59 protein-coding genes, 1 tRNA gene and 4 pseudogenes (2 of these 64 running past the window's edge) are annotated in these 56,526 nt (G+C 49.9%); 23 read left to right on the top strand and 41 right to left on the bottom strand.

The window, feature by feature from the left end:
- The 8 genes from ACZ5PT_RS15030 to ACZ5PT_RS14995 all read left to right on the top strand — a co-directional run.
- Positions 1 to 438: the 3' portion of a transporter substrate-binding domain-containing protein gene (locus tag ACZ5PT_RS15030; RefSeq protein ID WP_464263842.1), read on the top strand. The gene continues 363 nt to the left of window position 1, outside the view; 438 of the gene's 801 nt are visible here — the last part of the coding sequence; its start codon lies beyond the left edge, outside the window; it ends in the stop codon at positions 436 to 438.
- An 84-nt stretch (positions 439 to 522) separates the two neighbouring features.
- A complete protein-coding gene (locus tag ACZ5PT_RS15025) occupies positions 523 to 1,482 on the top strand; it encodes an amino acid ABC transporter permease (protein WP_464263841.1) in 960 nt (319 codons plus the stop codon).
- The gene (locus ACZ5PT_RS15020) at positions 1,475 to 2,209 is read left to right on the top strand and encodes an amino acid ABC transporter ATP-binding protein (protein WP_464263840.1); all 735 of its coding nucleotides are present in this window, start codon (positions 1,475 to 1,477) and stop codon (positions 2,207 to 2,209) included. Before ACZ5PT_RS15025 ends, ACZ5PT_RS15020 begins: the two co-directional genes overlap by 8 nt.
- 94 nt (positions 2,210 to 2,303) lie before the next feature.
- Entirely contained in the window at positions 2,304 to 2,999 is a 696-nt protein-coding gene (locus tag ACZ5PT_RS15015) for an AzlC family ABC transporter permease (protein ID WP_464263839.1), read from the top strand.
- Positions 2,996 to 3,319, top strand: a complete 324-nt coding sequence (locus tag ACZ5PT_RS15010; RefSeq protein WP_464263838.1) for an AzlD domain-containing protein — start codon at positions 2,996 to 2,998, stop codon at positions 3,317 to 3,319. The genes ACZ5PT_RS15015 and ACZ5PT_RS15010 overlap by 4 nt, the downstream gene beginning before the upstream one ends.
- Before the next feature lie 13 nt (positions 3,320 to 3,332).
- Positions 3,333 to 3,629 (top strand): ribosome assembly RNA-binding protein YhbY, encoded by a 297-nt coding sequence (gene yhbY / locus ACZ5PT_RS15005; protein WP_464263837.1) that lies wholly within the window; start codon positions 3,333 to 3,335, stop codon positions 3,627 to 3,629.
- Between the two features lie 63 nt (positions 3,630 to 3,692).
- Positions 3,693 to 4,298: a hypothetical protein gene (locus ACZ5PT_RS15000; RefSeq protein ID WP_464263836.1), complete on the top strand. Its 606-nt coding sequence runs from the start codon at positions 3,693 to 3,695 to the stop codon at positions 4,296 to 4,298.
- A 53-nt stretch (positions 4,299 to 4,351) separates the two neighbouring features.
- Positions 4,352 to 6,340: a M1 family metallopeptidase gene (locus ACZ5PT_RS14995; protein WP_464263835.1), complete on the top strand. Its 1,989-nt coding sequence runs from the start codon at positions 4,352 to 4,354 to the stop codon at positions 6,338 to 6,340.
- 17 nt (positions 6,341 to 6,357) lie between these two features.
- Here the strand turns inward: ACZ5PT_RS14995 and ACZ5PT_RS14990 are convergent, their stop codons facing one another.
- From ACZ5PT_RS14990 to amaB, 10 genes are all read right to left on the bottom strand, one after another.
- On the bottom strand, positions 6,358 to 7,002 hold the full coding sequence (locus ACZ5PT_RS14990; protein WP_464263834.1) for a PilZ domain-containing protein: 645 nt from the start codon (positions 7,000 to 7,002) through the stop codon (positions 6,358 to 6,360).
- A gap of 21 nt (positions 7,003 to 7,023) precedes the next feature.
- Positions 7,024 to 7,518 carry a transcription elongation factor GreB gene (gene greB / locus ACZ5PT_RS14985; RefSeq protein WP_464263833.1) on the bottom strand — a complete coding sequence of 165 codons (495 nt, stop codon included), beginning with the start codon at positions 7,516 to 7,518 and terminating at the stop codon, positions 7,024 to 7,026.
- A 208-nt stretch (positions 7,519 to 7,726) separates the two neighbouring features.
- Positions 7,727 to 8,860 (bottom strand): deoxyguanosinetriphosphate triphosphohydrolase, encoded by a 1,134-nt coding sequence (locus ACZ5PT_RS14980; protein ID WP_464263832.1) that lies wholly within the window; start codon positions 8,858 to 8,860, stop codon positions 7,727 to 7,729.
- 150 nt (positions 8,861 to 9,010) lie between these two features.
- Positions 9,011 to 10,210, bottom strand: a complete 1,200-nt coding sequence (gene pcaF / locus ACZ5PT_RS14975; RefSeq protein ID WP_464263831.1) for a 3-oxoadipyl-CoA thiolase — start codon at positions 10,208 to 10,210, stop codon at positions 9,011 to 9,013.
- 20 nt (positions 10,211 to 10,230) lie between these two features.
- Positions 10,231 to 11,586 carry an aspartate aminotransferase family protein gene (locus tag ACZ5PT_RS14970; protein WP_464263830.1) on the bottom strand — a complete coding sequence of 452 codons (1,356 nt, stop codon included), beginning with the start codon at positions 11,584 to 11,586 and terminating at the stop codon, positions 10,231 to 10,233.
- A 74-nt stretch (positions 11,587 to 11,660) separates the two neighbouring features.
- A complete protein-coding gene (locus ACZ5PT_RS14965) occupies positions 11,661 to 12,320 on the bottom strand; it encodes a 3-oxoacid CoA-transferase subunit B (protein ID WP_464263829.1) in 660 nt (219 codons plus the stop codon).
- Positions 12,317 to 13,027, bottom strand: a complete 711-nt coding sequence (locus ACZ5PT_RS14960) for a 3-oxoacid CoA-transferase subunit A (protein WP_464263828.1) — start codon at positions 13,025 to 13,027, stop codon at positions 12,317 to 12,319. The genes ACZ5PT_RS14965 and ACZ5PT_RS14960 overlap by 4 nt, the downstream gene beginning before the upstream one ends.
- A 48-nt stretch (positions 13,028 to 13,075) precedes the next feature.
- The gene (locus tag ACZ5PT_RS14955) at positions 13,076 to 14,686 is read right to left on the bottom strand and encodes a hypothetical protein (RefSeq protein ID WP_464263827.1); all 1,611 of its coding nucleotides are present in this window, start codon (positions 14,684 to 14,686) and stop codon (positions 13,076 to 13,078) included.
- Between the two features lie 229 nt (positions 14,687 to 14,915).
- Positions 14,916 to 16,010 carry a saccharopine dehydrogenase family protein gene (locus ACZ5PT_RS14950; protein WP_464263826.1) on the bottom strand — a complete coding sequence of 365 codons (1,095 nt, stop codon included), beginning with the start codon at positions 16,008 to 16,010 and terminating at the stop codon, positions 14,916 to 14,918.
- Positions 16,011 to 16,057: 47 nt separating this feature from the next.
- Positions 16,058 to 17,617: an L-piperidine-6-carboxylate dehydrogenase gene (gene amaB, locus ACZ5PT_RS14945; protein WP_464263825.1), complete on the bottom strand. Its 1,560-nt coding sequence runs from the start codon at positions 17,615 to 17,617 to the stop codon at positions 16,058 to 16,060.
- Positions 17,618 to 17,839: 222 nt separating this feature from the next.
- Here amaB and rsmD point away from each other — a divergent pair, with 222 nt between their 5' ends.
- Both rsmD and coaD read left to right on the top strand, forming a co-directional pair.
- On the top strand, positions 17,840 to 18,400 hold the full coding sequence (gene rsmD, locus ACZ5PT_RS14940; RefSeq protein WP_464263824.1) for a 16S rRNA (guanine(966)-N(2))-methyltransferase RsmD: 561 nt from the start codon (positions 17,840 to 17,842) through the stop codon (positions 18,398 to 18,400).
- 1 nt (position 18,401) lies between these two features.
- Positions 18,402 to 18,899, top strand: a complete 498-nt coding sequence (coaD, locus tag ACZ5PT_RS14935; protein ID WP_464263823.1) for a pantetheine-phosphate adenylyltransferase — start codon at positions 18,402 to 18,404, stop codon at positions 18,897 to 18,899.
- A gap of 68 nt (positions 18,900 to 18,967) precedes the next feature.
- Here the strand turns inward: coaD and ACZ5PT_RS14930 are convergent, their stop codons facing one another.
- The 7 genes from ACZ5PT_RS14930 to ACZ5PT_RS14900 form a co-directional block, all read right to left on the bottom strand.
- On the bottom strand, positions 18,968 to 19,687 hold the full coding sequence (locus ACZ5PT_RS14930; RefSeq protein WP_464263822.1) for a creatininase family protein: 720 nt from the start codon (positions 19,685 to 19,687) through the stop codon (positions 18,968 to 18,970).
- Positions 19,688 to 19,729: 42 nt separating this feature from the next.
- Positions 19,730 to 20,485, bottom strand: coding sequence for a 7-carboxy-7-deazaguanine synthase QueE (locus tag ACZ5PT_RS14925; RefSeq protein ID WP_464263821.1), 756 nt, complete (start codon positions 20,483 to 20,485; stop codon positions 19,730 to 19,732).
- Complete coding sequence (queD, locus tag ACZ5PT_RS14920; RefSeq protein WP_464263820.1) at positions 20,457 to 20,828, bottom strand: 6-carboxytetrahydropterin synthase QueD; 372 nt, start codon at positions 20,826 to 20,828, stop codon at positions 20,457 to 20,459. The genes ACZ5PT_RS14925 and queD overlap by 29 nt, the downstream gene beginning before the upstream one ends.
- Positions 20,829 to 20,849: 21 nt before the next feature.
- On the bottom strand, positions 20,850 to 21,026 hold the full coding sequence (locus tag ACZ5PT_RS14915) for a DNA gyrase inhibitor YacG (protein WP_464266747.1): 177 nt from the start codon (positions 21,024 to 21,026) through the stop codon (positions 20,850 to 20,852).
- A gap of 153 nt (positions 21,027 to 21,179) precedes the next feature.
- Entirely contained in the window at positions 21,180 to 21,557 is a 378-nt protein-coding gene (locus tag ACZ5PT_RS14910) for an EAL domain-containing protein (protein ID WP_464263819.1), read from the bottom strand.
- 11 nt (positions 21,558 to 21,568) lie between these two features.
- Positions 21,569 to 21,817: a hypothetical protein gene (locus ACZ5PT_RS14905; protein ID WP_464263818.1), complete on the bottom strand. Its 249-nt coding sequence runs from the start codon at positions 21,815 to 21,817 to the stop codon at positions 21,569 to 21,571.
- Between the two features lie 22 nt (positions 21,818 to 21,839).
- Complete coding sequence (locus tag ACZ5PT_RS14900) at positions 21,840 to 23,444, bottom strand: aspartate:alanine exchanger family transporter (protein WP_464263817.1); 1,605 nt, start codon at positions 23,442 to 23,444, stop codon at positions 21,840 to 21,842.
- Between the two features lie 754 nt (positions 23,445 to 24,198).
- Here ACZ5PT_RS14900 and ACZ5PT_RS14895 point away from each other — a divergent pair.
- The 7 genes from ACZ5PT_RS14895 to ACZ5PT_RS14865 all read left to right on the top strand — a co-directional run bounded on the left by ACZ5PT_RS14895 (position 24,199) and on the right by ACZ5PT_RS14865 (position 29,816).
- A complete protein-coding gene (locus tag ACZ5PT_RS14895) occupies positions 24,199 to 25,101 on the top strand; it encodes a hypothetical protein (RefSeq protein ID WP_464263816.1) in 903 nt (300 codons plus the stop codon).
- A 195-nt stretch (positions 25,102 to 25,296) separates the two neighbouring features.
- Entirely contained in the window at positions 25,297 to 26,160 is an 864-nt protein-coding gene (locus ACZ5PT_RS14890) for a YitT family protein (RefSeq protein WP_464263815.1), read from the top strand.
- 97 nt (positions 26,161 to 26,257) lie between these two features.
- Positions 26,258 to 26,782: a MarR family winged helix-turn-helix transcriptional regulator gene (locus ACZ5PT_RS14885; protein ID WP_464263814.1), complete on the top strand. Its 525-nt coding sequence runs from the start codon at positions 26,258 to 26,260 to the stop codon at positions 26,780 to 26,782.
- A 286-nt stretch (positions 26,783 to 27,068) separates the two neighbouring features.
- Positions 27,069 to 28,388: a lysine 2,3-aminomutase gene (gene kamA, locus ACZ5PT_RS14880; RefSeq protein WP_464263813.1), complete on the top strand. Its 1,320-nt coding sequence runs from the start codon at positions 27,069 to 27,071 to the stop codon at positions 28,386 to 28,388.
- A complete protein-coding gene (gene ablB, locus ACZ5PT_RS14875; RefSeq protein WP_464263812.1) occupies positions 28,378 to 29,232 on the top strand; it encodes a putative beta-lysine N-acetyltransferase in 855 nt (284 codons plus the stop codon). Before kamA ends, ablB begins: the two co-directional genes overlap by 11 nt.
- A 46-nt stretch (positions 29,233 to 29,278) precedes the next feature.
- Positions 29,279 to 29,401 carry a hypothetical protein gene (locus tag ACZ5PT_RS14870; RefSeq protein WP_464263811.1) on the top strand — a complete coding sequence of 41 codons (123 nt, stop codon included), beginning with the start codon at positions 29,279 to 29,281 and terminating at the stop codon, positions 29,399 to 29,401.
- 49 nt (positions 29,402 to 29,450) lie between these two features.
- A complete protein-coding gene (locus tag ACZ5PT_RS14865; RefSeq protein ID WP_464263810.1) occupies positions 29,451 to 29,816 on the top strand; it encodes a hypothetical protein in 366 nt (121 codons plus the stop codon).
- Between the two features lie 551 nt (positions 29,817 to 30,367).
- Here the strand turns inward: ACZ5PT_RS14865 and ACZ5PT_RS14860 are convergent.
- The 3 genes and pseudogenes from ACZ5PT_RS14860 to ACZ5PT_RS14850 form a co-directional block, all read right to left on the bottom strand.
- A complete protein-coding gene (locus ACZ5PT_RS14860) occupies positions 30,368 to 31,390 on the bottom strand; it encodes a metallophosphoesterase (RefSeq protein WP_464263809.1) in 1,023 nt (340 codons plus the stop codon).
- Between the two features lie 419 nt (positions 31,391 to 31,809).
- Positions 31,810 to 32,436, bottom strand: coding sequence for a LysE family translocator (locus ACZ5PT_RS14855; RefSeq protein ID WP_464263808.1), 627 nt, complete (start codon positions 32,434 to 32,436; stop codon positions 31,810 to 31,812).
- A 10-nt stretch (positions 32,437 to 32,446) separates the two neighbouring features.
- A pseudogene (locus ACZ5PT_RS14850) lies at positions 32,447 to 32,947 on the bottom strand (PLP-dependent transferase); the annotation flags it as partial.
- 212 nt (positions 32,948 to 33,159) lie between these two features.
- Here ACZ5PT_RS14850 and ACZ5PT_RS14845 point away from each other — a divergent pair.
- From ACZ5PT_RS14845 to ACZ5PT_RS14830, 4 genes and pseudogenes are all read left to right on the top strand, one after another.
- A pseudogene (locus tag ACZ5PT_RS14845) lies at positions 33,160 to 34,316 on the top strand (IS3 family transposase).
- Between the two features lie 149 nt (positions 34,317 to 34,465).
- Complete coding sequence (locus ACZ5PT_RS14840; protein WP_464263807.1) at positions 34,466 to 34,600, top strand: response regulator; 135 nt, start codon at positions 34,466 to 34,468, stop codon at positions 34,598 to 34,600.
- A gap of 354 nt (positions 34,601 to 34,954) precedes the next feature.
- Positions 34,955 to 35,308, top strand: coding sequence for a hypothetical protein (locus ACZ5PT_RS14835; protein WP_464263806.1), 354 nt, complete (start codon positions 34,955 to 34,957; stop codon positions 35,306 to 35,308).
- A 247-nt stretch (positions 35,309 to 35,555) separates the two neighbouring features.
- Positions 35,556 to 35,783 (top strand): annotated as a pseudogene (locus ACZ5PT_RS14830) (universal stress protein); the annotation flags it as partial.
- A gap of 508 nt (positions 35,784 to 36,291) precedes the next feature.
- Here ACZ5PT_RS14830 and ACZ5PT_RS14825 read toward each other — a convergent pair.
- Both ACZ5PT_RS14825 and ACZ5PT_RS14820 read right to left on the bottom strand, forming a co-directional pair.
- The gene (locus tag ACZ5PT_RS14825; RefSeq protein ID WP_464263805.1) at positions 36,292 to 36,474 is read right to left on the bottom strand and encodes a hypothetical protein; all 183 of its coding nucleotides are present in this window, start codon (positions 36,472 to 36,474) and stop codon (positions 36,292 to 36,294) included.
- 338 nt (positions 36,475 to 36,812) lie between these two features.
- Positions 36,813 to 37,835 (bottom strand): fatty acid desaturase, encoded by a 1,023-nt coding sequence (locus ACZ5PT_RS14820; RefSeq protein ID WP_464263804.1) that lies wholly within the window; start codon positions 37,833 to 37,835, stop codon positions 36,813 to 36,815.
- A gap of 459 nt (positions 37,836 to 38,294) precedes the next feature.
- Here ACZ5PT_RS14820 and ACZ5PT_RS14815 point away from each other — a divergent pair, with 459 nt between their 5' ends.
- Positions 38,295 to 39,182, top strand: coding sequence for a bifunctional methylenetetrahydrofolate dehydrogenase/methenyltetrahydrofolate cyclohydrolase (locus tag ACZ5PT_RS14815; RefSeq protein WP_464263803.1), 888 nt, complete (start codon positions 38,295 to 38,297; stop codon positions 39,180 to 39,182).
- A gap of 264 nt (positions 39,183 to 39,446) precedes the next feature.
- Here the strand turns inward: ACZ5PT_RS14815 and ACZ5PT_RS14810 are convergent.
- From ACZ5PT_RS14810 to ACZ5PT_RS14720, 19 genes and pseudogenes are all read right to left on the bottom strand, one after another.
- Positions 39,447 to 39,642, bottom strand: a pseudogene (locus ACZ5PT_RS14810) (hypothetical protein); the annotation flags it as partial.
- A gap of 54 nt (positions 39,643 to 39,696) precedes the next feature.
- Entirely contained in the window at positions 39,697 to 40,338 is a 642-nt protein-coding gene (locus tag ACZ5PT_RS14805; RefSeq protein WP_464263802.1) for a DNA-3-methyladenine glycosylase I, read from the bottom strand.
- A gap of 117 nt (positions 40,339 to 40,455) precedes the next feature.
- Positions 40,456 to 41,694, bottom strand: a complete 1,239-nt coding sequence (locus ACZ5PT_RS14800; protein ID WP_464263801.1) for a M20 family metallo-hydrolase — start codon at positions 41,692 to 41,694, stop codon at positions 40,456 to 40,458.
- Positions 41,695 to 41,710: 16 nt separating this feature from the next.
- Positions 41,711 to 42,670 (bottom strand): aldo/keto reductase, encoded by a 960-nt coding sequence (locus ACZ5PT_RS14795; protein WP_464263800.1) that lies wholly within the window; start codon positions 42,668 to 42,670, stop codon positions 41,711 to 41,713.
- 104 nt (positions 42,671 to 42,774) lie between these two features.
- Positions 42,775 to 42,851 (bottom strand) — tRNA-Pro (locus ACZ5PT_RS14790).
- Between the two features lie 51 nt (positions 42,852 to 42,902).
- Positions 42,903 to 44,216: a phenylacetate--CoA ligase family protein gene (locus ACZ5PT_RS14785; RefSeq protein WP_464263799.1), complete on the bottom strand. Its 1,314-nt coding sequence runs from the start codon at positions 44,214 to 44,216 to the stop codon at positions 42,903 to 42,905.
- 52 nt (positions 44,217 to 44,268) lie between these two features.
- On the bottom strand, positions 44,269 to 44,700 hold the full coding sequence (locus tag ACZ5PT_RS14780; protein ID WP_464263798.1) for an ACT domain-containing protein: 432 nt from the start codon (positions 44,698 to 44,700) through the stop codon (positions 44,269 to 44,271).
- 17 nt (positions 44,701 to 44,717) lie between these two features.
- On the bottom strand, positions 44,718 to 46,025 hold the full coding sequence (locus tag ACZ5PT_RS14775) for a phenylacetate--CoA ligase family protein (RefSeq protein ID WP_464263797.1): 1,308 nt from the start codon (positions 46,023 to 46,025) through the stop codon (positions 44,718 to 44,720).
- A gap of 34 nt (positions 46,026 to 46,059) precedes the next feature.
- On the bottom strand, positions 46,060 to 46,638 hold the full coding sequence (locus ACZ5PT_RS14770) for an indolepyruvate oxidoreductase subunit beta (protein WP_464263796.1): 579 nt from the start codon (positions 46,636 to 46,638) through the stop codon (positions 46,060 to 46,062).
- Positions 46,635 to 48,392, bottom strand: a complete 1,758-nt coding sequence (iorA, locus tag ACZ5PT_RS14765) for an indolepyruvate ferredoxin oxidoreductase subunit alpha (protein ID WP_464263795.1) — start codon at positions 48,390 to 48,392, stop codon at positions 46,635 to 46,637. The genes ACZ5PT_RS14770 and iorA overlap by 4 nt, the downstream gene beginning before the upstream one ends.
- Positions 48,393 to 48,476: 84 nt before the next feature.
- On the bottom strand, positions 48,477 to 49,385 hold the full coding sequence (locus tag ACZ5PT_RS14760) for a Ppx/GppA phosphatase family protein (protein ID WP_464263794.1): 909 nt from the start codon (positions 49,383 to 49,385) through the stop codon (positions 48,477 to 48,479).
- A 1-nt stretch (position 49,386) separates the two neighbouring features.
- Complete coding sequence (locus tag ACZ5PT_RS14755) at positions 49,387 to 51,090, bottom strand: Na/Pi cotransporter family protein (protein ID WP_464263793.1); 1,704 nt, start codon at positions 51,088 to 51,090, stop codon at positions 49,387 to 49,389.
- Positions 51,091 to 51,197: 107 nt separating this feature from the next.
- The gene (locus ACZ5PT_RS14750) at positions 51,198 to 51,839 is read right to left on the bottom strand and encodes a hypothetical protein (RefSeq protein WP_464263792.1); all 642 of its coding nucleotides are present in this window, start codon (positions 51,837 to 51,839) and stop codon (positions 51,198 to 51,200) included.
- A gap of 18 nt (positions 51,840 to 51,857) precedes the next feature.
- The gene (locus ACZ5PT_RS14745) at positions 51,858 to 52,331 is read right to left on the bottom strand and encodes a Crp/Fnr family transcriptional regulator (RefSeq protein ID WP_464263791.1); all 474 of its coding nucleotides are present in this window, start codon (positions 52,329 to 52,331) and stop codon (positions 51,858 to 51,860) included.
- Entirely contained in the window at positions 52,328 to 52,804 is a 477-nt protein-coding gene (locus ACZ5PT_RS14740) for an OmpA family protein (protein ID WP_464263790.1), read from the bottom strand. Before ACZ5PT_RS14740 ends, ACZ5PT_RS14745 begins: the two co-directional genes overlap by 4 nt.
- A 4-nt stretch (positions 52,805 to 52,808) precedes the next feature.
- A complete protein-coding gene (locus ACZ5PT_RS14735) occupies positions 52,809 to 54,284 on the bottom strand; it encodes an OmpA family protein (RefSeq protein WP_464263789.1) in 1,476 nt (491 codons plus the stop codon).
- Between the two features lie 301 nt (positions 54,285 to 54,585).
- On the bottom strand, positions 54,586 to 54,861 hold the full coding sequence (locus ACZ5PT_RS14730) for an HU family DNA-binding protein (RefSeq protein ID WP_464263788.1): 276 nt from the start codon (positions 54,859 to 54,861) through the stop codon (positions 54,586 to 54,588).
- Between the two features lie 124 nt (positions 54,862 to 54,985).
- Positions 54,986 to 55,552, bottom strand: coding sequence for a helix-turn-helix domain-containing protein (locus ACZ5PT_RS14725; protein WP_464263787.1), 567 nt, complete (start codon positions 55,550 to 55,552; stop codon positions 54,986 to 54,988).
- A gap of 40 nt (positions 55,553 to 55,592) precedes the next feature.
- The gene (locus ACZ5PT_RS14720; protein WP_464263786.1) at positions 55,593 to 56,153 is read right to left on the bottom strand and encodes a helix-turn-helix domain-containing protein; all 561 of its coding nucleotides are present in this window, start codon (positions 56,151 to 56,153) and stop codon (positions 55,593 to 55,595) included.
- A gap of 210 nt (positions 56,154 to 56,363) precedes the next feature.
- Here ACZ5PT_RS14720 and bioB point away from each other — a divergent pair, with 210 nt between their 5' ends.
- Positions 56,364 to 56,526, top strand: partial view of a biotin synthase BioB gene (gene bioB, locus ACZ5PT_RS14715; RefSeq protein ID WP_464263785.1) — the start only. The gene runs 824 nt beyond the window's last position; only the first 163 of its 987 coding nucleotides appear in the window; its start codon is at positions 56,364 to 56,366; its stop codon lies off the right edge, out of view.

Here is a 56,526-nt window from a genome sequence, read left to right as displayed (position 1 = left end):
CAAAGCATTCTGATCAAAAAAGATTTGGCTGGGGAGATCAAATCCTATAAAGACCTGAACAATAAGAAGTATAAGATTGCCTCCAAGCTTGGAACAACCGGCGAACAAGCCACCAAGCGGATGATCCCCAACGGCACCTACATCTCCTTTGAAACAGAGCAGGAAGGCGTCATGGACCTGGTCAACGGCAAAATCGATGCCTTTATCTACGACCTGCCCTACAATGCCATCGCATTTGCTGAAAGAGGCGAAGGCAAGTTGGCCCTATTGGACGAGCCGTTCACCTATGAGCCCCTGGCATGGGGCGTTAAGCGCGGTAACGCTGACTTCATCAACTGGCTGGACAACTTCTTGGTCCAGGCCAAAAATGACGGGACCTACGACAAAATCTATAAAAAATGGTTCCTCAGCGACAAGTGGCTGAACCAGCTTAAATAATTGTTTTTTGAAGATGGTGGGAGGGTCTGTAATGCAGAAGCTCCCACCATCTTTTTGTTTGACCCAAGCACGAAAGATTAAACGTTGAATACAACCAAAAGTATCTTGCCCTGGCGTCTGTTAACACTCCTCATTCTATTTATGATGTGTGCTGGCCTGTGGGTTGCAACAAAAAAAATCGATTATACTTGGCGCTGGAAAAGGGTTCCTCAATACTTCGCCTACAACGCTGAAACCACCCTCAACTCCCCCTTTGATGGGCGGGTGACGACGATAGACAACCTCGGCGACACCACCCGAATCAAAGTAATAAGTGAAGTGGATGAGGAACTGATCTTTGAAATCGATACGACCTCCCTCAACGTCAGTGTTGATGAGGATCTTTTCGAAGGTGATCACCTCGGCTCCACTTTTAAATGGAGTGCCGGGCCGCTGATTGTTGGCCTATGGAACACACTTTGGATTTCTGCTGCCGCCAGTATTCTGGGGATGATCATCGGTATGGTCACAGGGCTGTGTCGCGTTTCCAAAAACACCACCTTGCGCGATCTGTCGGCTATCTATGTAGAGTTGATCCGTGGCACCCCGCTTCTGGTACAGCTGTTCATTTTCTATTTCTTTCTCGGCACCGTTCTCGATATTGATCGATTTGTCGCCGGCATCTGTGCCCTGGCTGTTTTTGCCGGGGCCTATGTTGCAGAGATTATCCGTGCCGGAATCCAATCTATCCCCAAGGGACAGATGGAAGCCGCCCGCTCTCTCGGCATGAACGTGCCGCAAGCAATGGTCTACATCATCCTGCCGCAGGCCTTTAAACGAACCCTGCCGCCCTTGGCCGGACAGTTCATCAGCCTGATCAAGGATTCCTCGCTGGTCTCGGTTATTGCCATTAACGACTTGACCAAAAGCGGACGTGAGGTCATCACCTCAACCTTCGCCACTTTTGAAATATGGTTTATTGTCGCCCTGCTTTACCTGTTTATGACATTTGCTCTATCGCAGGTTATTGCCTGGGTTGAACGGAGGCTCGCAGTCAGTGATTAAGACCGTTGATCTAAAAAAGACTTTTGTTGGACGAGGGCAGACGGTGCACGCCGTTGATGGCGTATCCGCTCACGTTAAACCGGGAGAAGTTGTGGTCATCATCGGCCCTTCCGGCTCAGGAAAATCGACCTATCTGCGCTGCTTGAACGGTCTGGAAGATATGACTTCCGGCCACATCATGGTTGATGGCATTGACCTGGCTGACAGAAAGACCGACCTCAACAAGGTTCGTCGCGAAGTCGGCATGGTGTTCCAACAATTCAACCTGTTCCCGCATAAAACGGTGCTGGAAAATATCGTTCTGGCCCAGCAGGTGGTACGCAAACGTAAGCGCTCGGAAGCCGAAGACAAGGGCCGACAACTGTTGAAAAAAGTCGGGATCGCGGAAAAAGAGAGCGTCTATCCCGGGCATCTCTCCGGTGGTCAGCAACAGCGGGTGGCGATTGCCCGTGCCCTGGCCATGGAGCCAAAGGTGATGCTGTTTGATGAGCCGACCAGCGCCCTCGATCCGGAAATGGTCGGTGAAGTCCTCGAAGTCATGAAACAGCTGGCGCGCGAAGGGATGACCATGGTCGTCGTTACCCACGAGATGGGTTTCGCTCGCGAGGTCGCCGATCGGGTACTGTTTATGGATCAGGGCAAACTGGTAGAAGAAGGCACCCCGGAGCACTTTTTTACCGAGCCGCGAGAAGAACGGGCCAAAGCCTTCTTAAAGCAGGTCCTCTAGGTAAATCTCAGCATATTCTTTTTAAAATTAACGGGGACAGAATTCATTTTCTGTCCCCTTCTGTTTTTGCCGAAATTCTATATAATTGCAAACCATGAAAAACAACACCAACTCAACCCTGCGCGAAGGGGCTGCTGCCGGCTGGCCGATCTGTCTCGGCTATTTTCCGATCGGCTTGGCCCTCGGCGTCTTGGCCCAAAAGGCTGGCCTGCCCTGGTGGGCGATGGCGATGATGTCAGTGCTGGTGTTTGCCGGCAGTGCGCAGTTTGTCTGCGTAGCCATGCTTGCGGCAAAGGCCTCAATCCCGGCAATTATCATGACCACTTTCGTGGTTAATCTACGTCATGTGTTGATGAGTTCTGCCTTAGCGGTCCACCTGTCCGGCGTCAGTCGTCGCTTTCTTGCGCTGTATTCCTATGGCATTACCGATGAAAGCTTCGCCGTTAACATGACCCGCTTTCGCGACGGTAATTGGGATCTCTGGCGTGCGCTGATCGTCAATCAACTTGCTAACAGCGTCTGGTTTTTAGCAACGATCATTGGCGCTCTGGTCGGCCAGTTTGTGCCGCAAGGTGCTTTCGGCATTGATTACGCGCTGACCGGTATGTTCATCTGCCTGCTGGTGTTTCAATTGCAGGGTCGTATCTATATTGTCACCGGCCTTTTGGCCGCCGTCATTTCAGTCGGCTGGTACCTACTGATTCCTGGAGATTCCTATATCGTCGGTGCCTCGATGAGCGCCGCGACCCTCGGTTATTTTTTAAAGTTACGCTATCGGAGGAACAAATGAGCTTTACCGATTATCTGTTCCTCTTTGGTGGTATGGGCCTTGTCACCTACCTGCCGCGCGCCCTGCCGCTACTTTACCTGGCGCACAAACAGTTGCCACAATGGATGATCGACTGGCTCAGCCTGATCCCGGTGGCGATCCTCAGCGCACTGCTCGCGCCAACCTTATTTACCAACGCTGCGACACGCAGTTTAGATTTCGGCAAAACGGAGCTGCTGGTGGCAATTCCGACATTGATCTTTGCCTTAAAAACCCGTAGTCTCGGCGGCACCGTTCTGGTCGGTATGGTACTCTACTGGCTAGCCGGGCTGTTTATCTAAATTTGGAGATTTTATGAAACTGACAGGAAAACAAAACCGCTATCTGCGCGGACTTGGACATCATCTAAAACCATTCGTCTTTGTCGGCAAAGAAGAAGTCAACCAGGCTGTTATTGCGGCAACGGAAGAAGCGTTGAACAGTCACGAACTGATTAAAGTCAAGTTGCAAGATGGCTGTTTGAGTGACCGCAAAGAAGTTGCAAGCGAATTGGCTGAAGCCACCGGTGCCGCCATCGCTCAGATTCTCGGCAAAAACATTCTGCTCTACCGTACCAGCAAGGAACACAAGATTACTTTACCCAAAAGCTGATAACGTCAGCTGTCGGTTAAACTTAATATGAAAGATAATACTCAGCAGGTATAATCTATAACTATGTTTATCTTCGATATTAACCAGTCACCGCCGACTCATCAGGAACTCGAGGTGGAAAAACGTCACCTCGCAGAGCTGAAGAAGCAACTGATCAGAAACTCCTTCATTTCAGACGGGGTACACTGTTCGGCCCTATTGGGTCTCTATTTAGCCGATCTGCTAGGCGGGCTTGGTCTGTTGGCGATCGTGGGACTGGGAACTGTCATCGCGGTCGTATTAGCGTCAACATTGAAAAATCGTCTGCGCAAAGCGGATCTGATAACCGTTGCGTTAATAGCGATAGCGGTTGCATTTGCCGTCGGTGGCCTGGTTCATGGGCTCCCGGATCAGACTGTCGCCGGTAGCATTCTTGCCGGAATCATTGCCGGCAGTATCGTTTTTACCAGCACCCTGATAGGGCGCCAGATGCTGCGGGTTTTTAACGGCCTTGAGCAGATAAAAAGCCTGGCAACATTTCCTGCTGCTGAACAGGAAATGTTGCAGCTTTGTCGTGAAAACTCCCATCTGGAAGAATACCGACAACAGGCCTTATTGATTCTGCGCCCTAACCTCACCTTTGGTGAACTGCAATCGATGCGTGACTGGGTCAAGCAAGTATCGCTCTGAAAATCTAAGCATCTTCACTACTGCCAACAACAGGGGCTCTCATGATACGCCTTTTGCTGTTTTTCCTGCTGCTGTTCCCGATACATTCCCACGCCCTTATCGATTATCAACTCGATGTCATCCTGCTCCCTGCTGAGCAACGCCTGATAGCCACGGCCCTGATCACTCCCGACCCATCACTGGGTCGACAAATAGAGCTGCGATTGTCGAATAATTGCACAATTGTGGACATTCATCAGGCAGGCGAAGTCCTCAGCTATTCTCATGCCGGCGAGACTCTTTCAATTAAACTGAATAACCGCCAACCTTTAAGTATCAGCTATCAAGGAAAGTTTTCAGATCAAGTAATCAGCTCTCCGGTTCACAACGAAGATCCGAGCTATGGTGTCACGGCCAGCATAGCGCCCATCGGTAGCTATCTTTCTGCGGCAGCTAACTGGTATCCACGCTTGACCAGCGAAGCACTTCACTATCGCGTCAGCGTTACGGCACCGTTGGGTATTGAGGCTGTCTCTTCCGGGCGTCGCGTTTTACGTAATAGCGATAACCGCAAAACCCATTCCGTCTGGGAAATCGATTATCCCCTCTATGGATTGACTCTTTCCGCCGGTAACTACCAGGTTTTTGAGGATTCAAAGGGCCGTATCCCAATCTACGCATACTTCTATGCTGAATCAGCGACACTTGCCGCGACCTATTTAAAAGAAGCCCGAAGTTATCTGCAACTCTACGAAGAACTCTTTGGCCCCTATCCTTTTAACAAATTCGCCATTGTCGAAAACTTTTTCCCGACTGGCTATGGCCTGCCATCATGGACTCTGCTCGGCAGCAGCGTCATCAAACTGCCATTTATTGTTAAAACCAGCCTGGGTCACGAAATTGCTCATTCCTGGTGGGGAACCGGAGTGCGGGTTGACTATGCGCAGGGAAACTGGGCAGAAGGATTAACCACTTACGTTGCTGACTACCTTTATCAGGAGCAAAACACTGCCGCGCAGGCATATGAATATCGTCTGAAAGTTTTACGGGAATATGCCAGTCTGGTCACTGCTGACAATAGGTTCCCATTAGCTCAATTCAGATCACGTCACGACAAGGCCAGCCAATCTGTTGGCTATGGAAAAGCGGCAATGCTATTTCATATGTTGCGCAAGAAAATTGGAGAAGAATACTTTTGGCGCGGATTGAAAACAATCGCTCAAGAAAACATGTTCCAATCGCTTAGCTGGAGCGGCTTCGCTGATTATTTTAGCGCGCTCACAGGCAGTGATCTGCAGCCATTTTTCAAGCAGTGGTTGCAGCGTGTCGACGGCCCTCGGTTGTCGCTGCAGCACGTTGAGCTCACGCAAGATACTGAAGGATTTGCTATTCATGGTGAACTGGTACAGACCGCCCCTTATTATCAGTTGACGGTAGAGCTACAAGCCATAATGGAAAATGAGAGCATCCAAGTGCCAATCAAAATCAACACTGCCTCACAAGGCTTTCGGCTTAATCTGCCTGAGCGCCCCTTAGCCCTGCTTGCTGACCCTGCTGCAGACCTGTTCCGGATTTTGGACAAAAATGAAATCCCCCCGACGGTAAACACGATTCGAGGCAGTAACAACTTGATCGTGGTGACAGCAGCTGAACTAGCACCATCCGTCACTGCGCAAAGAACACTTTTGGGCGCGTTGCGCAAATTGAACTTACCGGTGCAAAAGCTTAACAATATTTCGACAGCAGAATTAGCGACACATGATCTGTTGATTTTCGGTGCAAGCAGCAGACTTAATCCTGAAGGACTTAAGGGAGCGAAAATCACTCTGGAGAAACAAGAATACGCGCTCAGGGATAAATCTGCATTTATAGTTCAGCCCCACCCTTTATCCAAAGACAAAACGGCGGCCTGGTTTCTCTCTGCGGACAGCTCGACAGACGCTATCGTCGCACGGAAAATACCCCATTACGGGAAATACAGTTATTTGCTGTTTGACGGTAAAACCAACCGCGCAAAAGGAACCTTGGCCCCGGCTCAGTCGCCATTAAGGGTTGAATTCTAGGGGGCTGACTTTATCTCTCAGGATACGGAGGCAGCCGAGGCTATGAAATCCCAGAGGATATCGACAACCTTTTGATTGAGGGATTTAAATTCGACGCCAATAGAATTGGCTTTGCGGGCGGCTGTTTTTTCCTTGTTGATCCAAGAAACGACAGCAGGAAGAGTGAAGTCATCGTTACATCCGGGCAGCGATAAACAAACAGAGATAGGTGCTTTCTTTTTCGGATATGCGGTCTTTGGGCTAAGTTCGATACAGGCCCCTGACATACTCAGGTTGGAAAGAAATCCCGTCTGTATCTGCTCATTGCAACGGAAACGCACCGGCAGACGATCTGAAAAGTCCAAGCGTAAGTGGTTCCGCGCTCCGGCCATCACTTCTTCTAAGGCCTGTAAAAAACGATCGAGGCTTTTTTTGCTCTCATCTGAAGCGTCAGTACTTTTCTCCAGCATTTCTCTTTCTTTACGCACTTCATTGAGCAAGGTTTTATACCTGAACAATCTTTTGACTAAATCATTGCGGTGAAAGGTAAACCCTTCTGCGTAAATAAGCACATCGCCGACCGGTACGACTTCTTTGCAATGCCCACAGCCAACCGTGTCGATCTCCGATAAAAGTGCTGAAACAATCATTTCATCACATTTTGGACACTTCATCTTCAGCATAAAATCATCCCCCACAAGCGGCTAATCAAGACTTATATATTCAACCTTAACAATTTCAAGCTCTTCAACACCGCCTGGGCTTCGGAATGTGACAGCATCCCCTGCAGATGAACCAAGGAGCGCTTTGCCGATTGGCGAGACCCAACTGATCCGCCCCTGTTTCAGGTCTATTTCATCGACGCCAACGATACTGAAAACTTTATTCTCCCCGGATTCATACTCAACGGTGACAGTGCAGCCGAACAACACCCGTTCGCCAGCAACAGTTTTCTGCTGTAACGGGTCAACAACAGACGCTTGTTCCAGTCTTTTTTCCAAAAAACGGATGCGACCATCGATCTGCCGAAGCCGTTTTTTACCATAGTGATAATCGGCATTTTCACTACGATCGCCATTGGATGCAGCCCAAGTGACCGTCTTAACCATCTCTGGGCGCTGTTGGTAGAGCAAATCCTTTAATTCTGCCTTTAAGCGATCGGCACAACCAGGAGTCATATAGATACGTTCAACTTGCATGTAGCTGTAGTTCCTTAAAAAAGCTGAGCCAGAGAGATAAAAAGATTTCGCTTATCGGTAAAATATCCCGCATGACTAACTGAACAGTTATTAAATTTACTTTATAAATAGTGGATTGTAAATGGATGGGGGGAAAATAGATGGAATCTGTTTTGCGTCCAGTCTTCGATCGACAGATAAAAGCATTTTTTCGCAAAACAATCCACCCTCAAGTCCTCTCAAAGGGCTCATAAAGGCGCTTGTACTCATCCTGCGCATAACGATCTGTCATGCTCGCAATATAGTCGCAAATCACCCGCTCAGTGCCATACATGTCAAAACGAGGCTGATATTTTTCCGGCAAAAGTGAGGGATTTTCAATATAATTTTGAAATAATAGAGTCAAAAAGCGTTCCGCCTTGACCCGCATTCTTTCGACTTTGTGATGCTTGTACAATTTAGCATAAAGGAATTTCTTAAGTTCTCTGTTTAACTCCTGCATCTGTGGGCTAAAACTGGCTAAGTTTGTCGGTTGGCAACGAACATCATCTAACGTCTGGATATTAAATTTATTGAGATTGCTTAACGTTGTACTGACCAGATCATGGATCAATTCACCGATCAAATAACTAATCGTCTGTAACGTATGACGACGTTCACTGATGCCGGGAAATTTTTCTCCCACCATCAACCAGGCCTGTTGCCAGAGCTGCACTTTTGCCAAATCATCAAGCTTGATAAAACCAGCTTTCAATCCATCATCGATATCATGATTGTTATAAGCAATTTCATCCGCCAGGTCGATAATTTGCGCTTCCAGTGTTGCGCGCAGGTCCGGTTGGTAAGCGGTAATCGCTTGATTACCGGCACAATCGTAATCGGAGGAATGTTTAATAATCCCTTCACGGGTCTCCCAACTGAGATTTAAACCGTCAAATTCAGGATAGCGTTGTTCCAGGGCCTCAACAATCCGCAATGACTGGCGGTTGTGTTCAAAACCACCATAATCTTTCATCAACCGGTTAAGCACATCTTCTCCGGTATGACCGAAGGGAGTATGACCAAGATCGTGGGCCAGCGCCAATGCTTCAACCAGATCTTCATTGAGGCGCAGATTACGGGAAATTCCACGTGCGATCTGAGCAACTTCCAGCGAGTGTGTCAGGCGGGTTCGGTAGTAGTCCCCTTCGTGATTAACGAAAACCTGGGTTTTATATTCCAGACGGCGAAAGGCCGCGCAATGGATAATGCGGTCCCGGTCCCGCTCATAAGTCAGACGATCATCTTTGTACGGTTCGGCGTGAGCGCGACCGCGGCTTTGATCACTGTGGGCGGCATAACTGGCTAATCCATTTTGACGCATAATTGCCTCTTAGCTGAGGGAGGAAGGTTGGCTACAAAGTCAGGATACGGCAACTCAACGTCGCACTATGTCACACAGCTCGCTACGTAGGAGCAATTTTCCGCACAACAACATCAACCAGGGGCCGAATCTTATTACAAAATATTTCGGTCAGACTCTCTCGAGCACCAGAGCAATCCCCTGCCCCACCCCGACACACATGGTACACAGCGCGCGCCGCTGACCAGTCTCCTGAAGCTGGTGGACGGCAGTAGTCACTAATCGTGCCCCGCTCATGCCTAAGGGGTGCCCGAGCGCAATAGCACCTCCCAGGGGATTGATTCGCAGATCATCATCACACAAACCAAGCTGACGGGTACAGGCCAGTGATTGTGCGGCAAATGCTTCGTTGAACTCCAGAATATCCAGGTTATCCAACGTCAGTCCCAGTCGGCTCAGCAGTTTTTGGGTTGCTGGCACCGGTCCTATGCCCATAACGCGCGGAGCAACACCGGCTACGGCCATGCCCAACACGCGGGCCTTGGGGGTCAGGCCATTGCGAGCAGCGGACTGTTCCGTTGCCAATAGCAACGCCGCCGCGCCATCATTGATACCCGAGGCATTGCCGGCGGTGATGGTCCCATCAGGATAGATCGTTTTGAGTTGGGCAAGCTTTTCCAGCGAGCTGGCGCGAGGGTGCTCATCTTTTTCAATGTTCAGGGGGGTCCCTTTACGCTGGGGGACCTGGACCGCAACGATTTCTGTCGCCAAACGCCCGTCCTGCTGCGCTGCGGCGGCTTTTTCCTGGCTCCAAAGGGCAAAACGGTCCTGATCCGCACGGTTGATGTCGAATTCCCGGGCCAGGTTTTCAGCGGTTTCCGGCATCGATTCAGTGCCGTAAAGCGCGTTTAGTTGCGGGTTGATGAAACGCCAACCGATGGTCGTGTCGAAAATCTCGGCGGCACGGGAAAATGCAGCTGTCGCTTTACCCATAACGAAGGGCGCGCGGGACATGCTTTCTACTCCGCCGGCGATCATCAACTCAGCATCCCCGGCTTTGATCGCCTGAGCAGCGCTGCCGATGGCGTTCATGCCTGAACCGCAGAGTCGGTTGACGGTACTGCCCGCGACCGTCTCCGAGAGCCCCGCCAGCAATAAGGCCATACGTGCCACATTGCGGTTATCTTCACCGGCCTGGTTGGCACAACCGAGTATGACATCGTCCACCGCTTCCCAGTCAACGTCAGGGTTACGCTCCCTCAGGGCCTTGAGTGGAATCGCTGCCAGATCATCAGCACGTACCGAAGAGAGAGAACCGCCGTAACGCCCTACAGGTGTCCGAATTGCATCGCAGATAAAAACTTCTCGCATGGTTTGAACCTTCCTTTGCGTCAGTGAATATAATCGCGGGGGAGTATTTTTCTTATTTTACGAAAGCCGCTCAACATCACCTCGGCCAGCTGGTCAATTTCCTGCTCGGACATCGGCGTAGAGAGGGCCCCGGAGCAGGTATTAATCAACATAATGCCATGGTCCAAAAGATGGTCCACCAGGATCTTGGTCAGTTTGGCTTCCTCTGGCCCGACAAATGCCTCGCGATAGTTTTTTGGCACAGCAGCCTTCAGGTGGACGCGAAACATCGAGCCACCACCACTGACGCAGGCCGGGATATCGGCAATCCTAATCGCTTCGGCGAGCCTATCTCTAGCCAGCTCCGCCAAGTTATTGAGCCTCTTGACCGCTGTTTGGTCGAACAGTTCCATCGCCAAACGCCCGGCGACGGTGGTAATCGGGTTGGCGGAAAAGGTTCCAGAGTGAGGAAAGAGCAGCTTTTCCGTCAAGGGATTCATGACGTCCATCACCTCTTTGCGCCCGGCCAATGCTCCTACCGGGAAGCCACCACCGATCAGCTTACCCAGCGCGGTCAGATCAGGCATTAATCTATAAATCTCTTGCGCGCCGCCATAATTTGAGCGGAAGGTAATCACTTCATCACAGACCAACAGGGCGCCATTATCTCGAGTCCAGCGATAAAGCGTCCGGACAAATTCCTCAGTGGCGGGAATCAGACCGACCCGATGTGGCAGCAGGTCGAGCAGCACACAGGCCAATTCGTCGGCATGTTGATCGAGAATAGCAAGAGCCCGGGCAGGATCATTAAAGGGAATAATAACAACATCATTAAGTGCCGCAGCGGGGGTACCATAGGCAACCGGGACGCTGGTCGGATTCTCCACGGCTCCCCAATTCATGGGGCTGGCGGTCTGGCTGACCTCGGCATAATCATAAAGACCATGGTAGGCCCCCTCGACCTTGGCAATTTTAGGACGCCCGGTGTAAGCGCGGGCTGCCTTCAGGCAGCCCATGACAGCTTCAGTACCGGAGTTGACAAAACGAATGCGGTCAAAACTGGCTGTGCGAGCACATAAATGTTCGGCGTAGAGAATCTCGGCTTCTGTCGCCAGGGTAAAAGCCGTGCCTTTTTGTAGCTGTTCAGTAACCGCGGCCACGACCATGGGATGGGCGTGGCCGTGGATCAGCGAGGCCATGTTATTGGCGAAATCGATCCGCTTCACACCCTCGATATCGGTGACATAACACCCCTCGCCTCGCTCTGCGTAGAGTGGGTGGGGAGATCGAAGTACGGTGTTCCTGCTGACTCCTCCAGGTAAGACCTTGCAAGCCCGTCGGTAAAGAGCTGCACTTTTGCATTCAGTAATCGATATTTTAGCGTTTTTCGTGGTCATTGTTTGCTCCGCCTGTTGTCAGGATTGAGCAAGGCAAACGGCGCCGAGTAACTCCCTAGCGCAGCCAGCGAAGATCACCCCGTTAACAGCTTGCCACCGGTTCTATTCTGGACATAGTCGAAACTGACACCAGGGGCCAGCTCCACGACTGCAAACCCTTTAGGGGTCACATCAACCACGGCCAAGTCAGTATAAATACGACTTACCACTGCTTTACCGGTTAACGGATAGCTGCAGGTGGCAACCAGCTTCACAGCGCCGCTCTTGGTGCAATGCTGGGTAATAACATGGATTGTTTTGACCCCAGCCACCAGATCCATGGCCCCGCCGACCGCCGGAATGGCATCAGCTTCGCCCGTCGACCAGTTGGCCAGGTCACCCCGTTCGGAGACCTGCATCGTTCCAAGGACGCAAAGATCAATGTGCTGTCCGCGAATCATGGCGAAGCTGTCGGCATGATGAAAGAAAGCAGCACCAGGAATAACCGTAACAGCTTTTTTACCGGCATTGATCAGCTCGGGATCAGCCTCCCCCGCCGCCGGGGTCGGGCCCATGCCGAGCAAACCATTTTCGCTATGGTAGATCACTTCCCGCCCGGCAGGAACGTATTTAGCCACCAGTTCAGGGATACCGATCCCCAGATTGACATAGGCGCCGTTGGGGATGTCCAGGGCGGCCCGTTTAGCCATCTCTTCCCGGCTCCAGCCCAATACCTGCTGCTGCGCAATCGTCATGGATACCTCCTCCCCGCGGCGACCAGTTCTGATTCCTGAGCGGGATGAGCAACGGTAATAACTCGCTCGACAAAGATTCCTGGAGTGACCACCACTTCCGGGTCGATGGCACCAACAGCAACCAGATCGCCGGTTTGCACAATGGTCGTCTTCGCCGCCATTGCCATGATCGGCGCAAAGTTGCGGGCGGTTTTGTTGTAGGTCAGATTGCCGTAGCGATCGGCAGCTGCGCATTTGATCAGGGCAAAGTCAGCCTGCAGGGCATATTCCATGACATAATCGCGACCAGCGAAGTTGCGTTGCTCCTTGCCTTCGGCAAGGGGGGTATTGACTGAGGTGGCGGTATAGAAAGCCGGAATGCCGGCGCCACCGGCGCGAATCCGCTCGGCCAGGGTCCCCTGAGGTACCAGCTCGAGCTCAATCTTACCGCGACGGTAGAGTTCAGGAAAAACCTTAGAGCCGACGGTCCGCGGATAGGAGCAAATCATTTTGCCTACCTGACCATTTTCAATCAGCGCCGCCAGGCCAACATGACCACTGCCGGTGTTGTTGTTCACCACCGTCAGATTCCCGGCACCCTGATCGATCAGGGCGTGAATCAGTTCAATCGGGCTGCCAGCTTCGCCGAAGCCACCGATCATAACCGTTGCACCAGCGAAGATGTCTGCGACAGCATCCGCAAGTGAATCGATACACTTATCAATCATCGTGCCCCCTATGGGATTAAACCGACTCTATTGTTTACCCGCGCAGGCTTAAGCCAACCGCTGGCGCAGGGTTTCCGCCAGACGCGCTTCGATCTCCTTGAGCTCATCCTCAAAGAAGAACTTCTCGGAATCAAAAGGCAGCAGCAGATCGATCTTGTTCTTCTGCTCGTCGTACTTGGCGTGAAAAACGCGGTTCATCCATTCCATATTTCGTCCTTCAGTAAACTGCAGGGCGAAGCACTTCTCGCCGCCAATCACCGAGGTTCCGAGAATCGCCAATTTACCGGCCGAGATGGTCATCGAAATATGCCGCGAAGGGCGATTGATCGAGGAAAGCGAGTTGTAAATCTTACTGAAAATCCGTTCAATATCGGCCAACGGCGCGGCAAAATAGTGATGTTCACCGGTCGGACGCGCAGCGTACATGGAGTGGAAGCCAATCCCCAGCATCGCCAGGATATTGGCCAGATCGATCCAGTTTTGCGCCGACTTATCGACATCAACCTTCCCGTTTTCATCGGTGAACAGGCTGATGTGGTTCATGATCGGGCTCTGGCTGCGCATCATCACCCCATGGGCTTTTAGTCGGCGGATCGCAGCGAGTGTGCGCGGATTCAACAGTTCACGCGGGGTGGAGAAATGCGCCATCCAGGCCATCTGAATGCCGTTGTCGGTCAGCAGATCAAACAGTTCAAGCATCTTGTCGTAGTGACGACTGAGGATCATCTCCGGATGAAAGGTCAGCGCCCGCGAGCCAAGACGAATGGTGCGGATATGGCTCAGCGCTGGATCCTCAATGATCGGCCGGATGTACTGTTCAAAGCGGTTAGCGGGCATAAAACCGCCGTCACCTCCGGTGATCAGCAGGTCTGAAATCTCTGGATGGAGTTTGACGTAGCGATGCAGCTGCGCGATATCCTTCTGCAGGAACATGTCTTCGTCGCCGCGCACCTGGGCATGCCGGAAACAGTAGGTACAAAAGGAGAAGCAGTTCTGGGTGCTGGTATCGAAGATCAGCTGACACTGCGGGTATTTATGCTGGCTGCCGTCAAGGAACTCGACCTCCCCGGCGGAGTTTTCAAACCAGGGCTTGTTGAGCTGCTGATTGCCATCGTGGGGATTGGTCTTTTCGGCATACTCGCTGACGACCCGGCCGCGCTCCTGTTCAGTCGCGGCCGCAACATAGGCGGCGGTCGGTTCGGGAGCGATCATGCCGGGCTGCGGCAGCACCAGTTGATAGACAGCATCGGTTTGGTAATTGCCCCAGTTGATGCTGTTTAAGGAATGGCTGGTTGCTAAAAAGCGGTACACCTCAATATAAAATTCACGTTCCTTGATCTGGCTGAGTTCAATCCCGTTCGCTTTAAGGATCGCACAGACCTGACGAAAACCATCCAGGCCGGCGTAATTCGAACCGTCCTTGAACAGGAATGGTTTGCTTTCCAATAGCCCGGAATGCTGTGGGTAGGAGGATTGCAACCGACTCAACAGGCCGACAGGGAGAAGCTTTTCTGCCTTGACGATCCGTCGGGCGTCGGTTGAGAACTCGTATCTGTCCAGCATCGCCTCGACATCGGCGAGCTGAACAATGAGATGCCGCTGCTGCGCGACTGCAGATTGCTCAGCTTCGCCCAGTTTGGCTGGGGTTGACTTGCTCATGTCCATTGCTCCTGTTCCCTAACCTCTCCATCCTGTTGCGCGGCGTAGGCACTTAAGGTTGTGTTGTTTCCCCCCTCCATAATATCACGTCTTACCCAAATGCCGTCGCAACCGACCTTGCGTCATCTCCATAACCAAGGGCGGCTGTTTCGAGAATGAACCATCGAGAAACGATCTATGCCAGCAATGGCCGTCACCGTTGATGCTGGCATAGACCGCGCCAAGACCGTTAGCTATCGCGTGTCCCGCCATGAACTCGGCCGGAATATAAACGTCCGTTTTTGGTCTCTAAGAATTTATCGAGATCAATCTCTTCCTGCTTGATAAACCCCTTGTCGGACAAGGTCCCGTTACTCACCAGTTCGATAACAGCACAAGCGGATGCGGCAGTCGTCCAGGAAATTGCTCGCCATTGACGCCCGGCAATGGACACCGGTCGGTAGGCATTGACAAACTCCTCGCGAACCAGACCACCTTGGTGCCAGCCTTCCGCCGAAGCGTGGACGTAAACCACATCATCACTGACTGGTGGCTTGGCATGCACCAGAATCTCGCCGGCTTTTTTGCGATCATCACGCATCAGGAGTTCGTGAAAAAAGAAATTCATCAACTGCGCATGCCCGGGATAGCGCATCGACTTGTAGTCCAGATTATCGACAATACCCGCATAAGTCTCACACATGGTCCCAAGGCCACCAGAGGTGGTAAACGCCTCGAGTTGAATCCCATCGATAACGATTTTCTCCAGCCATTCCAAGGGAGAAACCCATTTATGCTCACCATGTTCAATCACCTCGCAGTCATTAAGATACTCGTTGACCACTCCTTCAGGTGACCAGTTAAAGGCATAAGAAAGTAACCCGGTCGGATGACTGGGAAGAGCTCCGACGCGCAGCTTGATGTTTCTGATTTTATCAAATCGATTGGCCACGGAAGCTCCGACAATGGCAATAAATCCAGGCGCTAAACCGCATTGTGGTGCCATCACCGCAGTGGCGGTTTTACTCATGTCGATGATGGCCTTGGTGGTTGGCACATCTTCGGTGAGATCAAAATAATGGATTCCAAGCTTATGGGCAACGCTGGCGACGCCAAGATTAAAGCTGTATGGAAGACATGAAATAACCGCGTCGAAACCCTGCATGGTTTTTGCCAATTCGGCGCTACTGCTGACGTCTAAAGCCTTAACCGAGAAGGGATAGTTTTCATGAATTTGAACGTCGGCTCCAGTGACCACGAACCCGGTTTCATGGAGCATCGAAGCCATCAACGAGCCGACTTTCCCCAGACCAAGGACCAGAGTCGAGTTGACTATTCTTTGCATAATTCAGTCTCCCTCTTAACAATTAATTCAATGCAACTCAGCTTGCTCTAAATGTCGAACTTGATCCCTTGGGCCAAGGGCAGAGTTCTGCCGTAATTTATGGTGTTGGTTTGACGCCGCATATAAGCTTTCCAGGCATCCGAACCGGACTCACGACCTCCGCCGGTTTCCTTTTCTCCGCCAAAAGCGCCTCCAATTTCTGCACCTGAAGTTCCGATATTAACATTGGCAAGCCCGCAATCCGAACCGACTGCGGACAAAAACTCCTCCGCTTCAAGTAGATTCTGGGTAAATACTGCGGAAGAGAGACCCTGCACGACATCGTTTTGCAGTTTTATTGCGCGGGAAACATCACCTTGATACTTGATTAAGTAAAGGATCGGCGCAAAGGTTTCTTCCTGAACGACTTCATAACTGTTTTCAACCTCAACAATGGCCGGCACCACATAGCAACCGGACTCATAGCCTGCACCGTTCAGAACCTCACCACCGTATATAAGCTTGCCACCTGCTTTACTGGCACGGTTAAGTGCTGTTTGGAAAGCACTGACCGCCGCGGTATCGATCAGAGGTCCGACATGGTTCTCCTCATCGAGAGGATTGCCGATTTTCAGTCCGGCATAAGCCTTGACGATACTTTTTGCGACCTTGGCGTAAATCGATTCATGAATAATAAGACGGCGCGTTGTGGTACAGCGCTGCCCGGCGGTCCCAACGGCACCAAAGACAATGGCAGGCAGCGCCATTTTGAAATCGGCGTTTGGTGTCAAAATAATTGCGTTATTGCCGCCAAGTTCAAGGATAGCCTTGCCAAACCGTTTCGCAATAATCTGGGCTCCGTGGCGACCGACTTCCGTCGAACCGGTAATCGAGATCAAGGGTACGCGCTTATCATTGAGTAACTTTTCGCCGACCGACGAGCCGCGCCCGACGATGAGACTGAACAGACCCTCGGGAAGGTCATTTTCACGAATGACATCGGCTAAAATATTCTGCACGGCGATAGCACTTAAGGGTACCTTGGATGATGGCTTCCACAGGATACTATCACCGCAAACCGTCGCAATCATGGCGTTCCAAGACCAAACCGCGACCGGGAAATTAAAAGCGGAAATGACACCAACGACCCCAAGGGGGTGATACTGGTCATACATGCGGTGATATTCCCGTTCAGAAACGGTCGTTGAACCGTAAAGCTGACGGGACTGCCCGACGGCAAAATCACAGATATCAATCATCTCCTGAACTTCGCCCTTCCCTTCCTGCAGAGATTTTCCCATTTCATAGGAGACGAGCGCACCGAGAGCATCTTTATATTTGCGCAAGCGCAAGCCAATCTGACGGACCACTTCGCCACGCTTGGGTGCTGGAACCATCCGCCATTGTTTGAAGGCCTCCTCCGCTTTGGCAACGATCCTTTCGTAATCTTGCAATGAAGCAAGATAAACGCTGGCAATATGTTTTCCATCAACGGGGGAGACGATCTTTAACTCCCCCTGATCGGTCGTGGTGTTCCACTCCTTCCCGGTCGAAGCGCCGTAGTTTTTTTCTTTAACCCCAAGCTCTTGCAAAAAATCCGTGGGCAGTTCTCTACTCTCTGAAGTCATGGTGATTCTCCTCGTTCAGTGTCAAACTCGCCAGCTTAAGACCCAGGCCGTACAAGCGAAGCTCCGCTGGTCGGCCCGTGACAGTTGGTAGCGCCAAAAACCAGCTAAACAATTTAGGTATGCAAACAATCGCTTCCCATAGAGCTTCTTTTTTGATTATTACTTGAACTTGTCGGTCGAGTTCGGCAAAGTGTGCAGACTTGCACTTAGGGAGATTTTAACATGAGAATCATCAGTGGCACAGCTCGAGGCCGTCAATTAGCAGCATTTACTGGAACCGATATCCGCCCGACTCCCGACCGGGTCCGTGAATCCTTGTTCAGTATGCTGAACAGCCGCTTCGGGTCCTTCACCGGACTGAAGGTTCTAGAATTGTTTGCCGGCAGCGGTGCACAGTCTTTAGAAGCTGTCAGTCGTGGCGCCGACTCGGCTATTATGGTCGATTCAGGAAATCAGGCGATCAAGCTGATGGAAGAAAATATCAAGCGCTGCAAACTTGAAGCAAAGGTCCGCTTCGTTAAAAGGGACGCCCTCCAAGCGTTACCAGGCCTGTCTGCCTCCGCCCCTTTCGACCTTATCTTACTTGACCCTCCCTATAACCAGGGGTTAATGGAACCAATATTGAAAAAAATTGAATCCTTGCAACTGCTTAGCGAAGATGGAATAATCTGTGCCGAATCGGATTCTAATGAAGTACTCGCAGACTGCGGCAAGCTCAAACTAACCGAGAACCGCAAGTATGGATCAACGATGATCCATTTATTTATCTGGAATGAGGATTGAAATGAACCGACACATCGCTATCTACCCCGGCTCGTTCGACCCCTTTACCAACGGGCATCTGGATATTGTCCAACGGGGACTGGAAATATTTGAAAAGGTAATTATTGCCGTTGCCAATAACTCTGACAAGAAGAGCTTTTTCACCAGCCAAGAACGAGTAGAAATCATTTCCGAGCTCGTTGCGGACAATCCTCGGGTACAGGTTGACGCTTTTGATGGTCTGCTGGTTGATTACGTGATAAATAAAGAAGCTCGGGTGATTTTACGTGGCCTGCGCGCGGTGACCGACTTTGAATTTGAGTTTCAGCTTGCGCAAATGAACCATATCGTCTGTGAGCAGGTAGAAACACTGTTTATGATGACTTCTCCGGCCTGCGCTTATTTGAGTTCTTCCGTTGTTAAAGAGGTCGGCCGACTCGGTGGAGATATCAGCAAATTTGTTCCACCATCAGTACTGCGGGCGTTAAATAAAAAGTTTGCTGAGACGAAAAACAAATAGACAGGACCAGAAACAGGGGGACAGATATGTCCCCCTGTTTTGTTAATGGCAGCAGTTTTTAGCAGAACCTACTCTTCCCACCCCTCCAACTTATCCACTAGCGCGGAAAGAGCGCTGACCACAAGCTTTTCCAGCGCGGCACCTTTGCTAGCGGTCGCTTTTCCCGGATCCCCCCAAACGCCACCCGGCCAATATTTTTGTTTATTGCGAACCAGAATGCCGCTGGGAAACGTCGGAAATTCTCGCGGGGCACTCCCCTTTACCAACTGCGGATGAGAATTAAGAATGCGCGAGGTTTCAATTTCTCCGGCGTGAGAATCTCCTTCAGTTTCAATTAGATGACGTCCTTCTTTGCTGGCCAGCATATATTCCGTCAGCACGGCAATTTTAAGATCAGCGAAGCGTTGCAGCAATATTTCACCGGCATCGGTCAAGGCAGCCATATGCGTTCCGCCGGCATGTCCGCTAAGCAGAACAAAGCTGCGCAATCCCTGAGCATAGAGCGCGGACACAATGTCGATGGTTAAGGCCTTGAGGGTTTCAGTTGTAATGCTGAGTGTGCCTGGATGCTGGCTCGTGGAGCGACAGACGCCATAATGAATCGGTGGGGCAACAAAGATGGAACGAACTTCCGCCAAGCGACGGCCGACCTCAATTGCATGCAACGTATCGGTCGCCAACGGCAAATGACAACCATGTTCTTCGGTAGAACCAAAGGGAATCAGCACCGACTGGGTTTTCTTTAGCCCGGCTGAAAATTCGTCCATAGTCATCTCTGCAATCAGCATACTGCCTCGCGTGAAACGGTTCAGGTATTACATGAAGGGATACTAGAGAAGACCCATAAATCTATGGGTTTGAGGGATGACCCGGACATTACCATGAATCGCAGAAACAAACTTCTGCATCTCCAGAAGTCGCTGGGTTGAAACGGCACCTCTATCACCAATTGTCACCGGTTGCAGGATCAGTGGAATATCAGCTGAGACATCGGCAACCAACTCGGCACCGAGTTGGATTTCGAGATCAGGGGTCGAATCGGAGACCACCATTTTTACGTAACAATTGGTCTGGTTGGCCAGGCGCAAAAACCGTCGGTGGTCCTCCCAGCGGGTAATCAGACCGGTCAGAGAATTAAGTTTGATATCCATCGAAATCCAATCGATGTGCGGCAGAACCTGCTCAAGTTCGTCCGGCAGCGTGCCATTGGTCTCGAGATAGATTGGCAACAATTTGCGCAATTCGGGCAACCAGGCAGCCAAAATTTGATGCTGAGACAGTGGCTCACCGCCGGTCAGGCTAATAGAATGGTGAGCTGCGGGTGCCTGTTCGCACCAGCGATCGATCATCCCATGAACCGAGGATAAGCTAATGGGATTGACCAGCCCGGTTAATTTCCCGGAACCGGGAGGATCTTCACACTGGCATTCTTCGACGGCAGCAAAATCGGTGTCACAATAACGACAGTCGAGATTACAGCCGGCAAAACGGATAAACACCTGACGACAACCGACTAAAACCCCCTCCCCTTGTATCGAGGAGAAGATCTCAACTAGATCAGCTTGCGGTGTAACTGGCACAGGCATTATCGGATTCCCAAACGGTTATTTTGGCGACGCAGACATCAAATTCCTGCAGTGCAATGACCAGCTCATCGTAGACATACTTGGAAATATGCTCAGATGATGGGCTGATATTTTTGAACGGTTCAAGATCATTAAGATACTTATGATCGAGCCGATCCATAATGTTATTGGTGCGTTTTTTAAGAATTTTAAAATCTATCCCGAGGCCGGAAGTATCGAGGGTTTCAGTGGTGACCGTCGCTTCAACCTTCCAGTTGTGACCATGCAGATTTTCACAGTCGCCATCATAATTGAGTAAATTGTGCGCAGCGGCAAAATGGGTATGGATCGTCAAGTGATACATGGGGTCTCCTTCAGCGGACAACTAAAATTCGAGATCGTCATCCCGGTCGTGTTGTGGGGCCTTGCCACCATCAATTGCATATTCTTCACTTGCCCAGCGGCCAAGGTCGACCAAACGACACCTCTCCGAGCAAAAAGGACGGTAAGCATTTCCTTGCCATTCTGACTCAGTGCCACAACGGGGGCATTTAATTTTCATATTTGTCATTTTGTTATCATAATGGGAAACAGGTTGAAATGATATGGGCGAAGTGAAAAGTCCCGAAACCTTGAGGTTATAGGACCAGCAAACGTTAAGAGCGCAGAAACTACCCCAATCAGCCACAGTATTCAATAAATTTTATCCCGGATATCACTCAGAAATTGTAGCCGCCAACATTTCAGATAATTGCTCTGTCGGGATCGCCTTACTGAACAGAAATCCTTGAAATTGAGTACAGTTCAATTCCTGCATAAATTCCAGTTCGGAATTTAATTCTATCCCTTCTGCGACCGTTGACAAGTTGGGACTTTTCGCCAGAAAGACAATGGTCAACACGATCGCCCGCCTGTTGGAGTTTTGCGTAACCGCCATGGTGAAACTGCGATCAATTTTCAATTCGTCTACGGGTAATTTACACAAATAGTTAAGCGATAAGTAGCCAGTACCAAAATCATCAATCGATAACTTGATACCCATCTCCTTTAAACTGTTAAACAGCACAATCTTTTCATCAATGTCAGCAATCAAAAAACTCTCTGTCAATTCAAACAGAATATCGCCACTTCCAGTAAATCAGTGTTCGATATGTATCCTATTCCAAGAAAAGCCCATGATCTTGTAATCATGGGCTTTTCACGTTCTATGGAGGATGACTTATAGGATAGTTTTTCTACAGCCTCAACGAAACGGATATCCTCTTCGCAGGGTTCCTGATGCCAGGCGTAATCGGTGTAACCACGGTCGAAAACAACGTATGAGCCCTTGGGCAACTCCAGCTTTCTGGCCATATTGATTTCATGCTGACGTTGCTTACATGAGAGAAAAAATGTAGACAAGAACCTTGGTGGCGACAATCATTCCAATTAGCCCGACCGGATAGACTGTCGCGTAAGCTGAAGAGGGGTAAGATGACTTGGTGTACGAGTTTATAGCTGCAAGCCCTGGGGTACTCGTCATACCGCCAGTTAAAACACCAAGCATCCGTAAAAACGGGATTTTCAGGACATACTTACAGATCGCGACGCAAGCAATCATTGGAACTATGGTCACGACAAGTCCAGCGACAATCAGTTCAGCTCCCTGGGCTGCTACGGTCTCAATGATGGTCGCCCCGGTCTTGGTTCCAACCGTGGCTAAAAAGAACATAAGACCAAGCTCTCTTAAAAATGAATTAGCGGTCGTTGGCATTTCCCAGATAAACGGACCGGTTTTGTAGAGATAACCGAGAATGAGTCCTGAGACCAAAACCCCGCCGGTAATCCCTAGGGAGAACTGGCCGAGCAAGGGAAAGCTAAAGGGGATCTGGCCGATGACAAACCCGGCAACGAGACCTATCAGGATAGGAAGAAGGCTAACCTTATAGGTCTGCTTCACATCATTGCCGAGTATCCGACTTACATTTTTCAGAGCATCCTCTTCACCAACGACATGAATGATGTCACCAAGATGGAGCTTTATGGTGGCGGATGCGGGGAGATCCATCTCGTTTCGGGTAATACGGGTCGCCTGGACGCCAAATGTTTCCCTGAGGTTCAAAAAGCCTAAAGTGTGCCCCGCTGCGCTTTGCTTGGAAACAACAATTTTCTTCTTGGTCAGGACCTTGTTGAAGGCTATTTCTCCAGCAACAGGTTTTCCCAAAAAGAGTTCAATTCGCGATAAATCCTTTTCTCGACCGGCAATTCTGAGTTTATCTCCTGCACAAAGAATAGTTTCACCTGTCACCAGTATTGGTTCCTTTGCATCTTTCCGTAGCAACCGAGTCAGAACGACAGGAGCTATCTCTTTAAGTTTCAGATCGATTATTTTCTTTCCAAATAAATTGGTGTTTGTCACCTCGACATGGTGAAAGGTAAAGGGTGGATTGTTCTCGGTTCTCTCCTTGCCAAGACTGATTTCTTCATTCTTGATATCGATTCGGAGAATGCTGGGAAGGAGATTAACAAAGACAATCACACTGATGATGCCACCGGCGTAGGTCACACCATAGGCAGCGGCAGCATTACCTTCAACAGCCTCAACAGCGACAGCCAGGCCAGGAGAGCTGGTCAGGGCCCCGGCAAACAGACCTGCTCCGGTGGAAGCATCAAAACCGAACAACCAGCTACACAATACTGTCATCAGTCCGGCAACGACGATAATAGTTAGGGCACCAATGGCGAGATTAATACCCTGCTTTTTGAATGAAGTAAAAAATCCCGGGCCAGCGGTTACTGCAACAGAATAGATAAAAAGGACCAGCCCGAGAGTCTGGAATTCAGCTGGCAGGGTATAGCCGAAGTGGCCAAAGGCCATGGCAACAAATATTATTGCCGCAGAACCGAAGGAAAAAGACTTGACCCGAAGGTGACCAAGAGCCTCACCAATAATGATAATCGCAAACAGCAGAAAAACGGAATTTGATAATAATGTTGACAAGATGCCTCCAAGTATATGACCGGGCGCAAGTCCGAGCAGCACTGATTGGAAAAAGCCAAGAGCACAGAGGTGGTCCCGGTTGATCGGACAGGTCGACGGCGGAAATAAGGTGGAAAGCCTTCATGGTTATGCCGCCAGTTTGGTGACCGGACCGGCGTAGTTTTGCCGGTTTTTGCCAATATGCCTCATCCGGTGTTCAGTCGTCCAGACTGGAATGAGGCCGCTGGTGATTGTAGCGGTCAAAGTAATTGCTCTACCAATAGGTAAACTGAAGCTTCATGATATAAGAGAATGACTAAATGGTCGCAGAAAGGAACCGACGCTGAGCTATGTGTTTATCGTAAGTGCACCCTGCTCTTTTGTTTAGTTGTTGAGTGCCAGGACATCGATAACGGATTTTAGTGCCACAACATCGCTGACACTCAACAAATAGGCACTTGAACAGGCCAGGGAATAGCTTTTTGTGCGAATCGTCGGTGAGTAATTCCTCATCTTTATTGATCGTAACTGTGATCAAATATTTGTCCTACTAGGATTAGTGATGCCGAAATCAGCTTTTAATGCCATTGAGGGCAGTGTGCGGATTTTTTTGAGTGGAGCTAAGGTCGCACTCATTGCATGCGATGAAAATGAATTGCCCCTCAAGCCGGCAGAGCGATGCTGAGTTTTTATTAGCTGTCGAAATTGGCGGCGTCAACTATTAATTCGCGCCGAGCGCAAAGGGTTTTTCTGGCCGGCGCAGAGTGTGATCTAGTTGCTCAAAAGTCTGTCATACCAACGCTATGAAGGTACCCCGGCAACAACCGGCTTTCTGATTTGTCGAAGTCAGTTGGATGATTTTCTCGCAGACTTGAAAAAGACGCACTACGATTGGCTTGATCTGGGTGAGGACCGGCGCAGGATTTACGCAGATTTTTTTCGTAATCCACTCTCTTATCGACTGGTTGATGGTCACCGATCGTTGTTCGTTGGCGATATTCGGATGAATATCAAAGGAACGATAGGGCTGAATTCTCCAGGTCCGGGAGATCAGATCGAGCAGTTTGCGCATCGCAGAACCCTGAATCTGCTCTCCAGCGCGGGAGAAGGTTCCTTTGCGATCTATGTCAACACGTCGTCAGAAGTCGAGATCGTGCTCGATACCGACCAGATGCTGGTGTGGCGTAAGGGCTACTGGGGGCTTTACGATCCAGATATCATGCGGGAGTTTTTGAGCGGGCGGCTCGACAAACGTTCTATCGAGCACTTGGCCTGGACCGTTTATGCTCTCTCCAACTCTCGGCACGGGACGGTTGTTTTGGTGGCGGACGATGGTACCGACCTGGATGTTTTGCGCAAAGGTTCTGTCGGTGGGCGAGACCCCCTAAGCCGGGCGTTGATACGACATGTCCGGGGTAAGAAAATTGGCGCCTTAAAGCGATCGGGAGAGTTGATCCGGATTCTTTCATCTGATGGGCTGACGGTCATCAACCGCCGAGGAGAGTTGCTTGATACCGGCGTGATTGTCGATACCTCCAAGGTCGGCGATCTGGTGACTGGCGGAGGGCGAACGACTGCTGCGACATCGGCCTCCCATTATGGGTGTGTGGTCAAGGTGTCGGAAGATGGCCCGGTGGAGTTATATAGAGCAGGACAAAGTCTTTATCGCTTTGGTTAGCTAGCCCTATGAACGAGATTCGCGTGCGGTCATCTGCCATGCGCCCGCTTATCTTGAAAATCCCCGGAAATAGGTTTGGCCCTTAGGATCCGGAGATCCTTATTGGGACAAGCCCCCTAGGTTGACGACTGGTGCTAAATAGCGCAAGCTCCCACTCGTTTTGCACCATAGTTGTCATAAATACGGGGAGCTTTAATGTCTCAAGAAAAAAGCAGTTTTGTTTATTCGTTATTCTGGAACAGTGGGCTGATCATTTTAGGCTCATTAATCCAGGCGATTGCCCTTAAGTCGGTGGCGATACCGCATCAGTTTGTCCCGGGCGGCTTGTTCGGGGTGGCCACGCTGCTCTACTACCTGACTGATTGGATCAACCCGGGTCTGTTCTATCTGCTGCTAAACATTCCGATGTTTATTCTTGGCTACCTGTATATCTCGCGCCGGTTTCTAGGGTACAGCGCCTTGGCGATGGCCTCGCTGACTTTCTTCTATCAAGTTGTTGATATCGATTTCAATATCGGCAATCAGCTTTACTCTGCACTGGTTTTCGGGGTCCTGCTAGGGGCCGGGGCGGGAATGGTACTGCGGTCGCTCGGATCGAATGGTGGCCTTGATGTCGTTGCGGTTATTTTGAGCCAGAAATATAACATCGGAATGGGCAAGCTTTACTTCCTGTTCAACTTGGTGTTGTTTTCTGTCAGTTTTGTCAGCTTTGATAATGACCTGGTGATCGCTTCGATGATTGCGGTCTTTGTCTGTTCGGTCACGATCGACTACTGCCTATCGATGTTTAACCAGCGAAAACTGGTGTTTATTGTCTCTTCCCAGCCAGAGGCGATCGCCGAGCAGGTGATGAGTCATTTGAAGATCGGCACAACCATGGTTCCGGCGGTCGGAGCTTATCAGAAACAGCAACGGACGATGTTGATGGTGGTTATTAACAATATCCAGCTTAAAAGACTCGAAGAGATTGTTTTTACTACTGACGAGTATGCTCTGTTTATTGTCGAAAACACCTTTAACGTGCTCGGATCGACCTTTTCGCGCCGAAAAATCTATTGATCGGATACCTGAGATCTTGTTAGACCGCTGAATCAGGGTTGTCAGGAAGGGCTTCTGCTTTTAAGATGGCGGACAATTGAGACGAAAAGAGGTGTTGATGGATACAACGGAAAGAAATGTCGATAGTGATCCAGAGGTTCCCAAGGGGAGTTATGATCTGCGTGTCCTTCAGACACTTCGCCGCATTATCCGTGCGGTTGATATCCATTCGCATAAACTGGCTACCCAGCATAAAATAACCGGCCCGCAACTGGCATGTCTGTTGACGATCAAAGAAGAGGGGCCCTTGACCAGTGCGAATTTGGCGAAAAAAGTTTATCTGAGCCCGAGCACTGTTGTTGGAATTATCGACCGTCTCGAAGAAAAGAAATGGGTTGAACGTAACCGTGACAACAAAGACCGCCGCCAAGTTTATATTTCGATCACCGCTGCCGGACAGCAACTGATTGAGGCTGCTCCCTCCCTCCTGCAAGACACCCTGTCAAGCGCTCTGATGGAGCTTCCGGAAATTGAACAAGTTGCCATTGTGCTGTCCCTAGAGAAGTTGGTTGACCTGATGGAAGCCCGCCACATTGGTGCCGCTCCGCTTTTGGAAACAGGTTCCTTAACCCCCGAAAAGTAACTTTCTCTCGATTTTTTCGCAACTTGACAGACTGGTCGCATTATGTGAATATCATTCGTGTACGAATCATTAAGTTGCGAACTAATATTCAAGGTCGAGAATTATCGACCAGGGAGTATTCCAAATGGGTCCCACTTAAGGGGCGTCTATCCAGGAAAAACTGCTCGGCCCAACATCTTTTGATCTACGCCGCAAAATTCGCGGCAAAACATAACTTCCAAGCCACGTTAAAACAAGCAGCACAATCAGGTGTATAGCTGTTTTTTTAAGGCGCAAGGAGCTGTCTATGAGTATCTATTCAAATAACCAACAAAAAATTGCTGAATATTTAAGTCGTGATGATCAGGTTGCTGCATCCAAATGGACCGATTGGCTTTGGCAGCTAAAGCATTCTGTCACCAGGGTTGAAACCTTCGAGAAACTTCTCGGCGTCGAGCTTGACGCTTTGGAGAGACGTAAAATCGCGCTGACGCTGAAAAAGTTTCCACTCTCAATCACCCCTTATTATCTTTCGCTGATTGATCGCAAAAACTTCCGTAACGATCCGGTTTTCCGCCAAGCATTTCCGGACCCGCAAGAGCTGGTGATTGAAAAATGTGACATGGCCGACCCTTTGGCCGAGGAGCGGGATAGCCCGGTTCCTGGAATTACGCACCGTTACCCTGACCGGGTGCTGTTTCATGTCAGTAACGTTTGCGCCATGTATTGTCGACACTGCACTCGCAAGCGCAAAGTCGGAGATATCGATTCCATCCCCGATCGAAACCAGATTCGGCAAGGTCTCGATTATATCCGCAGCAGGCCAGAAGTACGGGACGTCCTGCTCTCCGGCGGTGATCCGCTGATGCTTAATGATGCTTACCTTGACTGGATCCTCACCGAACTGCGCCAGATTGAGCATGTGCAGATCATTCGAATCGGTTCAAGGATGCCGGTGGTTTTGCCCTATAGAATTACCGATGAACTGGTCGAGATGTTGAAGAAACATCAGCCGCTGTGGATTAACACCCACTTCAACCATCCTCGCGAAGTGACCAGCTCTTCGAAAAAGGCGTTGCGCAAACTTGCGGATGCTGGAATCCCCCTCGGTAACCAGTCAGTTCTCCTGGCTGGCATCAACGACTGTCAAAGAATCATCAAGTCACTGGTGCACAAGCTGGTGGCGAACCGGGTTCGTCCCTACTACCTCTATCAGTGTGATCTGTCTGAAGGTCTGGCGCATTTTCGAACTCCGGTTGGCAAAGGAGTTGAAATCATGGAGAGCCTGATTGGTCATACCAGTGGCTTTGCCGTGCCAACCTATGTCATCGATGCCCCCGGTGGCGGCGGCAAGATTCCGGTGACCCCGAATTACCTGATCTCCCTGTCGACAAACAAGGTGGTGTTACGCAACTACGAGGGGGTCATCGCGACATACCAAGAACCCGATAGCTACAAACAGAAATTCTGTGACCGAGAATGTGCCAGTTGTGATCTCGAATTGATGCTTGAGGATGGCGAGGAAGCGGATTTCATCGGTATTGAAAAATTGCTGTCCGATTACGATGAGACGATCAGCCTCACCCCAGAGAACAACTCGCGTATGGAGCGAAGAGATGACCAGTGATTTGATCGAAGAGTTCGGCAGTTCAATTGTTCAGCATGGGCCACAAAATGACCGGATCTACCTGATGAAGTTGGATCGATCCGATGTGCCGGAAATCGTGACCAAGATTAACAACCTTGCGGCTCTGCATAGCTACTCAAAATCTTTCATCAAGATTCCGAGTTCCCTGCAGGACGATTTTTTCGCTGACGGATATCTCCTTGAGGCAAAGGTTCCCGGCTTGTTTAAGGGCGAGGAAGACGGCCTGTTCATGTCTCGCTACTACCATGAGGATCGGCGTATCGACCCTGATGCAGATCTGGTCAATAAAGTGCTTGAAGCCGCTTATCTGAAAGCCGAACATCATCATTCGGTGCCTCTTTCTGCTGGATGTGCCTGTCGCTTAGCGAGCCCTGCCGATTGTCGGCAGATGGCGGATCTGTATCGGCAAACCTTTGCCAGCTACCCCTTTCCGATCAATGATCCCGAATACCTTTACGCGACCATGGCCAAAAACGTCCTTTATGCCGGGATCTGGAAAGGAGAGCAGTTGTTGGCGCTGGCCTCAGCAGAGATTGATCATCACAACAGCAACGCGGAACTGACCGATTTTGCCACCCATCCCGATTGGCGAGGGTATGGGCTGGCCAACCGGCTACTTCAATATCTGGAAAAAGAGTTGCAATTGTTAGATATCAAAAACGGTTACACCATCGCCAGGGCAACTTCCTACGGGATGAATATCTGCTTTGCTCAGAACGGGTATCAGTTTGGCGGAACACTGGTGAAAAACACTCAGATCGGCGGCAGCCTGGAAAGTATGAACGTTTGGTTCAAAACTTTGGCGGACGAGAGCAATTCGTAGCATCCTTTATGGTGGGCAGCGGAGGAAAGTTGGCGAGCTGTTCGAGGTGTTGCTCTGGTCGCCGGACCGAACATTTACCAATGCCCATTCGCTCGACAAGATTGTCGAACAGGCCCGGATGGCATCCATGGATTTGCTGATTATCGATGGTGACATTGACACCCCGTAGCGCTAGTGACAACAAAACGCACGCCAAAGAGAATGGAATAGGAGAACCTGTGACCGGTCCGGTGAGTATTTACGCAATCGCAGAGATGGCCAAGCGTGCCGAAGAATCCACCTTGAAGGTGCGTAGCGAATTATTCCGTCTCGGCTGCGATCCTTCAACAATAAACGTTCTGCGGCAGGGCGTGTATCTACAAATGAAGTGCCAGCAGCAGATCATCCTGGTCTCTCCGCAGGAGGTGCTCGGAATTCTGCATAAAATTCCCCGAGGGACAGAGCTGTCGGAGATCTGGGAGCACATTTGTCAGCACGCCCATCAACTCGAAAAGCAAAAAAGGCTCACACGTGGCTGGACGGTTGCGGTTTTAGTTAGCCTGCTGTTGCTGGCGGCCTTCTTGGTTGTTTTCAGAGTTTACTGAGTCGAACAATCAGCGTTCAACCAAATGGAAATGAACTGTTTGAAATAGCAGGCATTCCCTGAAAAACCGAACCGATCAGCGGTCATCTCAATTGGCAACAGGAACTGAACAGCAACAAACCGTTGCACCTCAATCTGGAAGACCTAGGGACCTGGGTGGCGCAATACCAACCACTGTTGGCCTTGTATCACGGTGAAAGCCCTAATATTTTCAAAAACAGTCTGGTGATCCCAGGATATGGGTTTTACTGCTTGTGTAAAATATAATCTGGAGCAGCGCAGGCCAGTGCAACCTACCCAGTTTTAGTGCCATCAGAAACGGGAGAATCGTATAAAGTATCGATTTATTGGACATTGAGCAAGGGTGGTTTTTACCTGAAGCCGCGGTCCTGAATTACACAAATCTTGATCGGCAAAAATCCTGAGTTTTGTAGATGTACCAAAGCAGGAATCGCACATAATGTGGTAATCATGGGCGATTCGCGTATTTAAAGGGGTGGGTTATGGGAAACAGTTTTGATCTCTAGGCTTGCTGCGAGGAAACTTATGATCTTATGAACGTCCCGCCGGCTGCCGTAACGTCACTCTCAAAATTTCACCAGGAGTCCACAGACGCATGCGCGGCCCCCAGGTGCCCGTGCCACGGCAGACCACTACAGTCATGTCATCTGTCTGGTAACGGCCCTCGAGTAACGGGTAGCGCTGCTGCACTAGGTAATCAAATGGCCATATCTGGCCGCCGTGGGTATGTCCAGAGAGCATAAGATCGACTCCGTCCCCGGCTGCCACGTCGTCATACAGGGGGCTGTGCGACAGCAGAATCGTCGGCCCCTTTGGTCGTCCGGCCAGAGCCTGACGTAACTTCTCGCGACCGTTGCCGTTTCGCTGGCCCCTGGTTAGATCATCGACTCCGACCAGAACCAAACCTGGGTCGACTTCGGCCCAGCTGTTTCTCAGTACAGTGAAGCCATTGCCGGGAAAGACGCCTGCCTTTGAATCTCCACTGCGGTGAAATTCATGGTTACCCAACACAGCCCAGACTCCGAGCGGTGCTTTAAGTTGCGCAAGCACAGCATGCAGGCCCGGTAAGGGGTCGCTGTGGCCCTCGTAGATATCACCCAGTAAAAAAATCAGATCGGGCTGGGCCGCTTCTATCTGCGTCAAGCGGACCGCAAGCCATTTCTCATCGAGTCGGGACCCAAGGTGCAGGTCGGAGACGACAACAATCACCGTCCCTTCCAGTTGCTTGGGCAATCCCTTGAGAGCAACCTCATAGTTATTCACTACCGGTGGCCGCATCCCCTGCACCAGAGCGATAATTGCCAACACCAGGCCAACGATTAAACCGAGGCCACGCAAACAAGCAACCTGGCGTGACCACAACCAACCGAAGCCGGTGAACAGATCAACAACCAGAAGACACACGGCGCACAGAAACAATGTCGCCATCCAATTCATCGAGAGATGTTCCAGTGTGCCAGCCAGAAGACCAGGGTTGTCGTGACCGTAAAAACGGCCAATTACGAACAGCCCCCACATCACGACGCCAGTCAAGGCAATATGCCGTTTTGGCATGCGGCGCGTGAGCAGCGGAATACTACTGGCGCGCCTGAAGACGTACAGATGAAGGAATGTGACTATGCTTGTAAGTATGGTACCGAACATACGGTTGAAGTATTTTCACTTAAATGTTTGATTCGGGAGCCAATGGAATTTGTGCGTCCATATCTCAGTTTTTAACTGTATAGGTATGACATTACATTAAAATTGATATCATGTCCCCCCCCTGAACTCTGGGTAGAATGGAAAAGAAGATTATCTCAGAGGTTTTTCTGATTTATGGTGGATTGTGAGACACTCGGCGGGTAGTCGAGGTGGATACCAGCCCCAAAATGGTAGATAGAGTCATAGACATGACTTTAGAATTTTACTTAGTTGTTTACGCCGAGGAAACATAGCGGTTTATGACGTTCAGAACAATATCGATGAACTCATTACCTCTGCAGAGGACTCAGCATATAGATGCCAAGGGCGAGAAGAATACTGCCTGATAGTTTTGGGAGAAATCGCTGTAAAGTTGCATTTTTCGCGAAGGCGTTGCCTGCTTTTGAAACCGCTAAACCGACCAAACAATAAATCGTGAAGCAGAGAAGACTGGTAACAAACCCGAAGACCAGCATCTGCGTTGCCACAGAAATTGTCCCTGGTGTACAGAACTGGGGGAGCAATGCAAAATAGAACAAGAGCCCCTTCGGATTTAAAATGCTGGTCAGAACCCCTTGCCTGATCAGCAACCCAGATGACGATTTCTTAGGAATTTCAGCTGTGAAGCTCGCCCCACTGGAGCGGAACAGCGACAAAGCGAGAAAAATCAAATAGGCGGCCCCACCCATCTGAATGGCTCTGAATACCGTGGGAGAGGCGGCAAGGACTGAAGCCAGCCCCAAAGTTACCAGTAAGGTGTGTCCGGCGTAGCCGATGGCGACTCCTAGCGCTGATAATATTGCGGCATTTCGGCCTTCAGATAAAGAACGTCCCGCCACGTAAAGCATATCCGGTCCCGGAGTAACTATCAGAGTAAGGACCGTGAGCAAAAACAGACTGAATGTATGAAATTGCATAGTGATTTAATTAACCTGCAAGAGCTTGATTCAGATCATTGAACAAATCGTTGATGTGTTCAATGCCGATCGAAAGCCGCACAAAATCTAGACCAACCCCGGCAGCCGCTTGTTCTTCTTCGGTCAACTGGGCATGGGTTGTCGACGCTGGATGGATTGCTAGGCTTTTGGCATCACCGATGTTTGCCAGATGGCTGAACAGTTTCAGATTATTGATGAATTGCTTGCCTTGCTCAAGGCCGCCTTTGATCCCAAACCCGACGATGGCACCAAAGCCATTTTTCAAATAGCACTTTGCGAGTTCGTGGCTAGGGTGGTTTTTCAGTCCGGGGTAAACCACCCAGTTCACCTGCTCATGATTCTGCAGGAACTTTGCAACCGCCAAGGCATTGCTGCAGTGGCGTTCCATCCTCAAGGTCAAGGTCTCCACCCCTTGCAGCAGCAAGAAGCTATTGAAGGGTGAGATGCAGGCCCCAATATCGCGCATGAGATTTGTTCTGATACGGATGATTTGTCGGACTGAGGTCGGTCCGCAATAGTGGACACCATATTATGGTCAGGCAACCCCCCGCCGCCTGATGAGTTTCTTCCAATATGCCGCTGGGGAGAGATTGCCCAAGCTGGCATGTCGTCGCTGTCGGTTGCTCATCGGTTCCTCCTGATGGACTGCCCTCAAAACGCTAGGCACCTCCTAAGGTAGAATTAGATTTTGCGGAGGTGACAATGAGCAACCAGCAGTATCCCAAGGAATTTCGAGAAGAAGCAATCCGCCAGGTGCTGGAACGAGGCTATTCCGTCAAGGAGATATCCGAGCGACTAGGGGTATCGACGCATAGTTTGTACAAGTGGGTCCAGGCAGCAAAACCATCTCCGACAAAGAGCAAAGACGAAGAACTTCTGGAAGCCAAACGGGAGATTCTTAAGCTCAAGGCTGAGCTTCGGCGAACTCAGGAGGAGCGTGAAATACTAAAAAAGGCCGCCGCGTACTTTGCAAGGGAGTCAGAGTAAAGTACGCGTTCATTGATGAGCACCGCGAGAGTTTTGGCATCAAAACTATGTGCCGGGCTCTGAAAATTCATCGCTCGGGCTTTTACGCTTGGACTCATAAGCCTGTGTCTGGCCGGGCCAAGGAGGATTTGCGGCTCCTTGGCCTGATTCGCGCCTCCTATGAGGCCAGTGGCTGCACCTATGGCAGTCGCCGGGTCTATGCGGATCTAAGGGAGGCAGGGAAAGGCTGTGGCATCAACCGTGTGGCCAAGATCATGCGTAAAAATAAGATACGAGCTTTGCGTGGATATAAAAAACCAAGGTATCGTTATAGTAAGCCTCACATGGCGGTTCCAAACCAACTTGAGCAGCAATTTACTGTTGATAGCCCGAACGCCGCATGGGTGACGGACATCACCTACATTCGAACTTGGCAGGGTTGGCTTTACCTCGCCACGGTTCTCGATTTATATGCCCGTAAGGTTGTTGGTTGGTCAATGAAAGCAACGCTTGAAAAGGAACTGGTGCTGGATGCTTTACTGATGGCCGTTTAGCGGAGACAACCCAAGAATCAGGTCGTTCTTCACTCTGATCAAGGGTCACAATACAGCAGCGATGAATGGTCACGATTCTGCGAACAGCATAATTTGTCAGTCAGCATGAGTCGGCGTGGTAATTGTTATGATAATGCAGTCGCGGAATCTTTTTTCAGCAGCCTAAAGAAGGAACGCATTCGTAAGCAGAGTTACAGAAACCATGACGAAGCACGCATGGATGTTTTTGATTACATCGAAGTGTTCTACAATCGTAATCGGCGACATAGCCATCTTGGCGGCATGACCCCAGAAGCATTTGAGCAGAAGTTTGAAAACAGGCAGCAGGTGTCTAGTTAAGTGGGGGTAGTCCAAGGCAGCATTCTATGAAAGTGGGGAGGGTCTAGGATTCTCGTGGCGATTCAAAGCAGGTATATTCCACTTCTAGAGATGGCAGCCGCTATGATTGCTATAATCATAATTTCCAGCGGCTTTTAACAGGGGTTTTCATGGCCAGAATTCTGATGGTTGACGACGAACCCGGGTTACGCTTGTTCTATTCGGAAGAAGTGGCAGACGAAGGTTATGAGGTGGTCTCAGCCAAAGGCTGTGAGGATGCAGCTGCGGTCCTAAGAAATCAGTAGATCGGCCTAGTTATTCGCGATAATCCTCTTGGTCAGAAAAATGGACTGGAAATGCTGCCATTCGATAATTTCACCATTCTTGGTTTATGGCGGCGTAGCCCCGCTGGCTTCAAGCGGGTAAGAATTGTCTACAATTCTTCTTTATCGAGCAGTTTGAAGTTTTCTATCTCGGCACTTTTTCCTTCGACTGCAGGTAGGGTTCGATTAACTCAAAATCGACAAAAACGTTCTCTTTCCGCCACCATCTGATAAATTCTTTTCCTTATTTTCTTCCTTCTTCAGGCTCATGAATACTATCAATTCTTCTCATATCTCATCCTCCATCCTGAACATCTATAATCAGTTGCTATCCGCATGGCCAAGCAACATGGTGCCCACCTGGTCGCGCTCTACGCGCAGGAGCCTTTCATCATCCCTGGCTATTTATTACAAGCTGGTCTGGAGATCAGCGAAGCTCAGGAAAAGGCCGCGGCGGCGGAAATGAACAGGACCAAAATGGCTTACAATAATCAGGCGTCGAGCATGGGTTTAAAAAATACTGAATGGCGTTCCACTATCGACTTTCCAGTCAATGCGGTAGCAATGCAGGCTCGATATGCTGATTTGGTCATCGTCGGCCAAACGGACTCTTCTGATGTGTCAAATGTGACCAAGGATTTCCCAGCGCAGTTAGTGCTGGCTGCCGGCCGGCCGGCCGGCCAGTATTGATTCTCCCCTATGCAGGTAGTTTCCTCAGTATAGGTAGTCGCATTCTAGTCGCCTGGAATGCGAGTCGCGAGTCGATGCGAGCCATCACCGATGCGCTCCCGCTGCTTAAGAGTGCGGATAGCGTCAATCTTATCGCAATTTCTCCTAAACATGACGCTCAGGGGCGCATACCTGTTGAGGATATCGTTTCTTATCTCGTATGCCATGGCGTTCATGTTGAGGTGTCGACGGAGCATGTCGCGGGAAGGATGTAGGGAATGTGCTCCTTTCTCGCGCAGCAGACCTAAGTGCAGACCTCATTATCATGGGCGGTTACGGCCATTCCAGGCTGAGGGAATGGGTGCTGGGTGGGGCAACCCGAAAAGTTCTTGAATCGATGACGGTGCCGGTACTGACGTCTCACCTGCATTCACTGCAAAATCGCATAAATTTCAGTTGTACGAAAACCCTGTTCCCGGGCACAGATCAGGACTAATTACATTGCCCGGCCAGGTAGATTGAAATCTTCGGATATTGTTCTGGAATAGTTTTTAGATCAACAGATTGGACAAATTTAGAACGTTCGAGACCACTCAACCCAATTTACTCGACTCGTGATTATAAAACTCAGCCGGTGTGACCAGCGAGCTCATGTCGCTCATTTCGTAAAACTCCTGCCTAAAAGGCCATGTCTCCATAGGAATTTTGATGGGATCCGAAGGTCTGATAAGTCACCCTCTGCATAGGGGAAGGAAAAATGCCCCGAATACCATTTCGTGGCCGTTTCTCAGGTAGCTGCATTAATCGAATACTTATTTACAGAAAGTGGCGTAATGCAATAAAGCTACCCGATTGAGTATTCGTGCGGCTTCTGAGTGTTTAAAGGGGTGAGTCGTTTTCCCGCTTATTGGTCTTTAACGACTCACCAGTTTCCATAATACAACAGATCGGACGTTGAATTTTTCTGATCTTGATGTGGCTCGCTGTGACAGCGACCCTGACACCTATCGGCTGTCGGTCTTGCAGTCGATAGAATAGTGTGCGCAGTTGACGATGTAGCAGGGGCCGCTACAGGGGCCGCTACATTTTCCGTAGGCTTCGCGAACCCTTATGCAGGCGGAATTGAACTCCGGGTTGTAACCGCTGCAAGGATACTGGCATTGCCGGCCTTCACGTTTCGCGATCATAGAGTCCTCCACCGTTGCTTAGGTTTCAATTTGGTTGCTATTTTATCATCCTGTCTTCAGCTGTTACCTCCAAGTTGAGTTAATGGTTCGTATCTACATCATCATTAAAATGACAAGGGCTGGAATTTTCTGAATTACTGATAATGTAATTTTACTTCTATCAGGCCCTAATAAGAGGTCAAGTCTTTTGCTTGATTTTTTTGCTAGCCTGAATTCGAAGACACAGGCAGATGAACTTTCGGCAGCCAGTCCAATATGTCTGACAAGTGCCCCTCCATAGAACGTGAAATCGGAATTAAGTTCAAATGGATGCCATTCAATGAGTCCCAACCTCTGCGTTAACGGCTCTTTAGCGACTGAAAACTGACCATTTTCCGGGTGCGCTCATCATAAAGATTCAAGTGTAATGATTGCAGGCTATTTCGCAGGGTAAGCGGCTCAATGGCCTGGAATTCAGGCGTTTCATCATGGCACTCCTGCAGACGGTAGTTCGGTATGCCGGGGCGCATGTGGTGAACATGATGAAAGCCGATGTTTCCCGTGAACCATTGGAGGAGTTTCGGCAGCGGGTAAAATGAAGCTCCCCCCATGACAACCTGCCAGGGGTCCCATTCTTCGTGGCGCGCCCAGTAAACTCCATCGAACTGATGCTGGACGTAGAACAGCCAGACGCCAAGCGTTGCTGCCATCATCAGAACCGGCAATTGGACCAACAGGTAGATACGAATTCCAATGGTCAGGCTGGCTGCGACAATGATCGCAACAAGGGCCAGATTGGTGATGATAACACTGACAAAATCTGTTTTCTTCGCCCCTGCAGAGGGATAACGGTTACGCAGCAGGAAGTAATAAAGAGGGCCAAGCCCAAGCAAAACAAGGGGATGGCGATACAACCGGTAGCCTAGTTTCCGTAACGGCGGTGCAGACAGGTATTCCTCGACGGTCAAGGTTGTAATGTCACCCACGCCCCGCCGGTCCAGGTCGCCGGCAGTGATGTGATGCCCGGAGTGACTGCGCCGCCAGTCATGAAACGCTGTGAAGACCAGAAGGCCACAAAGGTACCCGATATTCCTGTTCCATCGAGGTGTAGGCAGAAGGGATCCGTGGGTACAATCGTGGAATAAGATGAAAATACGCGTCAACAAGGCGGCCGCGACCACGCCAAGGGCAAGGGTAATTCCGTAAGAATAGTTCTGGAGGACGGTCAGAACCATCACCGCCAGCAGGAGAAGATAGGCTATGAGAGTGGTCAGGAGCTGCCAAATGGCCTTACGAGTATCGCGCTGGAGATAGTGTGCGGTGGCCTTGTACCATTCCGGCTTTTCTCCCTTGGCAACAATAATGACGGGATTGAAAGGCATACGGAACTCCTTCGACCATTCGAAGTTTTTCAGTAAATTAATAATATGGAAGACTTGAACCGTTATTGAAATGTACTGTTAAAACTTCTGGATTTCAAGTCGGTGCCGCTAACAGGATTTCACGCGACATTGGAAAGTGGCCTGCCTTTGATGGCCAATTTCAGGCCGGATCCCCCCTTAACCCTGCATTTTTTCACTGCGCGCAAGCTCATTTCGTCACACTATTTCTAAGTGGCTGGTTTCTGAAAATACATGGTGGTTTTAAGTTATTTAATCTGACCTGCCCCTGTTGTTATTTCTGGGAAGCGTATACATGGTTGCCCCGCCAAAATCCATGTGATAGTTTCTCAACCTTCTGTTTTATTGAACTATTTCGAACCATTCAGAAACGGCAGGTCGCGGCTCGGCAGCCTCCTGTTTTTTTCTTCGTCGGTACGCCTACCAGAAAAGGAGATGCCCATGCTGGTACTACCTAGAGTCGTCGCTGCGCGCTACCGTGCGGAGATCAGGCAGGAGATTCGGGCCCTTGGCACCCAACTCAAGGTCGTCGGCTTTCTCGCCGGGGACTACGGCCCCTCCCTCACCTACGCCGAATATACCAAGAGTGCCTGCGAAGAGCTGGGGATCGCCTACGAACTGCGCACCAGTGGCCGGCTCGAGCTGGAGCAAGCGATCGTCGAGGCCAACGAGGACCCTTCCGTCCACGGCATCATGATCTATTACCCGATCTTCGGCAACGAGCAGGACCGCTACCTGAAGGACGTGGTTGATTACCGCAAGGACATCGAGGGACTGCATTCCTTCTGGATCCGCAAACTCTACGAGAACGAGCGGATCATCGACGAGGCCGAGATTGCCGGTAAGGCAGTGGTTCCCTGCACCGCCCTGGCAACACTGAAAGTCCTCGAGGCCAACGGGGCCTACGGTGGCAGCGGCACTCGTCCGGCGGAGCACAAGACGGTGACCATCTTCAACCGCAGCGAAGTGGTTGGCCGCCCTCTGGCGGTCATGATGTCGAACGACGGCGCAAGGGTCTACTCCTTCGATGAGTTCGGCCCCCTTCTCTATGAGGACGGACAGGCCAGAGAGATTTCTATCTCCCGGGGCGACGCCCTCAAAGCGTCGGATATGGTGATCACCGGGGTTCCTTCCAAGGCCTTCCCCAAGATCGAGGCCGAAGAGCTCTCCCCGCACACCATCTGCCTCAACTTCGCCACCATCAAGAATTTCACTCCCGAGGCGGAAGAAGCCGCCGAACTGTTCATCCCCCGGGTCGGCCCGGCGACCGTGGCAATGTGCATGCGCAACACCCTGCGCCTCTACCGCACCTACCACGCAAACCGATGACCGCCTGATCAAGGAAAAGTTCGCTAAAAACCTGCAAAAAAACGCCTCGATGTTGAGGCGTTTTTTTGTTCTTGGCTTGCACTTCCCTTTGCCCTACTTTTTGAGATGGCGGTGGTCATTTGCAATTACCAGATCAACATAGGCCTCATACATCCAGAGGCATTTTGCCGGGATGCGCGGATATCCGCTTATCCACAGTTTCCAACACCGGGAAAGAGATAGCAGGGGAAGTTCTGTGTAGCCGGATATGGCCTGCTTTCAGGGCAAGCTGAAACGGTAGTCGCGCATCGGCAGGTAGGCGGCAGCGTGAGACCAGTATTCGAACCTGCTTATCGGCAATCAATTAATCGAGATGGTATCGATCTGGATCAAATAGCCAAGGCGTTCAATTGCTGACAGCGTGGCTGCCATGGAGCTGCCGGTTTGCTTTGCCGGAGGTCCGCTATGACAGTAGGACCAGCTTTCTGGCCTATTGCATGGAGAGAAATCCTGTCATCTGGTTGTCTTGCTACCTCTAGCAAGGAGGCGTAAATTCTCTTCGCGCACGTTCCACGAGTTCTCGGATAGCGCAGCCCTCCATATGATCATTCACCAAGCCCATCGCCTGCATGAATGCATATGCGGTGGTTGGTCCAAAGAACTTCCAACCGCGTTTTTTCAGATCTTTACTTAACAACTGAGATGTCTTGGTGATACTCGGAATTTGGACATTGTCGTCATTTTTTCCGATTCCGGGTTCACGGGATTCAGGCTCCCACCCCCAGATATAACCTGCAAGACTGCCGAACTCAGCAACGATCTCGATAGCCCGATGGGCATTATTGATGGTCGCCTCTATTTTGCCGCGATGGCGAACGATGCCTGCATTTTGCAGCAGACAGGCAACATCCTCATCATCGAATTCAGCAATCTTGTTAAAGTCGAAACCAGCGAACGCCTCGCGAAAATTTTCCCGTTTCCGCAGAATGGTCAGCCAGGAGAGCCCAGACTGGAATCCCTCTAGGCAAATTTTCTCAAAGAGTCTGATGTCATCAGCAACTGGGCGCCCCCACTCTTGATCATGATATTTACGGTAGACAAGAGGTTCATGGCCCCACCAACAGCGAGATCGTCCATCTTCAGCCGTAAGGATATATTTGTTGTCTGATTCAGTCATAGATTATTTCTCTGCCCTCCTTTAGGCCGGGTGCGACATACCCTTTCTCAAAGATAATCTGGAGGCAATATACGACGCAACAACCGCATTCGCTTAGCGCAGCAACGATGTCATAAACTACATTTCGCCGTCTGCCAACCGGAGTACTGCCTCTAGAAGAACCTTTGTGCCATTGCAGATATCCTCAATGCAACTGAACTCCTCTATATTGTGACTGACACCACCGACACTCGGGATAAAGATCATACCCGCATCGGTAATCCGAGCCATGTTCATCGCATCATGGCCGGCTCCACTTGGCATCAATAGATAAGGAAGTCCGGCGCTGGTCGCCGAGTCCTTCAGCAGGTTTAAAACTTTTGTGGAAAGAGACACTGGGCTGTCATCACACAACTGTTCAAAAGTGATGGTGAGTCCCCTCTTGTCAGCAATCTGCGACATAAGGCTGAGGATGGCGTTTACTGCGCTTGATTTGTCATCCTGATCAACATCGCGGATATCAATGCCAAGTTCAACCCGTCCGGGAACGACGTTCATCGATCCAGGGCTTACATTGATGTAACCGACGGTGCCGACAGTCTTTTTTTCAGGCTGGACGGAGGTTATGTGTTCGACCCCTAGAATCAGCTCGCTGGCCCCAGCAAGGGCATCCTTGCGCATATCCATAGGGGTATTCCCAGAATGATCAGCGCGGCCATCAATGAAGACCTTTAAGCGGGTCGGGGCGGCGATTGCGATAACGATACCAATCGGACAGCCCTTTTTCTCAAGGACTGGACCTTGCTCAATATGAAGTTCCAAAAAGGCATGGACTTGGCCGGGATGTAGCGAGCACCTGTCAATAGCATCAGGATGATAGCCACTTTTTAGAAGTGTTTCGTAGAGGGATGAGCCTTCGTTGTCGACAAGTTTTTTCGTGGATGGCAGATCCAACTTTCCGGTTAAGGCTTTACTGCCGATTGTGGCCACACCAAAGCGGCTCGATTCTTCGGCGGAAAAATTGATGACTTCCAGCGGCCGATTTGTGACAAAATTACGGTCATTGAGAATCCGAACAACTTCAAGGGCGGCGAGAACGCCGACCGAACCGTCGTAGTTTCCGCCCTCGGGGACAGTGTCAAGGTGGGATCCGAGCATCACCGGTGGCAGGTCACTTAAGCCTTGACGGCGTCCGCGAATATTACCGATAGCATCTACGGAAACCTCTAAACCGGCTTTTTCCATCGCCCCCTGCAACCAGGTTCGGGCAGCTAAATCCTCCGGTGAGAATGCTATTCTGCTAAAACCACCTGTTTCCAACGCGCCGAACTGCTCAAGTTCGGCAAAATCACTCGATAAACGCTTCCGATAAGACATTAAACACTCCACCCGACTAAACGACACGAATCATGAATTCCGGACAGGCGGCGGCACAGTAACCACAGAGGATGCAGTCTTCCCGCTTAATCCTGGCCTTATCACCTTCCAGAAAGAGGCAATTATTGGTACAGGCAGGCACACAGACGCCACAGCCTTTGCAGAACTGTTCCATGATCTGGATTTTTCGTTCGCGCTTTTCCAGTTCATCCCAGAGCGAAGCTTCGGCCTGACCGCTGTTGACCAGGATGAAATTTCCTTCGATTTCTTCCTTGGATAACATGCCCACGGCTAAGCCATGCATGCCCTGAAGATCCAGGACATAGCGTAGGCTGGCGCGTGCTTCTTTTATCAGATTTCCGCCAGCGAGCGCCTTCATGCCATAAATGCCCTTATCGTTGCCGGCGGCAAAAGCAATCGCTGCCGCCATATCGGCCGCACTGCCATCAAGAATGCCCATTCCGGTGCGATTGATCAGAGGGTGAATGACATCGATGTCGGGATGAACTGCGGCTAAACGCACCGCACAAATAAAGTGAGTGGAGAGTCCGAGGAAATCGATCATTCCTTCCTGCTTCATCTTTTGCATTTCAGCAAACACCGCTGCGCGATCAACAAATGGATTATCCAGGCGTGCGCCGTGCAGGTGAACAACGTCGAGCTTGGGCAGATCCATCTCGCGTAGCGCCCTTTCAACGTGCTTGCGGGCATCTTCGGCCGTGGTCGCATGAGTTTTACTGACCACATGAACCTTCTTTTTGACACCACGCAAAGCTTCACGGATATGTGTGTAGGTACCGTACAGTTCAGCGGTGTCGATCATATTGACACCGAGATCAAGCGCATGCCGAATCAATTCACCACCCTGCTCCGGGCTTAGATCGGCCTGCAGCGGCCCGAGCGGTAAGGATCCGAAAACAAGGCGTGAAATATGGAGTTCGGTGCGGCCGAGACGACTGAGTTTTTGCTGTACCATATAAATTGCTCCTTACAATAAAAAACAAAATAGCCGTTTCGGCAGAAAACTAATAATAAAAAAAGCCGACTCCTTTATCAGGAATCGGCTTTTTTACATTGTAATGGTCGGGATGAGAAGATTCGAACTTCCGGCCCCTTGACCCCCAGTCAAGTGCGCTACCAGACTGCGCCACATCCCGTCAATCTCAATGCGTCGCGAATTATCTTGTATTTACAGCGGTCTGTCAAGGTTAGTTTTTCCGTCGATCAAAAACCCGACAAGCCTTGCCTTCGTGGCGTGTGATGCTGGAAGGTTCGACCAATTTGACCTTCACACTGAGGCCGAGCGCCGAGTGAATCCGCTTCTCCGCGTTGACAACGAAAGAGCGCTGCTGCTTCATCTCGTCGAAGAAGATTTTTTCGTTCACTTCAACCAGAATCTCCAGTTGATCCTGATTGTCGATTCGATCAACAACCAACTGATAGTGAGGCTCACAGCCTTCAATCTGAAACAGAACTTCCTCAATCTGCGTCGGGAAGACATTGACCCCTTTGATAATCAACATGTCATCGCTGCGGCCACGGGTTTTTTCCATCCGTGCCAAGGTGCGACCGCACGCACAAACATCGTAGTTCAAGCGGGTAATATCGCGGGTCCGATAGCGGATCATCGGGAATGCCTGTTTCGTCAGGCTGGTCAGCACAAGTTCGCCAATCGAACCTTCCGGCAACACCGCGCCGCTGTCGGGATCGATAATCTCGGCGATAAAGTGATCCTCCGCCAAGTGCATGCCCTGCTTGCAGGCACACTCACCAGCAATTCCTGGCCCCATAACCTCCGACAGGCCGTAATTATCAGTGGCCAGGATACCGAGCCGACTTTCCAGCTCGATACGCATCTGCTCACTCCAGGGCTCGCCACCGAACAGGCCGACCCGCAAGGCCAGGGATTTCGGATCGATCCCTTGTTTTTCCATGCGATCGGCAAGGGTTAATCCATAGGATGGCGTACAAACCAGTGCAGATGAACGATAATCCTGCATGATCATCAACTGTTTGTCGGTGTTTCCGCCGGAAATCGGGATAACCGAGGCGCCAATCGCTTCTGAACCATAATGCAATCCGAAGGCACCGGTGAACAAACCGTAGCCAAAGGCGATATGGACAATATCTTCATTGCTGACCCCGGCAGCGGTCATAAAACGGGCCACAAGCTCGGTCCAGACGTGGATATCTTCCTGGGTATATCCAACCACCGTCGGTTTGCCGGTGGTGCCGGACGATGAATGAATTCGCACCACTTCGCGCATCGGCACCGCAAACATGCCATAGGGATAATTAAGGCGCAGGTCTTCTTTGGTGGTAAAAGGCAGTTGAGCGAGATCCGAAAGCGACTCCAGATCAGTGGCGGCAAATCCACACTCTTTAAACTTATTCTGATAACAGGGAACGTTATCTGCTACCCGGTGAAGGGTTTGCTGAAGGCGCTGCAGCTGCAATTGCTGTAATTGCTCGCGGGGCATGCATTCGGCTTCAGCATTCCAGAAGCTTGTATGACTTTCCATAAGGCTCAACTATCCAGTCAAGTAGTAGTGTTCAAATTGCTGTTTTTTAGCACTATATTGATGTTAACTTGTTGCCTTCAATGATTTTTACACCATTGCTTTTCAGCACATCGATCGCTTCGTCGATATTGTCAAAACGGAAAATAATAACCGCATTGTCGCCAGAACGCTCAACAAAGGCGTACATATATTCAACATTGACGTCGTTTTGATCGAGGATTTGCAGGATGGAGGACAGCCCGCCCGGAGTATCTGGGACGCCGACGCCGATGACCTCTGTTTTGCTGACGGTAAAATTCTGCTCGCGCAGCACCTTAAATGCTTTATCGGTATCGTTTACGATCAACCGCAGAATACCGAAATCCGAAGTATCGGCCAACGAGAGCGCGCGGATATTTACCCCGGCTTGCCCGAGAACTCCGGAGACCTCGGCCAAGCGGCCAGACTTATTTTCAATAAAAATAGAAATCTGTTCAACTTTCATTGTCAGTTTCCTTTTCCTTAAGATGCTTTTGGACGATTATCGACAACCCGCTTGGCCTTACCTTCACTGCGGGTAATAGTTTTCGGTTCAACCAGTCGAACCTTACAGGTCACACCCAGCAAATCCTTGATATCCTTGCGTATCTTATTCGACAAGCCTTGCAGTTCTTTGATTTCATCGGAGAAGCTCTGTTCATTGACCTCAACCTGGACCTCAAGCGTGTCCAGAGTTCCAACACGCTCGACAATCAGCTGGTAGTGTGGCTCAACGCCTTCGATGTTAAACAGCACTGATTCGATCTGACTGGGGAAGACATTGACGCCGCGGATAATCAGCATATCATCAGTGCGGCCGCTGAGGCGTTCAATCCGGGCGTGGGTACGACCACAGATACACGGCTCTTTGAACAAGCGCGTGATGTCACGGGTCCGGTAACGGATCAGCGGAATCCCCTCCTTGGTGATAGTGGTAATAACCAGCTCACCCTTCTCACCGTCCGGAAGTACTTCGCCGGTTTCAGGATCAATAATTTCCGGCAGGAAGTGATCCTCCCAGATATGCAGCCCGTTTTGCGCTTCGATACATTCAATACCGACGCCAGGTCCAAGAATCTCCGAAAGACCATAGATATCGATTGCCTTGATATTTAGTTTTTCTTCTATTTCCTGGCGCATCTGCTCGCTCCAGGGTTCGGCGCCAAGAATGCCGACTTTCAGCTTAAGGTTCCGAATATCAATCCCCTCTTCCGCTGCTACCTCGGCTAAAAAGAGGCTGTAAGATGGGGTACAGGTGAGCACTGTCGAGCCGAAATCCTGCATGATCATCAACTGCTTTTTGGTGTTACCACCCGACATCGGAATAACCGAAGCACCGAGTCGTTCGGCACCGTAGTGAGCACCCAGGCCACCGGTAAACAGGCCATAACCATAGGCATTGTGGATGACATCACCTTTATGGGCACCAGCGGCGACAAAGGAGCGCGCCATCAGTTCGGTCCAGGTATCGATATCTCGACGGGTGTAACCGACCACCGTCGGTTTGCCTGTGGTGCCGGAGGAGGCGTGAATCCTGACGATCTGCTCCAGCGGCACGGTAAACAGTCCGTACGGATAGCTGTCACGCATGTCCTGCTTCAGAGTGAATGGCAAGCGTTGCAGGTCGCTGAGGCGTTTGATATCCGCAGGGACTATTCCGGCTTTTTTGAACGCCTCTTGATAAAACGGCACGGTCGCGTAGACGCGCTCAACTGTCTGCTGTAAACGTTTTAACTGGAGCGACTCAATCGCTTCACGTGGCAGAGTTTCAAACTCATCATTCCAGATCATCTGGAGACTCCTTTAATAACCGAATCGACTGAGATCACTTAAGGTTTCTGCCAAGCTCAAACGCCTTGAGATTGATGTCCAGCAGTCGGGCTGGAACCATCTTTTTCAAGGCTTGAATCCAGAGCTCGTAATCGATATCGAGCACATTAGACAGCGTACCAAGCAGGACGGTGTTGACGGTTTTTGGATTTCCCGCTTCCAGGGCCAGGTCGAGGCCGTTGACGACGATGGTCGCCGGGAACTGCTTGGCAATTTTGTCAGCCAGGCCCTCGGGATATGCCTGCTTGCCCAAGGCGACCGAAGGCGGAGCGATCTTCAGGTTGTTGACGATAACCTGGGCATTTTTGCGCAGCAAAGGCAGATAGCGACAGGTTTCCAGCAATTCAAAGCTGAACAGGATGTCGACTTCACCTTCCGGGATAATCGATGAATAAACCTTCTTCCCGTAGCGAACGTGAGAAACGACACTGCCGCCGCGCTGCGACATGCCGTGAATCTCATTCTTTTTTACGTCCATCCCGGCCATCATCATGACCTCGGAAAGGACTTCACTGGCGAGCAAAGTCCCCTGTCCGCCAACACCTGCCAGCAGAATATTTTTCACATCACTCATGATGATTCACCACACTCCGTAAAGGCATCAAAACCGCAAGTCTGTTGACAGACTTTACAACCGACGCAGATGATCTTATCGATATTCGACTTCTTGTTTTCTTCATCCCAGGTAATTGCCGGGCAACCGAGCCGCAGACAGGCTTTGCAGCCGGTACACTTGTCGTGATCGACATACAGCGGCATCCGCTTGTCCATATTGTCGCGCGGTACCAGCATGCAGGGCCGGGTGGTGATAATCACCGACGTCTCAGGTCGAGCCATCTCTTCACGGATAGTTTTACGGGTCAGTTTAATGTCGTAGGGATCAAGAATTTTGATGTGTTTAACGCCGACCGCTTTACAGAGCTGTTCAATATCGACCCGATAGGTTTCCAGTTCGTTCAACATGTATCCGGAGGTCGGATTTTCCTGACGGCCGGTCATGGCGGTGATCCGATTGTCGAGGATGATCACTGTCGACGCGGACTTGTTATAGACCATGTCCATCAAACCGTTGATGCCGGTGTGTAGAAAGGTCGAATCACCGATGACGGCAACGACCTTGCGCTGATCTTCTTCGGAAAGAACTTTGCTGATCCCCGTGGCATTGCCGATACTGGCGCCCATACAGATACAGGTATCCATTGCCGAAAGCGGTGGCATGAAACCGAGGGTATAGCAGCCGATATCGCCAGTGACAAAAGCCTTGGCGCGGTTAAGTTCCATAAACACGCCACGGTGCGGACAGCCGGGACACATGTTCGGCGGGCGCGGCGGGAGTTCGGAAGAAGTGTCTTCTGTCGGTGAGTTTTTTCCAAATAGCCCCTGCTGCAGCCGGCCGGGTGTCAGTTCGCCACAGACGGACAGCTTGTCTTTGCCGATAACACTGATGCCCATGGCCCGGATCTGCTCTTCGATGAATGGATCGAGTTCCTCAACAACATAGAGGGTCTCGTAATTAGCAGCGAAGTCGCGGATCATCTGCTTAGGCAATGGGTAGACCAAGCCGATTTTCAAAACATCGGCATCCGGCATCACTTCTTTGACGTACTGGTATGAAACGCCAGCGGTAATGACGCCAACCTTCCCTGCCCCTTTTTCTACCCGATTGAACGGTTGCTGACAGGACCACTCTTCCATCTCCAGCAGACGAGCTTCAACTGCGTAGTGCCGCTTCCGGGCATTGCCGGGCAACATCACTAGCTTTGCTGGATTCCGTTCAAGGCTCGGTCGTGGAATGTCCTGTTTGCGCTCACCAAGGGTGACAATCGATTTCGAATGCGAAATCCGCGTGGTGCTGCGCAAAAAAATCGGCGTATCAAACTGCTCGCTCGCCTCAAAGCCCAGCTTGGTAAACTCGAGAGCTTCTTGACTGTCGGCCGGTTCGAACATCGGCACTTTGGCGAATTTTGCGTAGTTGCGGCTGTCCTGTTCATTCTGCGAGGAATGCAGCTCCGGATCATCGGCGACGACCAGAACCAGACCGCCACGCACGCCAGCATAAGACAGGGTGAAAAGCGGGTCGGCAGCGACATTAACGCCAACATGCTTCATTGTGACCAGCGCACGGGCGCCACCAAAACAGGCACCGATACCGACTTCCAAAGCAACCTTTTCATTTGGTGCCCAGGAGGCATCGATTTCAGTGTATTGGGTGGTGTTTTCCAGAATTTCGGTACTTGGAGTGCCTGGGTAGGCCGAAGCGACCAGGACACCCGCTTCGTACGCACCGCGAGCGATGGCTTCATTGCCAGAGAGGATAACTTTCTGCATAAAAATCCTTGTAATTTTAATGACCTTAAATATTGGTAAAGCGAGCCCGAATAATAGGCAATTGAGAGTTATCTGTCAATCAGATCAATCGAGGCAAAAATCAAGCAGAATTCCCTCTAGAACCCCGGCATCCGCAGCTTGAATTAACTGCTTGTCGAGGTGACGACACAAGCCAATGATCAATTCCAAACCGGGAATAATCAGGTCGCCCCGGCCGAGCTCCATTCCTGGCAACTGTTCACGCCTGGCAACCGATAGTTGTTGCAAATAGGTATGGGTCTTCGTCAGCCATGCGACATCGAGCAGGTGATTATTGACCCGCAATCGATCATACTCAAGCAGGTTCAGATTCATCGCCGCAAGAGATGTTATTGTCCCGGCTGTTCCAACCAACTGGCAGTTTTTCAGTTGTGCTTTGGAAATTCCGGTCGACTGAAGATCGGTCAGCAATTGCTTTAAGAGGTGCTGAATCTTGTGCTGTCTTGCCGCATCGCCAGTTGTTTCTTCACAAAGGCGGACAACACCAACGGGATAACTCTGGCTGAACCAAATTTTCTGATCAGCATAAAAAACAAACTCAGTGCTCCCTCCGCCGATATCAACGATCAATGCAGCAGGACTTTGATTTAATACCGAGAGAACCCCAGTGCAAGTCAATCGCGCCTCTTCAGCCCCGTTAATTATTTCAATAGTCAGACCTGTCCGTGCTTTGACCATGGCAATGAAGTGTGGACTGTTTTTTGCCCTCCGTAGCGCCGCTGTTCCCACAGCCCTGACGTGGACTTCTGGATGATTTTGCAGCAGCTGCGAGAAGGCCGTAAATGCAGAAAGGGTCCGCTCCATACTCTGTGAAGCAAGACCCTTTGCTGGTGAGTAATCGCCGCCAAGACGGGTGATCAGATGATGGTAACTTGCTGCTCGGATGCCACTGTCGGTGCATTGACCGATAAGCATCCGCAGGGTGTTGCTGCCAACGTCGATAGCCGCAAACAATTTATTTTTCTCCGAGTACGGCCTCAGAAACGTTAAAAGTATGATCACCGATCTTTTCGAAATTGTGCAGGATGTCAATAAAGATCAAACCTGGCTGTACGGCACACTCTCCAGTATTTAGACGAGCAATATGGCTGACCCGCATGGTCCGTTCCATATCATCAATCGCATCTTCGTATTCCATCGATTTAGTGGCAACGGAAGAGTCGCTAGCGGTCGAATCGGTCCTCTCCATCGATTCAATGATATAAAGCAGGAATTCCTTGGCTTTATCACCGATAGCAGCGATTTCATTTTCGCCGGTTTCGGAAAAAGAAATTTTACTTTCGATTTTGCGTAAGCCCAATTCCCAGAGGTTTTCGCAGTGATCACCAACCCGCTCCAGATCGTTTACCATATGCATCAGCGAGCCGATCGATTCGGAGGTTTCGGTAGAAATCGAATGCTGCGACAATTTGACCAGGAAATCGGTGATCTCTTTTTGCAGCATATCAACCAACTCTTCCCGTTTTTCCAAGCCGTGTATCGCTTTGGTATCGCCATCCTCAAGGAAACGGGTCGTTTTTTCCAGCATCTCCAAGGTAATGTTGGCCATTCGTTGGGTTTCCCGTCGAGCTTGTCCAATGGCAATCGGCGGGGTGTTCAAAACCCGGTTATCGATAAATTTAACTTGCAGGGTTTCAACTTCGTCCCGACCACGGACGATAAGTGTCGATAGCTTGGCCAAAACGCCAATGAGGGGCAGGAATATCAACGTATTGAGAATATTAAAAATGGTGTGACTGTTGGCTATGTGCCGGGCGATGTAAGGTTTGTCACCGATCGCTGCAGAAAAGCTCTCTGCCTGGGCTTGGGTTTGGATGGCGAAATCTGCATCTCCAGGGGTGATCGCAGCGATAAACTTAAGATAAACAGGGAACAGCAATAGCAGGTAAAGAGTGCCGATAGAATTGAATAGAAAGTGTGCGAAAGCCGTTCGTCTGGCTGCAAGGTTGGTCCCGATAGCTGCAAGGTTGGCGGTTATCGTTGTGCCGATATTTTCTCCCAGAATCAAAGCCACACTGGCCTCAAAAGAAAGGAGTCCCGAAGTCGCCAGCGCCAGTGTGATGCCAATCGTTGCACTGCTGCTCTGGACGATAACTGTCAGCAGGGCTCCAATTAGCACACCGAGCAATTTGTAGTCGCCGACCAAGAGAAACAGCTGCCTAAATTCTTCACTCGCCTTAAGTGGGTCAAAAGCGTGTTTCATGGTCGATAAACCAAAAAACAAGATACCGAAACCGAGAATTATCTCGCCGATATAAACGTATTTTTTGCGTTTGCTGAAGAGCTTAAGTCCGGCACCAATGCCGATTGCGGGCAGGGCAAACTTGGTGATTTTAAAGGCGATCAATTGGGCGGTGACGGTGGTGCCGATATTAGCGCCGAGCACAACGCCGATGGCCTGCGTCAGAGAAAGCAGGCCGGCGTTAACAAAACCGACCGTCATAACGGTTGTTGCGCTGGATGATTGGATTATGGCTGTTACGCCGATTCCGACCAATGTACCAATAAGTCTATTATTGGTCAGCGCGGCAAGAATTTTGCGCATCCGGTCGCCGGCAATTTTTTGCAATCCGTCCGACATGGTTTTCATGCCGAAGAGAAACAGACCGAGGCCACCAAGCAAGCCGAATAGCAACTGTTGGCTCAGTAATGCCGACATATGATCACCTCTTTTTAAGCCAAATTGTCAGCCTGAAAACATAAAAAAGCGGTAAATCCATAATCAGAACTACCGCTTAACAACTCGGGCGAAATATATACTGTGGGTCATTTTTTCTCAACCGTAAAAGGAAGGGAGATTTGAAAAGACTTTTGCCCTGGCAGGTGGCCTATCTGATAGCGTAACTGAAAGCCTTCCATGTTACGTAACTCGGCGGGGAAGTACAGGGTCCCGACGACCGTTGACGAAGGCAATATGTCTGCTATCGGCAAGGCATCTGTCTTGATGAAATCTGGACTTCTTGAGGCGAAATATCGGCTTTCACTAGTAAACAGATTATCTACCCTGGAGCGGAAGGAATCCTGTAAATAATAAAAACCAACGTAGGGGTATGGAATCAAATATGGAGCATCAAGGGTAAGTCGTTCGAGTAGTTCGTCGGGATCGGCAGCCTTGTATTGATGGCCTTGCGTATCAATCAACAGGAAATCACTGATACTGAGCGGAAGCAGTACATTGCGTTGATTAGTTAATTCGACCCAGAATGAGCAATAATTTTGCTCAATTGGTGCAGGTCGAATACTGGCTTCCCGAACTGTTGCCGTCAGGTGGACACCTTTTACCGTTTGGCCGATCCGCTGACCATCGTTATCAATCTGATGCTCTGCTTGCGGTTTAGGGCTTATGACAACTGAAGAGCAGGCCGTCAAAAGAAGTAGAACCAAGAGAGCGTACACTAGGCGCATCATAAGTAGACTCCGAAAATATTACTTTCGACTCAAACTGACCAACAACATGGCCCGATAATCCTTTTGCGAATTGCGCACTCTGCTACTGAAAATCCTGACAATATTCAGAGTAAGCGCCAGACCTAGACGAGGGTCTTCTTGGGCAAGTTTTTCAAAATCTTTGCGGGTCAATCCATACAGGATAGCATCCTCGGCGATACGCGCGGTTGCTGAACGCTTTCCGCCATCAAGGACCGCCATCTCACCAAAAACATCGTCAGGACTAAGGACAATCAGGACTTGCTCGTCACCTTCGGCAAGCATGCGTGAAATCCTGACCGTTCCTTGCTTAATGAGATAGAGAGATTCACCAGGCATATTCTCGATGAAAATAGTTTTTCCCTCTGGAATACGCCTGACAGAGAAGATACTTTCAAGACATTTGACGTCAGCACCACTCATCCCCTTAAATAAGGGGCTATCTTTCAATCCATCAAAATTAACCTGACTCATCGAATGATAAACCTTTCGGCTCGACCGGATTCTTTAAATAGCTCAATAGCCACCTTATTTCTTTTATAGATGGCGATATCAACACGCCGCTGTTCTGTGAGTTTATCATCTGCGGATAATTTCTCGCCAAAGCCAGTTAAAAACAACTCAACGGCGAGATCATGCTGCTGCAAATAATTCTTTACTGCCAGGGCACGTTGCATGGAAAGGTCAAAGTTCATTTCATCTTGACCAATTTTGCTAGCAAAGCCTTCTACCCGGATCAGGCGTGAAGATTTCTGTTGTTTTAACGTTGCTGTCAATCTGTCGAGAATAATTTTGTTCGCAGTTGATAACTCGCTGATGCGGTCAGCAAAATAAATCTGTCCGGCGATAGTTCTGCTAGCTAGAAACTTGTCAATTTCGGTCGTTTGACCGGCAAGGCAGGCTAACGGAACAGCCAGGATCATAAGCAGGGTTGTTATGATTTTCATCCCCCTACTCTCCTTTTTGCGGTAACAAAACAAGGATCTCTGCACGGCGATTTTTCTTCCGTCCAGCAGCTGTTTTATTGCTGGCAAGTGGTTCTGCCTCCCCTGCACCTTTTATGAAGATTCGGGCGGGATCAAAACCTTCATGAACAACGAGTTGACGGCCGACACCGATCGCTCGGCGGTAAGAAAGCTTATTGTTATATTCTTCTGAGCCAATCGAATCGGTATGCCCATTAATTCGAATAAGGAACCATTTTTTCTCTTTACGTAAAGATGCTGCAACCTGTGCGACCGCAGAAAGACCAGATTCAGACAAAGAGTGTTGGTCGTAGGCAAAATTCACATCATCAAATCGGAATTTTCTATAAACAACGGTCTTAATCGGTTTAATAGCCTTAAAACCAACTTCTGGCTTGGCCTTTACTGATGGCACTGGAGACGATACTGGGCTAACTGGAAGCGTTGCCGGCAATACGTTGCTCGCCAGTTTGATTTGGTTCTCCGGCTGAACAACAACTTCTTCCTCACCTGGATTAACCGGCAACTCAGTCTCAATTTTTGGTTCCGGTTTGCCGAGCCGTGACATTGGCAATAAGGGACTTATGGTCTTGAATTTAGGTTTCTTTGCTGCTTTGGCAGACTGATTCTTAGGCAGAACAGGTTCTATGACCCGCGGTATCGGCTTGGTAAAGGTTCCTATCCCTTGACTGCTTGATATACCGGCAATAAAACGCCAGTCAGCAGAAGTGTCTGAAAAGCCAGTTCCAAAACCCGCATGAAATGTCAGGTGGGGAGAAAAGAAATATTGAAGACCGGCCATCGCTTCCATTTCACTGTCCATCCCGGCCATACGTTCTGTTGCGCCTTCCAGTTCAGCAATCAGGCGTAAACGAGCCATCGGGAAATATTCAATACCGGCCGCTGCTACAATCTGATCATCGGCACCTAGGCTGTCGTCATTTTTTAGAAAGCCCGCGTTGAGATGTAAACCATAGCGGCCTTTTTTCATTGTTACAATTGTACGAGCAAGGATATCGGTAAGGCCATCTTGATTGGCATCATCAGCAATATGTCGTCGCGCTTGTAGGTCAATGGCAAGTTTATAGGGGGATGAGCGCTTACCTAAAATACGAGCTTTGAAACCGAGGTTAGCAAACCCCCTTCCGCTCAGGCTTTCTTCGTTATTAAAAAGCAGGTTCGGGAATGAGCCATAAGCTTCTAAAAAGGTTCCGAGTCCCAACGTTAAACTGACCGGAAAGATTAATGCTCCGTCACTGGATGCCCGCTTCGAGTTATTCGCCCAAAGACCGACCGAAATATTACCGGAATCAAGAGTGTCGGCCGTAGGTTGATTTATCAGCCCACTGACACCATATTGAGTCGGAGTTGCATATGCCGTGACGCTATACAGGGTGCATAATCCCAAGAGAATGACAAAGATGGAAAAAAGTTTGGATTTTGTATGCAAGGTGATTTTCAAATCTGTGAACCCCTACGTCATATTTAATCTTTGGTGCAACAAAATCCTCTATTACAACAAAAAGGCATTTGCATCAAGCTAAGGATAGCTATGATCATCTATCAATATGTGTGCCAGATTAATAGTTCGACTCTTAAGTTTCTATAATAACATAGTTTTCATGTCAAGATAAGAAAGTTTTTAACTAAACAAACTAATCTTTTCTGGGCGATATGACGTAATGACGCAAAATAGCGTTCTCCAGAAACCCAAAAAGCCACTTACGGTTCCGTAAGTGGCTTATATTACTATAAAAAGACTATTAACTGTCGACCCGTTCCCGAAGCTCTTTACCCACCTTGAAAAAAGGTAGCCTTTTCTCTTTAACCTGTATCACTTCACCGGTTTTGGGGTTGCGTCCCATATAGGCCTTATAGTCTTTGATCATGAAACTACCAAAGCCACGGATTTCAATCCGATCTTTATCTATCAAGGCCTGTGACATGGAATCAAAAATCAGATTAACAATCTGTTCTGATTTTTTATACGTAAGGTTCTTTTTAATCGACAGTGCTTCCACCAGTTCTGACTTGTTCATGTTGCCCCCTGGAGGTGTTGTTTTGGCTGCTGAAATGAGAGTTACTTGTGACGACTATACAATATGAAAATCACATGTCAACAAGAGTAGCTAAAATTTCAAGCAGTTGGGCCTTTATGGGTGGTTAAATAATCGTAAATGGAGAGAGCGTCCAGATGACTTTTGCATCCTCTTCACCGACATTGTCCCAGCGATGTGGCAGATGCGATTTAAAGGAAAGACTATCCCCCGCTTCAAGTTCATAAACCTCATTGACGATCGTCATCCTCAAACGTCCCTCAAGCAGGTAAATGAGTTCATCTCCAGGGTGATACATATTCTGCTGGCCACTGCTGCCACCTTTTTGCACTGTGCAAAAAAACGACATGAACTGAGGATCACGCAGCCCTGAAGTAAAAGACTCGGTGTGCATATTGTGTTCATCATCATATACGGTTTTATCTCGCATCCCTGGACGGGTATGTACGATTTCGTGCGACGTTGAAACATCTTCGACAAAATAATTGATGCTTTTATCGAAAACCGTCGCCAGGCGCATCAGAATTTCTACCGAAGGGATCGTTAGTCCGCGCTCAATCCTCGAGATCATATTTGAAGACACTTGTGATTTCTCAGCAAGAATCTGTATTGTCATGTCTTGCTTAAGGCGGATTTCTTTGAGTTTTTTACCGACAATTTTTTTTACTTGCATCTTTTGTCTCCCGCTATAACTGTATTACATTATGATTTAATTAGACATTCGGCGGCGGAGAAACGACCCAGAGGATTTTGGCCTGTTCGCTGCTGCGATTTTTCCAGCTATGGGGTAGAGAGGCCTTAAAGCCGATAGAATCACCCTTTTCAAGGGTATATGATTCACCCTCGATAAGAAATTCAAGACAACCCTCGAGCACAGTCGCAAACTCTTCCCCAGTGTGAACCATCCCCCCTTCACCGCTATCGCAATAGGGTTCTAGCGTATCGACAAACACTGAAAAACCAGGATCACGTAAGCCTTGCGTCAAACTATTGATCTGGTGTTTGTCTTCAAAAAAGAAGATCGGCTCACCTTGTTCTGCCGGAGTATAGACGACAGTACTGCCCTTTTCAGCTTCTTCTACAAAATAGCTCAGGCTTAAACCCAAGGAATCTGCCAGCTTCATCAAGATCTCAACTGAAGGCGTAGTCAAACCCCGTTCAATCCTGGAGATCATATTGGAGGAAACCCGCGAGTTTTCAGCAAGTTGTTGTATTGTTTTATCCCGCTTTAAACGCGAGTATTTCAGCTTTCTGCCGATTAGTTTTTTGACCATTTCAGAACACCTCATATGAATTATAAAATCATGTTTTATCACCACTGGTATGACCTGTCAATGCCATATGAGATAGGAGAAACACATAAATGGTAGTTGTTCAGTCTTCCATGTTGATGAAGATTCTTGTAAACCTGGAGTTTGTGGCCGGTTGACATGGGAGGAAACTATCTGTAATCTGCAGCATCAAATTGAAAGGATAAACTTCCCATGAATAAACTAGTTTTACAGATAATTAACCGTTCGATGAATGGCGATGCTCTCGAAATGTCCGAAGCTCGCCAGATCATGTCTGCCAAAGGTGCTGAGCTGTCAGCGTTTATGGCCGGTGCGCACATGATCAAAGAACACCACCTCGGTGACAACATCGATC

The organism is Desulfuromusa ferrireducens (assembly GCF_055389805.1).
This window is presented reverse-complemented; position numbering and strand designations above follow the sequence as displayed.

Bases quoted from the DNA above. Each gene is read 5' to 3' on its own strand.
- ACZ5PT_RS15015 (WP_464263839.1), top strand. From the start codon at position 2,304: ATGAAAAACAACACCAACTCAACCCTGCGCGAAGGGGCTGCTGCCGGC.
- ACZ5PT_RS15010 (WP_464263838.1), top strand. From the start codon at position 2,996: ATGAGCTTTACCGATTATCTGTTCCTCTTTGGTGGTATGGGCCTTGTC.
- yhbY (WP_464263837.1), top strand. From the start codon at position 3,333: ATGAAACTGACAGGAAAACAAAACCGCTATCTGCGCGGACTTGGACAT.
- ACZ5PT_RS15000 (WP_464263836.1), top strand. From the start codon at position 3,693: ATGTTTATCTTCGATATTAACCAGTCACCGCCGACTCATCAGGAACTC.
- ACZ5PT_RS14990 (WP_464263834.1), bottom strand. From the start codon at position 7,002: ATGCTGAAGATGAAGTGTCCAAAATGTGATGAAATGATTGTTTCAGCA.
- greB (WP_464263833.1), bottom strand. From the start codon at position 7,518: ATGCAAGTTGAACGTATCTATATGACTCCTGGTTGTGCCGATCGCTTA.
- ACZ5PT_RS14980 (WP_464263832.1), bottom strand. From the start codon at position 8,860: ATGCGTCAAAATGGATTAGCCAGTTATGCCGCCCACAGTGATCAAAGC.
- pcaF (WP_464263831.1), bottom strand. From the start codon at position 10,210: ATGCGAGAAGTTTTTATCTGCGATGCAATTCGGACACCTGTAGGGCGT.
- ACZ5PT_RS14970 (WP_464263830.1), bottom strand. From the start codon at position 11,586: ATGACCACGAAAAACGCTAAAATATCGATTACTGAATGCAAAAGTGCA.
- ACZ5PT_RS14965 (WP_464263829.1), bottom strand. From the start codon at position 12,320: ATGACGATTGCGCAGCAGCAGGTATTGGGCTGGAGCCGGGAAGAGATG.
- ACZ5PT_RS14960 (WP_464263828.1), bottom strand. From the start codon at position 13,027: ATGATTGATAAGTGTATCGATTCACTTGCGGATGCTGTCGCAGACATC.
- ACZ5PT_RS14955 (WP_464263827.1), bottom strand. From the start codon at position 14,686: ATGAGCAAGTCAACCCCAGCCAAACTGGGCGAAGCTGAGCAATCTGCA.
- ACZ5PT_RS14950 (WP_464263826.1), bottom strand. From the start codon at position 16,010: ATGCAAAGAATAGTCAACTCGACTCTGGTCCTTGGTCTGGGGAAAGTC.
- amaB (WP_464263825.1), bottom strand. From the start codon at position 17,617: ATGACTTCAGAGAGTAGAGAACTGCCCACGGATTTTTTGCAAGAGCTT.
- rsmD (WP_464263824.1), top strand. From the start codon at position 17,840: ATGAGAATCATCAGTGGCACAGCTCGAGGCCGTCAATTAGCAGCATTT.
- coaD (WP_464263823.1), top strand. From the start codon at position 18,402: ATGAACCGACACATCGCTATCTACCCCGGCTCGTTCGACCCCTTTACC.
- ACZ5PT_RS14930 (WP_464263822.1), bottom strand. From the start codon at position 19,687: ATGCTGATTGCAGAGATGACTATGGACGAATTTTCAGCCGGGCTAAAG.
- ACZ5PT_RS14925 (WP_464263821.1), bottom strand. From the start codon at position 20,485: ATGCCTGTGCCAGTTACACCGCAAGCTGATCTAGTTGAGATCTTCTCC.
- queD (WP_464263820.1), bottom strand. From the start codon at position 20,828: ATGTATCACTTGACGATCCATACCCATTTTGCCGCTGCGCACAATTTA.
- ACZ5PT_RS14915 (WP_464266747.1), bottom strand. From the start codon at position 21,026: ATGAAAATTAAATGCCCCCGTTGTGGCACTGAGTCAGAATGGCAAGGA.
- ACZ5PT_RS14905 (WP_464263818.1), bottom strand. From the start codon at position 21,817: ATGGCCAGAAAGCTGGAGTTGCCCAAGGGCTCATACGTTGTTTTCGAC.
- ACZ5PT_RS14890 (WP_464263815.1), top strand. From the start codon at position 25,297: ATGTCTCAAGAAAAAAGCAGTTTTGTTTATTCGTTATTCTGGAACAGT.
- ACZ5PT_RS14885 (WP_464263814.1), top strand. From the start codon at position 26,258: ATGGATACAACGGAAAGAAATGTCGATAGTGATCCAGAGGTTCCCAAG.
- kamA (WP_464263813.1), top strand. From the start codon at position 27,069: ATGAGTATCTATTCAAATAACCAACAAAAAATTGCTGAATATTTAAGT.
- ablB (WP_464263812.1), top strand. From the start codon at position 28,378: ATGACCAGTGATTTGATCGAAGAGTTCGGCAGTTCAATTGTTCAGCAT.
- ACZ5PT_RS14860 (WP_464263809.1), bottom strand. From the start codon at position 31,390: ATGCCAAAACGGCATATTGCCTTGACTGGCGTCGTGATGTGGGGGCTG.
- ACZ5PT_RS14855 (WP_464263808.1), bottom strand. From the start codon at position 32,436: ATGCAATTTCATACATTCAGTCTGTTTTTGCTCACGGTCCTTACTCTG.
- ACZ5PT_RS14840 (WP_464263807.1), top strand. From the start codon at position 34,466: ATGGCCAGAATTCTGATGGTTGACGACGAACCCGGGTTACGCTTGTTC.
- ACZ5PT_RS14835 (WP_464263806.1), top strand. From the start codon at position 34,955: ATGGCCAAGCAACATGGTGCCCACCTGGTCGCGCTCTACGCGCAGGAG.
- ACZ5PT_RS14825 (WP_464263805.1), bottom strand. From the start codon at position 36,474: ATGATCGCGAAACGTGAAGGCCGGCAATGCCAGTATCCTTGCAGCGGT.
- ACZ5PT_RS14820 (WP_464263804.1), bottom strand. From the start codon at position 37,835: ATGCCTTTCAATCCCGTCATTATTGTTGCCAAGGGAGAAAAGCCGGAA.
- ACZ5PT_RS14815 (WP_464263803.1), top strand. From the start codon at position 38,295: ATGCTGGTACTACCTAGAGTCGTCGCTGCGCGCTACCGTGCGGAGATC.
- ACZ5PT_RS14805 (WP_464263802.1), bottom strand. From the start codon at position 40,338: ATGACTGAATCAGACAACAAATATATCCTTACGGCTGAAGATGGACGA.
- ACZ5PT_RS14800 (WP_464263801.1), bottom strand. From the start codon at position 41,694: ATGTCTTATCGGAAGCGTTTATCGAGTGATTTTGCCGAACTTGAGCAG.
- ACZ5PT_RS14795 (WP_464263800.1), bottom strand. From the start codon at position 42,670: ATGGTACAGCAAAAACTCAGTCGTCTCGGCCGCACCGAACTCCATATT.
- ACZ5PT_RS14785 (WP_464263799.1), bottom strand. From the start codon at position 44,216: ATGGAAAGTCATACAAGCTTCTGGAATGCTGAAGCCGAATGCATGCCC.
- ACZ5PT_RS14780 (WP_464263798.1), bottom strand. From the start codon at position 44,700: ATGAAAGTTGAACAGATTTCTATTTTTATTGAAAATAAGTCTGGCCGC.
- ACZ5PT_RS14775 (WP_464263797.1), bottom strand. From the start codon at position 46,025: ATGATCTGGAATGATGAGTTTGAAACTCTGCCACGTGAAGCGATTGAG.
- ACZ5PT_RS14770 (WP_464263796.1), bottom strand. From the start codon at position 46,638: ATGAGTGATGTGAAAAATATTCTGCTGGCAGGTGTTGGCGGACAGGGG.
- iorA (WP_464263795.1), bottom strand. From the start codon at position 48,392: ATGCAGAAAGTTATCCTCTCTGGCAATGAAGCCATCGCTCGCGGTGCG.
- ACZ5PT_RS14755 (WP_464263793.1), bottom strand. From the start codon at position 51,090: ATGTCGGCATTACTGAGCCAACAGTTGCTATTCGGCTTGCTTGGTGGC.
- ACZ5PT_RS14750 (WP_464263792.1), bottom strand. From the start codon at position 51,839: ATGATGCGCCTAGTGTACGCTCTCTTGGTTCTACTTCTTTTGACGGCC.
- ACZ5PT_RS14745 (WP_464263791.1), bottom strand. From the start codon at position 52,331: ATGAGTCAGGTTAATTTTGATGGATTGAAAGATAGCCCCTTATTTAAG.
- ACZ5PT_RS14740 (WP_464263790.1), bottom strand. From the start codon at position 52,804: ATGAAAATCATAACAACCCTGCTTATGATCCTGGCTGTTCCGTTAGCC.
- ACZ5PT_RS14730 (WP_464263788.1), bottom strand. From the start codon at position 54,861: ATGAACAAGTCAGAACTGGTGGAAGCACTGTCGATTAAAAAGAACCTT.
- ACZ5PT_RS14725 (WP_464263787.1), bottom strand. From the start codon at position 55,552: ATGCAAGTAAAAAAAATTGTCGGTAAAAAACTCAAAGAAATCCGCCTT.
- ACZ5PT_RS14720 (WP_464263786.1), bottom strand. From the start codon at position 56,153: ATGGTCAAAAAACTAATCGGCAGAAAGCTGAAATACTCGCGTTTAAAG.